The organism is Georgenia sp. G2120 (assembly GCF_055326485.1).
Genome location: NZ_JBUZNL010000019.1, coordinates 1 through 50,166, shown reverse-complemented (window position 1 = coordinate 50,166; position 50,166 = coordinate 1). Strand labels below are relative to the sequence as shown.

Below are 50,166 nucleotides of genomic sequence, written 5' to 3'. Positions count from 1 at the left end.
CAGGCCCAGGCCCGGCAAGTTGACCGGCGATCGCCGCCGCGGGGTGACCTCGGGTCGCGGCCGGCTATGGCCCCTGGTGCGGGACAAGCTCGAACAGCGGTGGTCTCCGCAGCAGATCGCACACTGGCTTCGTCAGGAGTATCCCGACCGGCCGGAGCGATGGGTGTCCCACGAGACGATCTACCAAGCGATCTACTACCAAGCTCGTGGCGGGCTGCGCAGCGAGATCGCACGCCAGGTCGCACTCCGTACCGGGCGGACCAGGCGGCGCCCCCAGTCCCGCCTCGCGCGGGCGGCACACTCGGGCAAGGCCTGGACCCATGGCCTGAACATCAGCACCCGGCCGGCCGAGGTCGAAGACCGGGCCGTGCCCGGGCACTGGGAAGGTGACCTGATCATCGGTGCGCGTAGCGCGTCGGCGATCATCACCCTGGTCGAGCGTTCCACGCGGTACGTCATGCTCGGCGCTCTACCGGAGAGCAGGGTCTCCGAGCAGGTGATCGACGTGCTGATCGAGACGATGGGCCGCCTGCCGGCCGAGCTGGCCGCGACTCTGACCTGGGATCAGGGCGCTGAGATGGCCAAGCACGCCCACTTCACGCTGGCGACAGACTGCCGGGTCTTCTTCTGCGACCCGCACTCGCCCTGGCAGCGAGGCTCGAACGAGAACACCAACGGCCTGCTGCGGCAGTACTTTCCCCGCTCGAGTACCGACTTCCGCACCTACGCCCAGCGCGACCTCGACGCCGTCGCCCGCGAACTCAACACACGACCACGCATGACACTGGGCTGGCAGACTCCAGCGAAACGACTCAACGACCTACTCGTTGCAACAACCACTTGAAACCGCCCTGCGGTTCGTGCACGTCGAGACTGCGGTTGGTGCACATGCCGTGTCGAGACTGCGGTTCAACGCCGGCGAGCAGAATCCCGCTCACTTGTGAGGAGGAAGGCCGCTCACTCGCCAGGAACGACTTCAGCAACGGCATCGGCATCGGCATCGGCATCGGCATCGGGCCGTCGGTACTCGCTCGGCGTGAGGCCGAGGACCGTGCGGAAGTCGGAGCTGAGGTGCGCGTGGTCGGCGTACCCGAGGTCGGCCGCGACGTCCGCGATACCGAGGCCCGGCTCCTCCCGCAGGCGCCGGGCCGCCTCCTGCAGGCGGTAGCGGCGCACGATCGCGAGCGGCGCCAGACCCACGTACCGGCGCGCCAACCGCTGCACCGCGCGCACGGAGAGCCCCAATCTCTGCGCAACCTGTTCGACCCGCACCACCTCGGGATCGGTCGCGACGAGATCCTCCATCGCGTTCGCGGCCGTCCCCGCGGCATCGGGGACCGTCAGACGGACGCGCGCCCAGTCGGCGAACGCCGCCACGGCCCGGTCCCGACCGGCATTCTCGTCCGGGTCGGACATCGCCCCTGCGACCGCGGCGTGCAGCCCACCCAGTCCCCGTCCGTCCAGGTCCAGCACGACCTCGGAGTCGCGCAGGTCGCGCGGCTCGTCCGTGAGAGCCGCGATCCCGGCGGGCCGTAGCAGCGCGCCCACCGCCCAGCCGGTCGCGACGAGGTCGCGGTGCGAAACCCCCGTCGTCGGACCGGAGAGCGTGACGCCGTCCGGTCCAACCACGAGGTTCGACGCGGGGAACGGCAGGATGCGCTGCCGGGAGACGCGTCCGGCATCGAGGCGCCAGCGCGGCACCCAGAACCAGCGCACACGGTCGGCGAGATCCGACGGCACCGCCGCGCGGTGGAACGTCGGGAGCCGCGCCGGGTAGAGAATCCCGCGGCCGTCCGCCAGATCGGCCATCTCGCCCCGCCTCCGACGTCGTCGCGAATCTCCAAGCCGCACTCTCGACGTCGAACCTAGCGTCGAACCATGACCACCGAGCAGACCACGGCCACGACGACCACCACACCCACCACGACCTCCGACGACGACGCACCCCGCACCGGGGTGACCGGCGAGCACACGACGGACGGTGTCCCGCACGGCTCGACGAGCCTCACACCTTTCCTCGCCGTGCCCCGCGCCGTCGAGGCCGTCGAGTTCTACCGGGACGTGCTCGGGGCGCGCGTCGTCGACGTCACCGAGATGGGCGGCGTCGTCGTCCACGCCGAGCTCGACCTCGGCGACGGCCGCCTCCAGATCGGCGAGCCCAACCCCGAGTACGGCCTGGTCCCGCCGCCCGACGGCGACGCCGCCTGCTACTCGCTCGGTCTCTTCTGCGCCGACGCGGACGCGGTCGTCGCGCGCGCCGAGGCCGCAGGCGCCCGGGTCCGCGAGCCGCTGGCCACGTTCGTCTCCGGCGACAGGTACGCCTCGATCATCGACCCGTTCGGGGTGCGCTGGACCATCATGAGCCGGGTCGAGGACCTCTCCGAGGAGGAGAGCGCCCGGCGGGTGGCGGCATGGGCGGCCGAGCAGGAGGCCGCGGCGCACGCCTGACGGTGATCGGCCGCCCCGCCGGCGACGGCGGGGCGGCCACAGCCTGGGCGGGCAGGGCCCGACGACGGCTCAGAGCTGGTTGATCCGGAGCAGGTTGCCGGCCGGGTCGCGCACCGCACCGTCGCGGATGCCGTAGTCCTGGTCGGTCGGTTCCTGGACCACGTCCGCGCCGGCGGCCACGAGGGCCTCGAACACGCCGTCGAGGTCCTGGCTCGCCAGGGTCAGCGCAGTGTAGGCGCCCTTGGCGATGAGCGTGTGGACGGTGGCCCGCTCCTCGTCCGTCAGACCCGGGTCGAGCGCCGGCGGGTGGAGGAGGATCGAGGTCCCGGGCTGGTCGGGCGGGCCGACGGTGATCCAGCGCATGCCCTCGTAGCCGACGTCCTTGCGGACCTCGAACCCGAGGGTGTCGCGGTAGAAGCCGAGCGCCGCGTCGGCGTCGGTGTGCGGGAGGAAGGCCAGGGCGATGGTGAGATCCATGGCGGTCACGCTAGGGGCGCGATCTCGGTGCTCGCTTCTCGATTCCTGATCGGTCGCATGACCTGCCGCGCGAGGCACGGCAGGATCCCGGCGCCGGCCGCGCCGTGGTCCTTCCGGTACACGCTCGGCGGCACCCCGACCAGCTCGGTGAACCGCGTGCTGAAGGTGCCCAGCGAGGTGAAGCCGACCTCGAAGCACACCTCGGTGACGCTGCGGTCGCCGCGCCGGAGCAGCGTCATCGCGCGTTCGATCCGGCGTGTCATGAGGTAGGAGTACGGCGGCTCGCCGAAGATGCGGCGGAACTCGCGGCTGAGATGGCCCGCCGACATGTGAGCGCCACGCGCGAGCGCCTCCAGGTCGAGGGGGCGGGCGTACTCACGGTCGATGCGGTCGCGCACCCGGCGCATGGCGACGATGTCCCGCAGGCGCTGCTCCTCCCGCGTCACCGTGGCCATGCCCGGCATGGTGGCACGTCGCGTCGACCCGCGTCCGACGGCGGGAGCGGCCCGGCACCTGACGCACGGGCTGCACCCGCTGCATCCGCTGCACCCGCTGCACCGACCCTCGCGGTCTCCTCCCGCGAATGCGAGACTGGTGCCATGCAGGGACGGAGCACGCTCGCCACGGTGCTCATCGTCATCGGCGCCGTGGTCGTGGCGTGGTGGCTGGTGGGCTTCGTCTTCCAGGCCATCGCCTTCCTCGCGCGGCTCGTCGTCGTCGCGGTCATCGCACTCGTCATCTATGTCCTGATCCGCCGGGCGCTCGCCCGCCGCGACGAGTGAGCACAGGGTCCCTCCCGCACGCGGTCCCGCTCGGCAACGACCGAGGTTGCACTCGGGCGACCTCCACCTCCCCCGACCGAAGGAGCCAGCATGCGCGCCGTCGTCCTCCACGCCCCCGGTGACGTCCGGGTCGACACGGTCGACGACCCCGAGATCGTCGACCCCACCGACGCGATCATCCGCGTCACCGCCGCCTGCGTGTGCGGCTCGGACCTGTGGCCCTACCGAGGGCTCGAGGAGATCGGCGGGCCGACCCGGATGGGGCACGAGTACGTCGGCGTCGTCGAGGAGATCGGGGCGGACGTACGTGACCTCGCCGTCGGCGACCGGGTCGTCGGCTCGTTCGTCGCGTCGGACAACACGTGCGAGATCTGCGCCGCCGGCTACCAGTCGCGCTGCATCGAGCACGTCTTCATGGCCTCGATCGGCACCCAGTCCGAGCTCGCCCGGATCCCGCACGCCGACGGCACACTCGTCACGATCCCCGGCACCCCCACCGAGGCGCAGACCCGCGGCCTGCTCGCGGCCTCCGACGTGCTGGGCACCGGCTGGTTCGCCGCCGACGCGGCCGCCGTCGGGCCGGGGACGACCGTCGCGGTCGTCGGCGACGGCGCCGTCGGGCTCCTCGGGATCCTCGCCGCGAGGCGGTTCGGCGCCGAGCGGATCATCGCGATGTCCCGCCACGCCGACCGGCAGGCGCTCGCCACGCGGCTCGGCGCCACGGACGTCGTCGAGGAACGGGGCGAGGACGGCGTCGCACGCGTCAAGGAGCTCACCGGCGGCTACGGCGCGCACTCGACGATCGAGGCGGTCGGCACGCAGGAGTCGATGATGCAGGCCATCAGCTCGACCCGGCCGGGCGGTCACGTCGGCTATGTCGGCGTGAGCCACGGCGTCGAGCTCGACGGCGCCGCCCTGTTCCTGTCCGGCGTCCACCTCCACGGCGGCCCGGCGCCCGTGCGCCGCTACCTGCCCGAGCTGGTCGACCTCGTGATGTCTGACGAGATCGACCCGGGCGTGGTCTTCGACCTCACCCTGCCGCTCGACCAGGCGGCCGAGGGCTACCGTGCGATGGACGAGCGCCGCGCGATCAAGGCCATGCTCACGTTCTGAGCCGGCGCCAGCCCGCCGCCCCTCGACGACAGGACCCCGCATGAGCCTCGACGCTCTCCTGGCCGAGCTCGACTCCGGCCGCACGATCCCGTCCGACTCGCCGCTGCACGAGGCGATGCACGCCGCGAGCCAGGCGGCGCTGCGGATCACGGCCGAGCTCAACGGCCGGTACAACGCCCCGGACCGGGTCCGCGAGCTCCTCACCGAGCTCACGGGACGCCCGGTCGACGCGTCGGTCCAGATGTTCCCGCCGTTCAGCACCGACTTCGGTCGGAACATCCGGCTCGGCCGGCGGGTGTTCATCAACGCCGGCTGCCGGTTCCAGGACCAGGGCGGCATCACCATCGGCGACGACTGCCTCATCGGCCACGACACGATCATCGCGACGCTCAACCACGACCTCGACCCGGCCCGCCGGGGCGACATGAAGCCGGCCCCGGTCGTCATCGGGACCAACGTGTGGATCGGGTCGCGCGCGACGATCCTCCCGGGCGTGACGATCGGCGACGACGCCGTGGTCGGCGCGGCCTCCGTGGTCACCCGCGACGTCCCGGCCGGCGCCGTGGTCGTGGGCTCACCCGCCCGGGTCGTGCGGCACGTGACGGGCTGACCCGGCGCACCGGTAGCGTCCCCGGCATGACCGCGCCCTCCCCGCGCCCGCACGGGCACGACCACGCGCACGACGACGCCGCACCCGGCGGCCACGCGAGCGTCGATCCGGACCAGGACCCGACGGCGTACTGGGAGGGCCGCTACGGGGAGTCCGAGCGGATGTGGTCGGGCCGGCCCAACGCGACGACGGCGGACGTCGCCGCCGACCTGCCGCGCGGCAACGCCCTCGACCTCGGCTGCGGGGAGGGCGCCGACGCGATCTGGCTGGCCCGGCAGGGCTGGCGCACGACCGGGGTCGACATCTCGTCCGTCGCCGTGGGTCGCGCGAGAGCCGCGGCGAGCGAGCTCGGGCTGGACGAGGACGCGGTGCGGTTCGACGTCGCGGACCTCGCCACGTGGACCCCGGAAGGGCCGTACGACCTCGTCACCGCGAGCTTCCTCCACTCGAGCGTCGAGCTCCCCCGGACGCAGATCCTGCGGCGGGTGGCCGACGCCGTCGCACCCGGCGGGCACCTGCTCGCCGTCACCCACGCGGCCCCTCCCCCGTGGGCGGGTCCGGAGGGGCACCTCCACGACATGCCGTCGCCCGCGGAGGAGCTCGCGGAGCTCGATCTCGGCGACGAATGGGAGGTCGTGCTCGCCGAGACGAGGACCCGGGCCGCCACCTCTCCGGACGGCGAGCCCGCGGAGCTCGAGGACGGAGTCCTGCTGCTGCGCCGCCGGTAGTCCCCGTCCGGCACCGACCCGCATCACCGATGCCGTACCACCGGTCGGCCGGCCCGACCCGCGCCGCCGGCGTGGCCACCGCCGCCCCGCGCCGCCGCCTCGCGAGCGGCGCACGGTCACGCCGCGGCGGCGTCGTCGTGCTCGATCTCGTGCTCGGTGACGAGCCGGGTGCTGATCCGGGTGGCCACGTAGGCGACCGTGGCGAGGCAGACCACGACGGCTCCGACGAACACCGTCGGCAGCCCCCACAGCTCGCCGACCAGGCCCGCGGTCAGCGCCCCGAGGGGCATGAGTCCGTACCCGATCATGCCGCCGGCGCCGCCGACCCGTCCGAGCTTGTCGCGCGGGACGAGCCGCTGGCGCATCGTCCGCGACACCACGTTGCCGATCATGTTGGTCATCCCGATGAGCGTGAGAGCGCCGGCCATGGCCCAGGGGTTGGGGGCGATCACCGGGACGATGAGCAGCGAGAAGCACACGAGCCAGCTGCCGACGAGAAGCGGCACCTCCCGCAGCCGGGCCACGAGCCGCTCGGCGAGCATCGCGCCGAGGACGGCGCCGACGGCGAGGAGCGCACCGAGCAGCGCGTACTGCTCCGGCTCGAGCCCGACCCGCGACTCCTCACCCACCGCCCACAGCACGACGACCGAGAAGTAGGCGGTGTTGGCGAAGTTGAGGAGAGAGTTGCCGATGAGCAGCGGCCGGAGCACGGGGTGGCGGACCTGGAACCGCATGCCCTCGAGCACCTCCTGGAGCCTCGTCGCGGCAGGCTCGGACCGCTGCGCCCGGTAGCTGCCGCGCATGCCGAGGCCGATGACGAGGAGGAAGGCGACGCCGAGCGCGGCCGGTACGCCGAACACCCATCCGCTGCCGATCGCGACGAGGAGCCCGGCGAGCGGGGCACCGAGAAAGTTGGTGCCGACCTGCTCGAGCCCCATCACGCGCCCGTTGGCGGCGGACAGCCGCGAGCGCGGGACGAGCTGCGGGACGATCGAGGACCCGGCCAGGTCGACGAAGACCTGGGTGACGCCGTAGAGCCCGACCCCGGCGATCAGTACGGGCATCGTCAGCCGGTCGGTGGCGGCCAGCGCGGCCAGCCCTGCCATGACGGCCACGCGGACGACCATGCCGAGGAGCTGGACGTGCCGGCGGTCCATCCGGTCGACGACCACTCCCGCGACGATGCCGAGCAGCAGCCACGGGAGCCAGAACGCCGCCTGGATGAGCGAGATCTGCCCCGGCGAGCGCGTGAGGGTGACGGCGACGAGCGGGACACCGACGAGGACGAACCCGTCGGCCAGGTTGGCGAAGCCGACGCCCGTGAGGTGGACGCCGAATCGCCGGCCGAGGGGTTCCCGGACGGTCGGGGCGTCCTCGACACCGGACGTGGGTGCGGTGGGCGTGGTCATGGCGGTCTCCCCTAGAGTCGGTGCAGAAGGATCAATGCAAAGTTCTCTCTGCAAAGGTATCTCTGCATATGGCGACGCACAACCCCCCGACGGACTCCCGCGACCCCGACGAGCCCGAGTTCTTCGCCCCCGCGATCGACGCGCGCGCGATGAAGGCCTTCGCCCACCCCCTGCGGATGGCGATGTACGACTACCTCGTCGATCACGAGGCGGCGACGGCGACGATGCTCGCCCGGCACACCGGCGAGAGCACCGGGCAGACCAGCTACCACCTCCGCCAGCTCGAGCGGCACGGGTTCGTCACCGAGGACCCGGGCCGGGGCAGCGGCCGCGAGCGCTGGTGGAGGTCGGTCGGGTTCCGGATGGACGGGTTCGAGCTCGCGCAGGACGCCGGCACGAGACCCGCTGTCGAGGCGGTGCTGAGCAACCAGGTCGCGGGACGCGCCCGCCAGCTCGCCGACTGGTACGCGCGCAGCGAGTCGGAGCCCCTGCCGTGGCAGACGGCGACCACGAACTCGACCATCACCTCCTCGCTCACCCTCGACGAGATGCGCGACCTGCGCGACGCGCTCATGACCGTGCTCCACGAGCACGTCACGGCGGCGAAGGACCGACGGGAGAACGCGGAGGCACAGGGCAACGACGCCGAGACCCGCCGGGTCCGCGTCTACCTCGACGTGTTCCCGCTGCCCGAGGACTGAGGGCGTTCCCCGTACAGCACGGCCACCCGGCCACCCGGCCACCCGCCCCGCGCCTGCGACCAAGGGCCTGGGCGACGACGTCGGTCGTCGATAGGTTGAGAGGGCGACAGCACTCTCGACCCGCTCGACGACCGGAGGTCCGCCATGTTCACGCTCACCGACAAGATCGCGATCGTCACCGGGGGTGCCTCCGGGATCGGACGCGGCATCGCCGAGCGGCTCGTCGAGGCCGGGGCCACGGTCGTCGTGGCCGACATCGACGACGCGAAGGCCCGCGCGACGGCCGAGGAGATCGGCGCGAGCGCCGAGCACGTCGACGTCACCGACGCCGAGAAGTGCCGCGCGCTCGTCAACCGGGTGGTCGAGCAGCACGGCCGGCTCGACATCTTCTGCTCGAACACGGGGATCTTCCCGCAGGCGTCGATCGCCGACATGACCGAGGAGCAGTGGGACACCATGCACTCGGTCAACCTCAAGGGCACGTTCCTCGCCACGCAGCCGGCCCTCGCCCAGATGCGCACCCAGGGCCACGGCCGCCTCGTCATCACCTCCTCGATCACCGGGTCGATCACCGGCTACCCGGGCTGGGCGCACTACGGCGCGAGCAAGGCCGGCCAGCAGGGCTTCATGCGGAGCGCGGCGCTCGAGTACGCGAAGGACGGCATCACGGTCAACGCCGTCCTGCCGGGCAACGTCCTGTCCGAGGGGCTCAAGGCCCAGGGCGAGGAGTACCTCGCCGCGATGTCGCGCTCGATCCCCATGCACCGGCTCGGCGACCCGAAGGACATCGGGGCCGCGGCAGTGTTCCTCGCCTCCGACGAGGCCGCGTACATCACGGGTCAGACGATCATCGTCGACGGCGGTCAGATCCTTCCCGAGGAGCCCGACGCGATCCTCTGACCGCGCGCAGGGCCTGCGCGACAGCGGCCCGGGCGATCCCCATGACCCCGGGCCGCACGACGCAGCCCGAGTTGCACGACCGCGTCGTCCGGCGCGATCCTCGTCGAGGCCCGACCGCCCCCGTCGTCCGGAGGATCGTCATGCAGTCGTCGACCCGCAGGTGGAACCGCCTCGACATCGAGGGGCACGAGGACCTCGAGCTCCACCAGGCGGCGAGCCTCGTCGCCATCGGCGTGGTCGCGGCCGGGGAGGAGCGGTACTCCTACCGGGCGACCCTCACCCACGACTGGGACTTCCTCCACCTCACGGTGGGCTCCGGCGACGGCCGCGCCCTGTCGGTCCATCGCTCACCCACGGGCCTCTGGAGCGTCGACGGCCAGGACCGGGACGACCTCTCGGACGCGTTCGACATCGACCTGTCGTTCAGCCCGTTCACGAACACCCTGCCGATCCGCCGGCTCGACCTCGACCTCGGCGCCTCCGCGGAGATCGTCTGCGCCTACGTCGACACCCCGTCCCTCGAGGTGACGACCGACCCCCAGCGCTACACGCGCCTCGACACGCACCTCTACCTCTACGAGTCGATGGACTCCGACTTCTCCCGCGAGATCACGGTCGACGACGACGGACTGGTCGTCGGCTATCCCGGGCTGTTCGCCGTCGAGCGGGACTGAGGCCGACCCGCACGGGCCGGCGCCCCCCTGCCCGGATCAGGCGGTCGGTGCGGGCCGGGCGGCCGCGACCCGGACGGGCCGGACGCGACCTGGCTCCACGTCGGCCGGGCGCGGGATGGTGGTGCCCGGGAGTCCCGCGGCGGCGCTCCCGTAGGCGACCGCGTGGGCGAGCCGTTCCTCGGGCGCCAGGCCTCGTTCGCTCGCGAGCAGGTAGCCGAACAGGCTGGAGTCGCCGGCGCCCACGGTGCTGACGACCTCGGTGACCGGGGCCGGGGCATGCCACGCCCCGTCCGACGTGGCGAGCACCGCTCCCCCGGCGCCGAGCGTGACGAGCACCGCGCCGACCCCTCGGGCGACGAGCTCGAGGGCGGCGTCCGCGGCGGCCCGGTGGTCCCGCTCCAGGCGCTCGGGCTCGGCGCCGGTCAGGCTCGCCAGCTCCTCGCCGTTGGGCTTCATGAGGTCCGGCGCCGCCGCGGGCAGCGCCGCCGCGAGCGCCGCCAGGGGTGCCCCGCTGGTGTCGACGGCGATCCGCGCGCCGGCCCCCCGCAGGTCGACGACGATCTCCGCGTACCAGCCGTCCGGCGCGCCCGGCGGGAGCGAGCCCGCGAGGACCACCCAGTCGGCGCCGGCCGCGAGGGAGACGACGTCGTCGCGCAGCCCGTCGAGCAGACGACTGTCCGCGACCGGGCCGGGGTGGTTGATCTTCGTCGTCGTGCCGTCCGGTTCCGTGATCGTGAGGTTGACCCGGACCGGGCCGGCCGGCTGCCGGGTGCGGCACTCGATCCCCGCGGCGGCGAGCTCGTGGGCGAATCCCTCGTCGGCGGGGAGGACGGCGAGAGTGGGGACGCCGGCGGCGACCGCGGCGCGCGAGATGTTGACGCCCTTGCCCCCGGCCTGGGCGCTCGCCCCGGTCGAGCGGGCGACCCCGCCGCGGACGAGCCGGCCGCCGAGGACCACCGTCCGGTCGGTCGACGGGTTCGCCGTCAGGGTGACGATCATGCGACCACGAGCTCGATCCCGAGGTCCTCGAGGAGGGCGCGCGGGAGGGGCACGTCCGCCGCGTCCGTGACGATCGCGTCGACGTCGGCGAGGTCGGCGAAGCTCACCGTCGCGTCGCGGGCGAACTTCGAGGAGTCCGCGAGCACGACGACGACGCGCGCCGCCCGGACGAGGGCCGCCTTGACCGCCGCCTCCTCCGGGTCGGGGGTGGACAGGCCGTGCTCGGCGCTGATCCCGTTCGTCCCGAGGAACGCGACGTCGACGCGGACCCGGTCGAGGGCCTCGGTCGTGGGCGAGCCGACGGCGGCCTGCGTGGTGTGCCGGACCCGTCCGGGAAGCAGGTGGAGGTCGACCTCGGGCAGGAGCGCGAGGCCGGCGGCGATCGGCAGCGCGTGGGTGAAGGCGACGAACGTCGCGCCAGGGCCGACGAGAGTGACGAAGCGTCCGGTCGTGCTCCCGGCGTCGATCACCACCGTGCCGCCGTCGTCCGGCAGGAAGCGCTGCGCCGCGAGCGCGATCCGCTCCTTCTCCCTCGACCGCGTGACGTCGCGCTCGTCGAGCCCGGACTCGATCGCCGAGAGGGACGCGGCGGGCACGGCGCCGCCGTGCACCCGGCGCACGAGCCGCATCCGCTCGAGCACGCCGAGGTCCCGCCGCACCGTCTCGCTCGTCACGTCGAACTCCTCGGCGAGCTCCGTGACGGAGACGCGGCCGCGCGTGAGGACGAGCCTCGCGGCGGCCTGCTGCCGTTCCTCTGCGTACACCGTGCTCCTCCCTCGCGACCCGACGGGCCGATGCTATGCGCGGCGGGCGCTCACGGCTCGACGGTCACCTTGATCCCGGCCCCGGTGCGCACGAGGTCGAACGCATGGAGCACGTCGCCCAGCGGCACGCGGTGGGTGATGAGGTCGGCGACCGGGACGCGCCCGGAGGCGATGTGCTCGAGGGCCCGCCGGTTGTGCTCGGGGGCGGACCCGTTCGCGCCGTGGATGTGGAGCTGGCGGTAGTGCACGACGTTGGAGTCGAGGGCGATGACCGGGTCGTTCTTCGGCAGGCCGCCGAAGAAGGAGATGCGCCCGTTGCGGGCGGCCATCGCGACGGCCTGCTCCTGGGCGACCTTCGCCGCCGTCGCCGTGATGACGACGTCGGCCCCGCGCCCGTCGGTCAGCTCGAGCACCCGCTCGACGACGTCGACCTGCGAGGCGTCGATCGTCCCGTCCGGGCGGGCGGCGGCCGCGGACATCGCCAGCCGATCGGCGTTGACGTCGACGAGGTGGACCTGGCCGGCGCCGTGCACGCCGCGGGCGACGCGGACGTGGAGGCAGCCGATCGGGCCGGCGCCGAACACGACGACCGTGTCCCCCTCCTCGATCCCGAGGAGCTCCTGGGCGTTGATGACGCAGGCGAGCGGCTCGGCCACGGACGCCTCGTCGAGCCCGATGCCGTCGGGGACCCGATTGAGACCGTGCACGGCGAGGACCTCGCGCGGCACGACCATGTACTCGGCGAACCCGCCCTCGTACTGGTAGCCGACCGAGGTCTGGTTCTGGCACACGGCCATCCAGCCGCGCAGGCACTCGTGGCACCGGCCGCACGGCACGGCGGCGATCACCTGCACGCGGTCGCCGACCTGCCACGGCCGGTCGTCCGGAGTGACCGCGTCGGCGCCGACCTCGACGATCTCGCCGGCGATCTCGTGCCCGGTGGTCCGCGGGGGGCTGAGGTTCTGGTGCCCGTTGTGGAAGATCTTGACGTCGGTGCCGCACGTCGAGCAGTTCCGCACGCGGATCCTCACCTCGTCGGGTCCGCACGTCGGCTCCGGCACGTCCTCGAGCCGGACGTCCTCGGGTGCGTAGAAGCGCAGGGCCTTCATCGGTCCTCCTCGGTCGACCGTCGGCGCCGGTTCCGGCCGCCAGCACCCAGCATAGCCACATGCTCACAGATTCTGCCAGCGTTGTTTACTTGGCTTCAGATGGGTTCGTGTGGTTTCATCGTCACATTGACGCGTGGCAGAGCGTCGGCCGACGGCGGCCGGCGTCGATCTCGAGGAGGAGAGATGTCCGCACCCACTGACGCGAGGCCGGCCCTGGAGGACGCCCGCCCCCGGCGGGGCGCCCGGGTGGCCGTGCAGCGGTTCGGCACGGCGCTGTCGAACATGGTGATGCCCAACATCGGCGCGTTCATCGCGTGGGGGCTCATCACCGCCCTGTTCATCGAGGCCGGGTGGATCACCCTCGTCGGCGACCGCGTCCTCGGGTACGAGGGCGGCTACGGGTTCGTCGAGCACTTCGGCGGCTGGGGTGCCGGCGCCGAGGGCGGCGGGATCGTCGGGCCGACCATCACCTACCTGCTGCCGATCCTCATCGGCTACACGGGCGGCCGGATGATGTACGGCGACACGGCCCGGGGCGGCGTGGTCGGCGCGATCGCCACGATGGGCGCGATCGCCGGCGCCGACGTCCCGATGTTCCTCGGCGCGATGGTCATGGGCCCGCTCGGCGGCTGGTCGATGAAGAAGCTCGACGCGCTGTGGGCCGACCGGATCCGTCCCGGCTTCGAGATGCTCGTCAACAACTTCGCCGCCGGCATCTGGGGCATGGTCCTCGCCGTGGTCGGGTTCCTCGCCGCCGGGCCGTTCGTCTCCGCGTTCTCGAGCGCGGCCGAGCGGGTGGTCGACCTCCTCGTGGACAACAGCGTCCTGCCGCTGACGTCCGTGCTCGTCGAGCCCGCGAAGGTCCTCTTCCTCAACAACGCGATCAACCACGGCGTCTTCACCCCGCTCGGGACGGCCGAGGCCGCGTCGGAGGGACAGTCGATCCTCTTCCTCATCGAGGCGAACCCCGGCCCCGGTCTCGGGCTGCTCCTCGCGTTCACCGTGTTCGGCACGGGCATGGCGAAGGCGTCCGCGCCGGGCGCCGCGCTCATCCAGTTCGTCGGTGGCATCCACGAGATCTACTTCCCGTACGTGCTGATGAAGCCCGTGCTCATCGTCGCGATGATCGCCGGCGGCATGACCGGCGTGGCGACCAACCTGCTGCTCGACTCCGGGCTGCGCGCACCGGCCGCGCCGGGCTCGATCATCGCGGTGCTCCTGCAGTCGCCCGCCGGCAGCCTCGTCGGAGTCACGCTGTCCGTCGTCCTGTCGGCGGCCGTCACCTTCGTGGTCGCCGGCGTCCTGCTGCGGACGGGGCGGTCGGGCTCCGAGGACCTCGCCGGGGCCACGGCCGACATGGAGGCGATGAAGGGGCGCAGCTCGATCGCCTCCACCCTCGTCGCCGGCGGGGACCGGTCGGGTCCGATCCGCACGATCGTCTTCGCGTGCGACGCCGGCATGGGCTCGTCCGCGATGGGCGCCTCGGTCCTGCGCAAGAAGGTGCACGCGGCAGGCTTCACCGACGTCACCGTGGTCAACCGGGCGATCTCGAGCCTCACCGACGACGTCGACCTCGTCGTCACGCACCAGGACCTCACCGAGCGCGCCCGCGGGCGCACGCCGTCCGCCGTCCACGTCTCCGTCGACGACTTCCTCGCCAGCCCGCGGTACGACGACGTCGTCGCCCTGCTCCAGGAGCAGACGGACGGGACGACGGGGGCGGCGCACGGCTCCGCAGCTGCCGGCGGGGGCGCCACCCCGGTCGGAGCCGGCACCCAGGCCGCCACCCCGGTGGGCAGCGAGAACGGCGCCGCTGCGGTCGCGACCGCCGCGCCACCGAGGCACGGCCTGCTCGCGCCGGAGTCGATCGTCCTCGACGGCACCGCACGCACCCGCGACGACGCGATCGACGAGGCCGGGCGGCTGCTGGTCGCCTCTGGCGCCGTCCCCGAGGAGTACGTGGCCGCGATGCACGAGCGCGAGAGCTCGGTCTCCACCCTCGTCGGCAACGGGCTCGCGATCCCGCACGGGACCGACGCCGCCCGGGGCCTCGTCCGCCGCACCTCGTTGTCATTCGTCCGCTACGCCGAGGGTCTCGACTGGGGCGGGCAGCGGGCCGAGTTCGTCGTCGCCATTGCAGGAAGCGGCGACGACCACCTGCAGGTGCTCTCCCGGCTCTCGCAGGTCTTCCTCGACGAGGCCGAGGTCGACCGGCTGCGCGCGGCCGGCTCACCCGAGGAGGTGCTCGACGTCCTCGGCGCGGTGCAGGTCTGACCGACGCGGTGGCAGCTCCGCGAACGGAAGCCGCATAGGCCACTACGGGGGCGGATCCCCCAGCAGGTAGCCGCGGACCCGAAGCAGGTGGGCACGCATCGCCACCTCCGCAGCCGGCCCGTCGCGACCCGCCAACGCTTCCGAGATGGCGCGGTGGTCGGTGCAGTATTCCCGGTGACGATCGAGGGTGAAGCTACGCCTCTTGAGGCTCACCCATGACGGATGCCCCCGCGCGTTCGTTAAGAGGTCGCAGACGTGGACCACCAGCGAGTTGTGCGTCGCCTCGGCGAGTGCTCGATGGAAGGCGCCGTCCCACGACTCGAACTCGTCGTAGTCGGGATGCTCCTCGCCACCCACGACGCAGCGAGCGATCTCCGCCAGGTCGGTGGTCCTCGCAGCACGAGCGGCCAGGATCATCGAACCGGGCTCGACGAGCAGCCGGGTCGCCATGATCTCCTCCGGGCTGCTGTCGACGGCGACCGAGGAACGCTCCGCCTCCGCCGGCCGATCGGCGACGAACGTTCCGCGCCCGACCTGGCGAACGACCAGGCCACGCGCCTCCAGCGCGGCGAGCGCCTGCCGGACCACGCTGCGGCTCTGGCCCGTCCGTTCGACCCACACACGCTCGGTCGGGAGCCGCGCACCGGGTTCGAGCACGTCGATCTCGCCCTCGATGTGCACGGCCACGGCGGCGACGGGACCGAACAGTCCAACCACGGCTGACCTCCGTCCCTGAGCACGATCCGAACCAATTCAACCAATGCTTGAGGGTACGCCGCCGCGCCCACATGTTGTCGACCGCGGCCTCAGTCTGTAGCGTGCATCACGCATGATTGGTCAACCAACCTTGACTAATCCCAACCAACGGGGGTTGCACATGAAGTTCGTCAGATTCACGACCGGCGGCTCGGCCCGGCTGGGCATCCTCTCCGCGGAGAACGGCTCCGTCGGACCGATCGCAGCGAGCGAGCCGGGAGCGGGCGACGCCGACCTCGTCGACCTGATCCGTGCGTCGATCACGGCACCGCGCACGGAGGATCCTCTACCACTCGACTCCGTCCGCCTGACAGCCCCGATCCCGGAGCCTCGGCGCAACATCTTCTGCGTCGGGAAGAACTACCGTGAGCACGCCGACGAGTTCGCCGCGAGCGGGTTCGACGCGACCGGCGGGTCCACGGCCGTGCCCGACGCTCCGATCATCTTCACCAAGCCGTCGACCACTGTCGTCGGCCCGGGTGACACGATCGAGCCGCACGCACGGCTCACGCAGAGCCTGGACTACGAGGCCGAGCTCGCGATCATCATCGGGAGGGGCGGGCGTGGGATCGCGGCAGAGAACGCCCTCGAGCACGTGTGGGGCTACACGCTGATCAACGACGTCACCGCCCGAGACCTCCAGCAGAAGCACAAGCAATGGTTCATCGGCAAGTCGATGGACACGTTCTGCCCGATGGGTCCGTGGGCCGTCACCCGTGACGAGCTCGACGGTCAGGAGATCGTTCTCGAGTGCCACGTCAACGGCGAACGGCGCCAGCACGCCACCACGGCGGACCTCATCTTCGACATCCCGACGCTGATCGCCACGCTGTCGGCCGGTATGACGCTCCGGCCCGGCGACGTCATCGCGACGGGCACTCCGGCAGGGGTGGGGATCGGCTTCGATCCGCCGCGATTCCTCGCCCCTGGTGACGAGGTCACCGTGAGCGCCACCGGGCTGGGCACTCTCACCAACCGGGTCGGAGGGACGAGCGATGGCTGAGCACGAGATCTCCCGGCCCGCGCCGACACCCGGCGGGCCCGACGGTGCACCCGAGGAGCGCGTGAGCTTCTGGCGTCGGTACCGGTACCTCGGTCCCGGTCTGATCGTCATGGCCGCCTTCATGGGGCCCGGGTCGGTCACGACCGCGAGCGTGGCCGGCGCCGACTACGGCTTCGTCGTCCTGTGGTCGGTCGTGTTCGCCACCGTGGCGACGATCATCCTTCAGGAGATGTCCGCGAGGCTCGGGATCGTCAGCCGCCAGGGTCTCGGCGAGGCGCTGCGGACGACGTTCCATCACCCACTCGCCAAGGGCTTCATGGTCGTCCTCGTGCTACTCGCGATCGGGGTGGGCGGCTTCTCGTTCGCCACCGGCAACGTCACCGGCTCCTCGACGGGCATGTCGATCCTCACCGGGGCACCGCGGTGGGTCTTCGTCCTGGTGACGTACGCGATCGTCTTCGCCCTCCTCTTCTACGGGCGCTACAAGGTCGTCGAACGGGTGCTCATCGCCCTCGTCGTCCTCATGAGCATCACCTTCCTCGTCACGGCGATCATGGTGCAGCCGGACCTCGGCGAGCTCTTTCGCGGACTCGTCGTCCCGACGATCCCTGCGGGCTCACTGATCACCCTGGTCGGGCTCATCGGGAGCGCGGTGGTCCCGTACAACCTCTTTCTCCACGCGAGCACCGTCCAGGAGAAGTGGCCGGACTCCGTCCCCACGACCCGTGCGCTGAAGGAGTCGCGGACCGACACCTGGTTCTCCATCACCATCGGCGGCCTCGTCACCGCCGCGATCCTCGCGACCGGCGCGGCGGCGTTCTACGGGACCGGCTACTCGATCGAGACCGCCACCGACATGTCCCGCCAGCTCGAACCGGTACTCGGTCCGGCCGCCGAGTACTTCTTCGGGTTCGGCTTCATGGCTGCGGGGCTCACCAGCGCCATCACCGCCCCGATGGCGGCGGCCTACGCGACCGCCGGGGTGCTCGGCTGGGGCCGTGATCTCAAGAGCTGGCGGTTCCGGGGGATCTGGATCGTCGTCCTCACCGGCGGCGCGATCCTGTCCGCCACCAACACCGACGTCGTCGCACTGATCATCGTCACGCAGTACGCGGCGGGCCTGTCCCTGCCGGTGCTGGCGACATTCCTCATCGTCGTGATGAACCGGAAGGACATGCTCGGCAAGCACGTGAACGGGACGGTGTCCAACGTGCTGGGGATCCTGGTCGTCCTGGGTGTCGCCGTCCTCGGCGGGATGCAGATCCTCGGTCTCGTCTAGCGCGGCCGAGTGTCGACCGCATGACACCCGCTCCCTGAGCCGGATGACGTCCCGCGTCATCCGGCTCCAGGGGCGCGTGGGCGCCCCGCACACTGCCGACCGACCGGCACCGGGCCTTCCACGCATCGATGATCCGCGCTCAGAGCTCGCACCAGTGTCCGCGGGGAGCCCTCGTGCGCCTAACGCACGGCCGGGTACGCCCACAGCGCGAGCGCAGCGGCACCCACCGCGAGCACGAGGGCGAGCACGACGAGCACGATCGTGGTCACGGCTCGCCGGCGCAGCACCAGGGGCATGAGCAGCAGTCCGACCGCGAGCGTGCCGAGCATCGCCGCCAGCGCCAGCACGGCACCCGCGTCGGTGGCCGTCCGCTCGCCCGCCCCGGCGTCGGCGGCGTCGACCTCCCCCCAGGTGAAGCCGAAGTACCCCGCCGAGATGGAGAGGGCCGCGAGGACCGCCACCATCCAGTAGCGGTTGCGCTGCCCGCTGCGCTCGGTCACCTCACGCGTGACCCGGATGTCGCGCTCGTGCTCGCGCCGCGCGCGCTCCCGACGCTCGGCCGTCTCCACCGCACGCCGATCGGCGGCGGTGGCGTCCGAGGCGGTCGCGTCCGAGTCGATCCTGGGTGGTTGGCCGTCCTGGTCCCCGCCCGCGGGCCCGACACCGGGTTCGTCAGTCATGGCCGCCTCCTCGTGCGCTCAGTCGTCGTACCCGACGAAGCCCACGGGGATGCGCCCGCCCGACCCGCGCCAGACCGCGGCGGCGTGGTCGGTCCCCAGCCCGCCGTACAGCTCGATCATCCCGACGCCGGCGGCGGCGAGGTCGCCGGCGAGGTCGCCGGCGAGGCCCTCGGTCTCGCGGAGCGAGCCGACCGGGATGATCGTCACGTCGGCGTGCTCGACGCGGGCGACCTCCCGCCGGGCCGGCACGAGGAAGACCTGCGGTGCGGCCTCGCCACGGTCGAACGCGCGCTTGAAGTCGGCGACGAGCTCGAGGGACTCGAACCCGTAGCGGTTGAGCCCGACCCGGACCGGTTCCTCGCGCTCCTCCGTCGCGAGCGCGTCGAGGACCTCGGACGCGACGTCGACGGGGAGCCCCCCGCACAGCTCGAGCCGGGTCCACCCCTCCCCCGCGAGCCGGAGGGCCTCGGTGACGATGTCGCTGCCCTCCGCCCCCACGACCGTCAGGCTCGGCGTGCTCAGGCGCGCACCGGGCGTTCCTTCGTACAGCACTGCTGTCGGTTCCATGTGTACGACAACACCGCGTGCGCGACGCGTGTTCCTGCCGGTGGTGCACCGTCCGGCGCCCGTGACCGGACCGGCTACAGGTCGACGACCATCGGGTGGACGACGAGGAAGAGCACGGCGGCCACCACGAGGAGCAGCACCGAGAGCCCGATACCGACCGCCACCGCCCGTTCCTTGCCGGGCTCCCGCCCGAGCAGCGTGGCCACGAGGTTGCCGAGTCCGAAGGTGCCGACGGCGGCCGCCCCGGCCACCACCATCGCCGCGGTCTGCACGCCCTCCTCGTCGAGCCCGAGGGCCGTCGCGTCGGCGTGGCCCCAGGCGAACCCGCCGAAGGCTGCGAGCGCCGCGAGACCGATGATCAGCGGCACGAGCCACGAGCGCTTCTCGCCGGCGGTCGGCGACGGCGCGTAGGGGTCGGTCATGTGACGATGGTGCCATGCGTTCCCAGGTCTCCGAGTACCTCGACGAGATCGTCGCCGCGACAGCCACGGGCCCGGCACGCGGCGAACCGGCGACCTACATCCCCGAGCTCGCCCACGTCGACCCGACGCTCCTCGGCGTCGCCCTGACCACGACGGACGGCGTGACGTACGCGGCGGGCGACGCCGACACGATGCTCTCGATCCAGTCGATCTCGAAGCCGTTCGTCTACGCCCTCGCGATGCGCGACCGGGGCATCGCCGCCGTCGAGGAGAAGGTGGGCGTCGAGCCCTCCGGCGAGGCGTTCAACGAGATGACGCTCGAGGGGGTGTCCAAGCGCCCGTACAACCCGATGATCAACGCGGGCGCCCTGGCCACGCACGCGCTCGTCGGCGAGCCCGGCATCACCGACGAGGAACGGGACGAGCTGGTCCTCGCCGGGCTCTCCGCGTTCGCCGGGCGCCGCCTCGAGGTGGACGAGAAGGTGCACGGCTCCGAGATGGACACCGCGCACCGCAACTTCTCGATCGCCCACATGCTCTACGGCTACGACATCCTCACCATCGATGCCCACGCCGCCGTCCGCGGGTACACTCGCCAGTGCGCGATCCGTGCGAGCCCGCGCGACCTGTCCGTCATGGCCGCCACCCTCGCCAACGGCGGCACCAACCCGGTGACCGGTGAGCAGGTCGTCCCCGTCGACGTCGTGCGCCAGACCCTGTCCGTCATGCTCGCCTGCGGGATGTACGACGCCGCGGGCGACTGGATCACCGACGTCGGCATCCCGGCCAAGAGCGGGGTCGGCGGCGGGCTCATCGGCGCCCTGCCCGGGCAGCTCGGCGTCGCCTCCTTCTCCCCGCCGTTGGACGAGCACGGGTCGAGCGCCCGCGGCGTGGAGATCTTCGAGCGGCTCAGTCACGACTTCGGGCTGCACCTCATGAGCGTCCCGCCGCTGACGCGCTCGGTCATCCGGGACCGCGGCAGCGTCGAGCTGATCGACGGGCGCTCCGCGACGACCTACGTCCTCCAGGGCCCCCTGCGCTTCTCGAGCGTCGAGGCCGTGGTCCGCGTCGTGACGGACAACCCGCCGGAGCACCGGTCGGTCGTCGTCGACACCACGTCCGCGACGTCGGTCGACGCGACGGCGGCCCGGATGCTCGGTGACCTCGTCGCGCGGTTGCGGGCGGAGGGCTACGAGGCGTGGCTCGTCGGCCTGCCCGGGATCATCGACCCGGACGACGTCGCCGCGGACGTGAGCGTGGTCCCCTCGGTCGGCGAGATCGACCTGCGGTCCTGACCTACTCCTCGGACTCGCCGCGGTAGAACGCGGAGGATCGTGCGGCGGCTGCGGCGGCCGCCCCAGGGTCGACCCCCGTCGCGAGATGCGCGGACTCCCAGGCGCGCGCCAGCTCCGCGACGAACCGCAGGCCGGCGGCCGACGCGCTGAACTCGCCCATGGCCTCCGGCGTGGAGCGTGGGTCGCCCGCGAGGAACAGGGCGAGGGCGAGGAACGCTCCGTCCCAGCCGATCCCGGTCGCGGCCGGACCGAACTCGTCCCAGTGGTCGTCGGCGGGCACCGTGTGCCGCAGCGTCACCGTGGTGCCTCCGCCGGAGGGCACGATCGACACGCCGAGCCGGCTCGAGTCGCCCGCGTACTCCCAGGTGACCTCGAGCGCGCCGGGCTCCACGCACCGCTCGACCGTGCCCTCGGTCCCGCTGCCGGTCAGCCGGTAGCGGCCGCCCTCGCGCAGGTCGCCCTCGACGGGTTCGAGCCACGTCGCCAGGCGGGCCGGGTCGGTGAAGGCGGACCAGAGCTCGGCGGCCTTCGCGCCGAACGTCTGGGTGAGGACCACGGAGTGCTCGCCGTCCGCGGCCTCGACGACGCGTCCGACGGCCGCGATCTGCTGCGAGAGGTCCACCCCGCCACGGTGCCAACCGGGCAGGGCGTCCGCAAGCCGACGGGCCGCCGCAACGTCACTCGGGAAGCGGGGCCCCGGGGTAGGTGCCGAACGTCCAGCTGTTGCCCTCGGGGTCGTCGACGCCGAACTCGCGGCTCCCGTAGTCCGTGTCGTCGAGCGGACGCATGATCGTGGCGCCCTGGGCGGTGGCGCGCTCGTACAGCGCGTCGACGTCGGGGACGACCACGTAGGCCGTCCCCGAGCCGGGCTCGCGCCCCCACGGCTTGTCGGCGTCGTACGTGCCGAGCATGATGCCGCCGGAGGTGCCGGGTCGGCGGAGCTCGGCGTGGTGGACGACGTCGCCGTCGTCGTAGGTCGCTGTCGACACGAAGCCGAGGGCGTCGACGAAGAAGTCGATGAGGGCCTTCGCGTCACGTGCCTGGAGCGTGATCCAGGCGGCGGGTGAGGTGGGGGTCGTGGTGGTCTGCTCGTTGTCGCTCATGGTCCGATGCTGCCGTTCCGCCGTGCCCGCCGGCTTGAATGTTTCGGCGCTCCTCGTCGATCCAGGCCGTCGGCGGGATCCCCACGTGGCGCGTGAACTCCCGGGTGAGGTGGGCCTGGTCGGCGTACCCGGTCTCGGCTGCCGCTCGGGCGAGGTCGGTGCCACCCCCACGGACCTGCGCGGAGATCGCGGCGACCACGCGCTCGAACCGCATGAGCCCGCCGACCGCCTTCGGGCCGGCACCGATCTCGCGCCGGAAGAGGGTCGAGAGGTGCCGCTCCGAGAGCCCGACCTCGCCCGCGAGCCGGCGCACCGGGATCCGCCCGCCCGTGCGCTGAAGCAGGTGCCACGCGTGGGCGAGCTCCGGCCGGACGGCCGCCCGATCGTCGTACCGGCGGGCCAGGGCGCCGACGAGGTGGGCGAAGACCTCCCGCCAGCCGTTCGCCTCCGCCGCCCGACCGGCGAGCTCGTCGCCCCACGCGCCCACGAGAGAGGTGCCGTCGAAGTCGGTGACGCTCAGCTCGGCGGCCGGCACGCCGAGGACGGAGCGGGCGGCAAGGGGGTGCAGGGCCAGCTGGACGCCCGCCTGGTCGCTGCGCTGATCCACAAGGCTCGCGGTGCGGTGCAGCCCGCCGAGGAGGATCCGCGTCGGCCGCGTCGCGGCCAGCTCCTCGGACGAGGCGGCGGCGCGGACCCCGTCGTCGAGGGCGATGATGAAGGTGAGACCGGCGGACGGAAGTCCACGGTGCACCGTCTCGGGAGCACCGTGGGCGCGGTAGCCGACAGCGGTGACGGCACCGGGCACGGACCGCGGCGGTGCGTGGACGAACTCCCAGACGGGTCGCTGACCGGTCATCGCCCCACGATAGGTCCGGTCCGCTCAGTCGCGCGGCGTCGTCGTCGGAGGTGTGGCCGCCGCGACGATCGCCTCGGCGAGCGGGACGGTCCGCGCCGTGTAGTACGCCCATCGACCGGCCTGCGAGCGGTCGACGAGCCCGGCGGCGACGAGCCGGCCGAGATGGTGGGAGAGCGTCGACTGGCCCACCCCGAGCTGCTCCGGCATGTGGCACGAGCACACCCGCGCGCCCGGTGTCGCCGCGATGTGGGCGAAGAGGCGGGCACGGACGGGATCGGCCAGCGCCTTCGCGACCGCGGCGACCTCCGCAGCGGTCGCCTCCGTCATCGCCGGAGCGTCCGGGGCGCAGCATCCGTCCGTCGTCGGCTCGCGGGAGACCGCCACGAGGCCGAGGTCGGGGTGTGTCGTCATGAGATCAGCATAGAACGGATCGACAGGCATCGATATGGGGGTAGGGTCGACACCGACGGTCGTCGATCCCCGGCGGCCCGACGCGACGAGATGGGAGCGCCCATGAGCACGCACGCGACCGAGGACACCGCCCGCGCCACCGGCTCGGACACCGCCACGACCTTCCGGCTCACCGACGTCTCCGCCACCGGCGGCGGCTGCTGCGGTGGCCAGGGCTGCGGCTGCGCCTGACCGCACCACCCGGGTCACCGATCCGGGACGGCACGAACGAGGGGCCGGGTCCGCCACGCTGCGGACCCGGCCCCTCCGTCATACCGGCGCCGTCACCAGAAGGCGCGCACCGCGATCGCGTCGGCGAACGCCTCGAGGCCGTCGTCCACGGCGCCGAGGTACAGCGAGCCGTCGATGAGCGAGATCTCCATGACGTAGAAGCCGCCCTTGCCGTCGCGCACGAGGTCGACGCGGCAGAACAGCAGCTGCTCGTCGCGGCCGAGCCGGTCCTTGATGTAGCCGTGGATGGACTTGCGGATCTGCTCGCCCCAGCGCCACTCCTCCTCGGAGGCCTCGCGGGAGGAGACGACCTCCTCGTGGACGTCGTCGACCGAGCGGAAGGAGGGGTGGAGCATCGGCTCCTTGACGACCATGTGCTCGGAGAGGCCGTTGAAGTAGATGAGCGAGATCTCGCCCTCGCGGTCGATCTGGTCGAGGTAGCGCTGGACCATGACGGTGCGCCCCTTCTTCAGCTGACGCTCGGCGTGGAGGATCGCCTCCTGGCGCGAGGCCGCGTCCGTCGAGGTGTACCGCCCCGTGCCGCGCCCGCCCGAGGACACCGCGGGCTTGACGACGAAGTCGCCGAAGGCCGGCATGCGCGTGTGGATCTGGTGCTTGTTGTAGCCGTGGTCGGGCTCGAGCCAGACGGTGGGGATGATCGGCATGCCGCGCTTCTCGAGCTCGAGCAGATAGTGCTTGTCGGTGTTCCACTCCATGACGTCGGGGTGGTTGAGCACCCGGCGCAACGAGTTCGTCCACGTACGGAACTGGTCGAGCTTCTGGGCGTAGTCGCGCACGCCACGGACCACCACGAGCCCCGCGTCCTGCCAGTCGACGGTGGGGTCGTCCCACACCTTCACGCGCACGTCGATGCCGCGGGCACGCAGCGCGTCGGGCAGTCCTCGCTCGTCGTCGCTCAGCTCCGGCGCTCCGGACCACGTGGCAAGGGTGACTACAGGCGTCGTCGACATGAACCGCAATCTACCTGCGACACCGCACCGGGGCTGCCCGACGCCACCGGGAGCCACGGCGGGCCCGTCCGTGCCGTGGCTCACGACGCCCTGGCCAGCATGTGAGACAGCCCGATGCGGCCCCGTCCGGCGCGGCGGCGCGATGCAGAGTGCTCCTCGTTCTCCCGGGCACCCCCCGGCCCCTCCGCACGAACAGGGATCACCATGACCACTCGTCGAACCCGCCGCGCAGGCACGCTCCTCGCGCTCGCCGCCGCCCTCCCCCTCGCCCTCGCCGCCTGCTCGTCCGACGAGCCGGCCGACGGTGAGGAGCGCGGCGCCTCGGCCGACTCCCCCATCCGCATCGGCGTGGTCGGCGCGGCCGACCCGCAGTGGGACATCTTCACCGAGCTCGCCGAGGAGGAGGGGATCTACATCCAGATCGAGGACTTCTCCGAGTACACGCAGCCGAACCCCGCGCTCGCGGACGGCGACCTCGAGCTCAACCAGTTCCAGCACCTGCTCTACCTCGCGCAGCACAACGCCGACACCGGTGACGACCTCACCCCGATCGGGGCCACCGCCGTCTACCCGCTGGGCGTGTACTCGACCGAGTTCACCGACGTCGAGTCGATCCCGGACGGCTCCGAGATCGCCATCCCGAACGACGTGACCAACCAGGCGCGCGCCCTGTTCGTCCTCGAGGAGGCCGGACTCGTCACGCTCAACGAGGACGCCGGCGTGGTGCCCGACCCCACGGACGTCGACGAGGGCGCCTCGCGCGTGACTGTCGCCCCGATGGACGCGACCCAGACCGTCGTTGCGCTCGACTCCGTCGCCGCGTCGGTCGTCAACAACGACTTCGTCGCCGACGCCGGACTCACGCCCGCCGACGCGATCTTCGAGGACTCCGCCGAGTCCGAGGGTGCGCGCCCGTACATCAACGTCTTCGCCGCCCCCGCCGACCAGGCGGACAACGAGACCTACGCCCGCCTCGTCGAGATCTTCCACGAGCAGGAGGTCGTCGACGCGCTCCAGGAGGCCTCGGGCGGCACGGCGTCGATCGCGGACCAGGACCCGGCCGAGCTGCAGGAGATCCTCGCCGAGGTCGAGGCCTCTCTCGCCGAGGGCTGACCGGGACCGGACGACCGACGAACCACCACCGGCGGAGCGCGACCCCTCACGGTCGCGCTCCGCCGCCACCGTGAGGGGCACCCCGCATGAGCACAGTCATCTCCTTCGACGGCGTGTCGAAGACCTACACCGGCAGGTCCGGGGAGGTGCGCGCCGTACGCGACGTGAGCCTCCAGGTCGAGGCGGGTGAGATCTTCGGCGTCATCGGCTGGTCCGGCGCCGGGAAGTCGACGCTCGTCCGCCTCGTCAACGGCCTCGAGCCGGTCACGTCCGGCCGCGTCTTCGTGCTCGACCGGGAGATCTCTGGGCTCCGGGAGAGGCAGATCCGGCCGGTACGCCCCGAGATCGGGATGATCTTCCAGCAGTTCAACCTCTTCAACAGCAAGTCCGTGGCCGAGAACATCGCCTACCCGCTGCGCCTCGCCGGCTGGTCGAAGGAGCGCCGCACCGCCCGCGTCAAGGAGCTGCTCGACTTCGTCGGCCTCGCCGACAAGGAGCGCGCCTACCCCGACCAGCTCTCGGGCGGCCAGAAGCAGCGCGTAGGCATCGCCCGGGCCCTGGCGCCGAGCCCGAGGATCCTGCTGGCCGACGAGTGCACGTCCGCGCTCGACCCCGAGACCACGCGCGAGGTCCTCGCCCTGCTGCGGCGGATCAACGACGAGCTCGGCCTCACCATCGTCCTCATCACCCACGAGATGGACATCGTCAAGCACCTCTGCGACCGGGTGGCCGTCATGGAGCACGGCGAGGTCGTCGAGACCGGCACCGTCTACGACGTGTTCGCGGACCCGCAGCACGAGACGACGCGGCGCTTCGTCGCGACCTCGCTGCGCGACCAGCCGCGGCCCGACACGCTGCGCGCCCTGCGGGAGACCCACCCGGGCGCCCTGCTCACCACCGTGGCGGTGCGCGAGGAGCGCGGCTCGTCCGCCCGCATCGCGGAGACGCTCGGTGAGCACCCGCGGGTCAGGGCGGCGCTCGTGTACGGGGGCATCACCGACGTCGGCAACCGCCCGCTCGGCTCGCTCACCTTCGCGCTCACCGGGACCGACCCCGCGATCGAGGCGCTCGTCGGCGCCCTGTCCGACGTCGCGGAGGTCACGGTCCACATCCCCGAGCCCGACGACGAACCCCCCGCGCCCCCGGCGTCCGCACAGGGACCGACGACCGACGAGGAGGCGCAGCGATGAAGTTCGACTGGGCCAACAACTGGGACGTCTTCCTCGAGGCCTTCCTCGTCACGCTGCAGATCGTCGGGACCACACTGCTCATCGGCGGCGTGCTCGGACTGGTCCTCGGCACGCTGCTGTACGCCACGCGGCGCGGCGGCGTCCTCGCCAACAGGTGGGTCTTCGGCTTCCTCAACGTCCTGACGAACTTCGTCCGGCCGATCCCGTTCATCATCTTCCTCACCGTCATGGGGCCGGTGACGATCGAGATCGTCGGCTCCCGGATCGGGACCGAGGCGTTCATCGTCCCCGCCGCGGTCATGGCGTCCTTCGCGACCGGGCGCATCGTCGAGCAGAACCTCGTGGCGCTCGACCCCGGGCTCATCGAGGCGGCCCGTGCCATGGGCGCCTCTCCGTGGCGGATCATCCGCACGGTCGTCATCCCCGAGGCGCTGGGACCGCTCATCCTCGGGTACACGTTCATCTTCGTGGCGATCGTCGACATGTCTGCGCTCGCCGGGATGATCTCCGGCGGTGGGCTCGGCGCGTTCGCGCTCACGTACGGCTACCAGCGCTTCGACTGGATCCTCACGATCATCACCGTCATCGTCATCGTCATCCTCGTCCAGGGCGTGCAGTTCTTCGGGAACTGGCTGGCGCGGAAGGTCATGCGGCGCTGAACCGTCGTGGCGATGGCCTGAACTCCCCGGGTGGAGCCCCTCCCGGAGCAGCTCTCCGGTGGGACCATGTCGCCATGACGACGACCACCGCCCTTCTCGGCCCCGCCACGGCGGGCTTCCCCGGCCCCTTCGCCGGAGGCGTGCCGTGGATGTTCTACGTGGTGCCCGCGCTGATGGTGCTGTCGATCGTCGTCAAGATCGTCCAGCGCGTCATGGCCCACCGCGAGGCGCAGCGGCGGCGGGAGCACGAGATCCGCATGTTCGAGCTGCGGAACCGGCCGTCGACCGAGCCCGCAGTGACCGCGGGCCACGGTCCGGCCGACGACGCCGGATCACCCGTCGGGTTCGGAGCGGGCCTCAGCCTCGAGGAGCAGTACCTCCGCTCGCGTGCGAAGGGAGAGCAGCGATGACCTGGGTCATCATCGCGATCGTCATCCTCGCGATCATCAACATTGCCCGCGGGGTCTCGCGCGTACGCGGGGGCTACGGCGGGTACGACGACGGCTACGAGCGTCGTGACCGCCGGAGCGGCTGGGGATCGGGCCGGTCCCGCAGGTCGGGACGCTCCGGCGGGTCCGGTCGCAGCAGCTTCGGCGGTAGCTTCAGGTCGAGTCGTTCCAGCCGGCGGAGCTCCGGCGGGCGGTTCGGCTCGGGGTCCTCGCGCCGCCGCTCCGGCGGCGGCAAGCGACGCAGCACGATGCGCAAGAAGCGCTGACCCCTCGCACCTGACGTCGCGCCCTGCGGACACGGCACCGGCCGGGGCCGGCCGCCGACCCGAGGGTCAGGCGGCTCGGCTCCCGGCCGGCAAGGAGCAGGTCAGGGACGTGCGTGGCGACCCGCGTCGCCGTCCGCACCCGCGTCGGGACCCGCGGGGTCCCGCTCGATGTGGATGTCCTCGCTCGTGACCGGCGTGCCGTCCTCGGCGAAGGTCTCCGTCACCGTGTAGCGGCGCAGCCGCATCCGACCCGTCTGCTGGCCCGCCTGATCGGAGGCCCCACCCTGCGCGTGCGGCGGGACCGGAGGACCACCGGCCGGACCGCCGTGCTCACGCTCGTGCGGCGGGACCGGAGCCTCACCCAGGACGCCATGCTCACGTTCGTGCGGCGGGACCGGAGCCTCACCCGGGACGCCGTGCTCACGCTCGTGCGGCGGGACCGGAGCCTCGCCCGGGACGCCGTGCTCACGCTCGTGCGGCGGACGGTCGACCTCGCCCGCTCCAGCATGCCCCTGCTCGTGGGGTGCGGCGGGAGCCCCCGCGGGACCGACGTGCTCACCGGCGCGCGGCTGGACCGGCGCGTCGCCGAGGCGCGCGTCGCCGACGGGCGCTCCGGCCTGGACGGGACGCTCGTCGTGGGCGCCGGCAGGGGCGCCGTCCTCGGACACCCGGCCCGGCCCGACGTGCGGCGGGCCGGCGAGCGCGCCGCCCGTGGCGGCGCCACCGGCGGCGGCGGCCGGGACCGCGAGGTCGGAGTCGGCCTGGACGGGCTGACCGTCCGCGGTGGGGGCGTCCGGGCGTGCGGAGTCCGGACGGTCGTCGCGGAAGGTCGGGCCCGCCACGGCCCCCTCGGCCGGTGCGCCGGCGTGACCGGCACCGGCGACGGGCGCTCCCTGCTGGTCCGCCATGGGGGCGGTCCCGTCCTGGCGCGCGTCGCCGGCGATCCCGGGCTGCTGGTCCCAGCCCGCGTAGCGGTCCTGCAGTCCGTAGTGCTCGAAGAGCTCGCTCTCCTGCTGGGGAGTGAGGTTCTCGTCCACGTCCAGGCGCGGCGCGTCCTTGACCGCGTCCTTCGTGAACGGCACGACGATCTCGTCGTTCTCGTAGGTCGCCCCGTCGAGCGGGACGAACGTCTCCTTGGTGCCGAACAGCCCGGTGTTGACGGTCATCCAGGTGGGGTCGTTGCTGGAGTCGTCCAGGAAGACCTGCCCCACCGTGCCAATCTTGCCGTCGCTTCCGTGGACGGGCGTCTTCGCGGCGAGGATGCCACCGACATCGTTGATGCTGATCATGCTTCTCCCTCGTTCGAATGTGTCGTACGGGTGGACTGCTCAGCTACGTGCAGGGGATGTCAGGCGTCGGGCCGGTCCGCGCCGTCCGGGCGCAGGGTCCCGCCCGCGTCGCCCTCGACACCGGCGCCGCCGAGGACGCCGCCGTCGTGGGTGCGGCCGGCGCCGCCCCCGCCGTCCGACCCGTCGTGCATGTAGGCGGAACGGTCCGTGTGCTCGGCCTGCGGGTTGTCCGGCTGGTCCGGGTTGTCCGGACGGTGCTGGTACTCGCTCGGGCTGTGCCCGACCTCGCCCTCGTCGCCGCCCTCGTGCGGATCGGCGACATGCTTGCCGTTGTGACTCATGGCGTGCCTCCTTGGGGTGTGGGCGCTCGCCGCCCGCATCGGGAACCCGCTTCCGCGGGGCTCCCCCGTGCGCCGTTACGCCCTCGTGACACGACGCTACTCGGAGGCCGCCGGACGCGCACGGCGACGGCGGGCGAGCGGCACGACGAAGGCCCCGGCCGCGGATGTCCGCGGCCGGGGCCTTCCTGCTGTACACCGCCTGGGATTCGAACCCAGAACCCGCTGATTAAGAGTCAGCTGCTCTGCCGTTGAGCTAGCGGTGCGCGGTCCGAGGGGCTCGCGCTGCGCGCGACCGACCCGTGTGAACCGAGGAATCACTCTACCGCTCGGAGGCGCGTCCTCCCAGTCCGTGGTCCGTCCGCACGCCGTGAGGTCACGCACAGCGGCGCCGACCGGCAACCCGTCGGGGCCGGGAGAGCGGCTACCGGTGACTGAACAGCAGGTCGCGCACATGCAGCATCTCCACGACCGTCCTGGGGCGCCCCTCGGCCGCGGGTCGCACGGTGGCCGTCACGAGCGAGTCCCCGACCGTGACGTCGTCCAGGACAAGGAAGTCGCTCAGCGGGCGGCCCACCGACGTCCCGGACGCCGACGTCACGTCCTCGTCGAACATGTCCTGCAGCGCGGTGGCGAGCTGCTCCGCTTCCTGGCCGGCACCCGTCCCGTAGGCGACGGTGATCGCGGTGTCGTCACCGCCGCTCCAGCCGACGGCGACGGTCTCGAAGGGAGGCAGGTGCGCGCCTCCGGGACCCACCGCGTCGTCCGGCACCGTGAAGTCGTCGCGGGCGAGCACCGCGGAGACCACCCCCGCGTCGTCCATCGCGCCGGCGACGGCGAGGAGCGACTCGTCGTCGGCGATCGCGTTCTCGGGCCCGGTACGCCACGCGGCCACCGAGGCCGTGGAGAGCGAGAGCGCGGTCCGGTCCTCGTCCTGCGTGAGACGCACGGGGCGACCCAGGCTGTCGATCGCCGACGCCGACGACGGGTCCACCCACCCGTCCTCGGCGTCGCTGGTCGAGAGCACGCCGTCGTCGACCTCGACGAGCTCGTCGCTCAGCGCGTCGGGACCGGTGACGACGGTGAAGGAGGACGGAGGCACCGCGAACGACACGTACGAGTCGACGTCGACGAGCGACCAGCCCACCTGATCGCGGAAGTCGGCCATCGTTCCCGTGCGGCCGCCCAAGGAGTCGGGCAGATCGACGTGCACGGGGCCGTCGGGCGCGGCCGGCCCCCCGGTCAGCGCACTCATCCAGTCCCGGACGGCCTCCTCGTCGTCCGCGTCCTCCGGACGCGTGCACCCGTTCGCCTCGCAGGCGGAGTCGAGATCCGCCGTGCTGACGTAGACGGCGCCCTCCGCCACCTCGGCCGGGATCTCACCGATCGCGGCGACGACGGAGAAGTCGTCACCCGCCCTCAACCCGCCGTCGCCGCCGCCCTGGCACGCGGCGGTCAGCAGCGTGGCGCCGGCGACCAGGACGAGGGCTCGACGTCGAGCCGTGCGGGTCGAGGGACCGCGGCCCACCGGATCAGACACCATGTCCCACCTCTGTGCCTCCCCGAGCGCCGCGGAGAGCTCGGTCTCGATGTCGGTCGTACCGCGGCGCGGCCGACCCGCAGTTCGGGGCCCGTCGCAGCATTGCGCGCCCCCATCCCTGACGATAGCGGGGACGTCCGCATCGAGATGCCCAGACGGAGGCCGCTTCTCACGACCGACGGCCGGCAGGTGTCCGCGTTTCGCGCGGCCTACCCTGGCGCGGTGACGACGCCGCCCCCGACCGCTCCCCGGCGTCTGTGGGTGCTCTACGTGGGCGGGTTCATGGGTCCGTTCGGCGGCGGGATGGTCTCGACGATGCTGCCCGAGCTCGCCGAGGGGCTCGGCACCACCGTCCACGGGGCCTCGCAGTCGATCACCTGGTACCTCGGCCCTTTCGCGCTCCTGCTCCTGGTGTCCGGCACCCTGGCCGACCGGTGGGACCGGGCCACGGTCGTCCGCGTGGGCTACGCCTCCTACGCGGCGTCCTCGGTGGCGTGCGCCCTGGTCCCCACGCTCCCGCTGTTCCTCGGCGCCCGCGCGGTCCAGGGCGCGGCCAACGCCTTCCTCACACCCGTGCTCATCACGCTCATCGTGGCCGCGACCGACCGGGGCCGGGTCGGGCGTGCGCTGGGCGGGTTCGCCGCCGCACAGGCAGCCGGTCAGGCGCTGTCACCGCTCGCCGGGGGCCTCGCGGCCGGCCACGACTGGCGGATCGCCTTCGTCGCCACCGCACTTGCCGCCGTGGTCCTCGCGCTGCTCACCCCGTCGGGCCGGCCCACACGTGTGCCCACCGCACCCGCCGCCTGGGGCGCCCTGCTCAACCCTCGGCTCGGCTCCGTGACGGTGATGGCGGCCACCGCCCAGCTCGCCGCCAACTTCGTCGTGCTCTCGGCCGCCCTCATCGCCACCGACAGGTTCGGCCTGCCACCGGCGCAGCGCGGGCTCGTCGTCGTCGCCTTCGGGGTGGCGGGGTTCGCGACGGCGCGGCTCGCCGGCGCCTGGGCGGACCGGTTCGGGATGCTCGCCATGGGCGCCGTGGCGGCGGCCGTCCTCGCCTCGGCCACGTTCGCCGTCCAGGTCTCCCCCGCACTGTGGCTGCTCGTGCTCGCCGTCGCGCTGTGCGGGGCGACCGCCTCGTGCGTGCGGATCCTGTGCACGAGCCTCGCGATCGCCTCGACACCCACCAACGAGGCCGGCGCGACCTCGGTCACGCAGTCGGCCCAGTTCGCGGCCGGCGCCGCCGCACCCGCCGTCCTCCCTCTGTTCGCCGCCTCGCCCGCGGGCGCCGGCGCGCTGCTGGCGGCGGTCGTGATCGCGGGTCTCGTCGTCGTGTCTCTTCCTCGGTCGCACCGGCGCGGACGGGGCGGGTGATGCCACGATGGGCGCATGACTTCTCTCTCCGCCGGTGACCAGGCGCCCGACTTCGACCTCCCCGCGCACGACGGTTCGCGGGTCGTCCTGTCCGAGCTCGTCGGCTCGGGCAAGGGCGCGATCGTCTACTTCTACCCGAAGGCCGCAACGCCCGGCTGCACGACCGAGGCGTGCGACTTCCGGGACAACGAGGCGGCCCTCGCCGCCGCCGGCTACTCCCTGGTCGGCATCTCCGCGGACCCCGTCGCCGACCTCGAGTCGTTCGCGGCGGACAACCACGTGTCCTTCCCCTTCGCGTCGGACGAGGACCACGCGGTCGGCGACGCGTACGGCACGTGGGGCACGCACGAGACCCCGTTCGGCGTCCAGACGGGCAACAAGCGCTCGACCTTCGTCGTCGACCCCGAGATGCGCCTGACCCACGTCGAGTACGGCGTGGACCCCAACGGCCACGTCGCGCGCCTGCGCGAGGTCCTCGGCGCGTGACTGCCCCCGCAGGGGCGCGGCTCGCGATCGGGAGCGCCGCGCCCGGTTTCTCGCTGCCCGCGCACACCGGCGCCGTCCGCACGATCGACGAGCTCCTCGCCGAGGGCCGCACCGGACTCATCGTCTACTTCTACCCGCAGGCCCTGACCCCGGCGTGCCGGCAGCAGACGTGCGACGCCCGCGACCGGTACGACGTCTTCACCGACGCCGGGTACGCGCTCGTCGGCATCTCGCCCGACCCCGTCGAGCGGCTCGCCCGCGCCGTCGAGCAGGACGCGATCCCGTTCGACCTGCTCTCCGACGAGGACCACGCCGTCTCCGAGGCATGGGGCACGTGGGGCGAGAAGAAGAACTACGGGCGCACCTACGAGGGGCTCATCCGCTCGACCGCGGTCCTTGACCCGGACGGCGTCGTGAGCTGGGTGCGGTACAACGTGCGGGCCAAGGGGCACATGGCACTCCTCGCGCGCGAGCTGGGGCTCGCCGCGGCAGCGTAGGCGCGTTCAGCACCGGGGTGTTCGTCGTCGGTCGACGTGGTGATCGTCGGCCGACGACGACGTAGGCTCGTCCTTCGCGGGCCGTGCCCGCGAGCGCGAGTGGCGTAACTGGCAGCCGCGCCAGGTTTAGGTCCTGGTGCCTTCGGGCGTGCGGGTTCGAGTCCCGCCTCGCGCACCTTGCGGTTCCCGCTGGTCCAGGGTCATGCAGTAAGCGAGGCACGTAGACGCGCATGGTGCTCGTCAGCATGCAACGCCTCCACCGCCTCCACCGTACCGGCCCTGACCTCAGCCAGCCGCCGAACAGCCTCGTCACGCCACTCTTCTTCGCTCTCACCCACGCCGGACGCGTCTTCGAGGCACTCGATGAGGGCGCGCGCGACGACTGCGCGCTGATCCACGTCGAGCGCGAGCGCGTCGCGGATCAACCCTGCAGTGTCGCGTGCCATGCCTGTCGGCCTAGCGACCGCGCCCGAACGAGTCCCGACTCGTGCACAGGTCCCGGCGAGGTCGTGCGTTCCCCGGCCGCGGCGGAGTCGCGCCGACGCCCGGCGCCGGGGTAGAAACGACGGGTGAGCGACATCGCGTCCGACGACATGGGTCCCTGGCTGTCCGAGGAGGAGCTCGAGCTCGTCCGCCGCAAGGTGCCGATGCTCTACGTCGACGTCGTCCCTGTGCGGGTCGGCGAGAACGGCACCCTCGAGGCGGTCGGCCTCCTGCTGCGCGCGCGGCCCGAGGGGACCATCACCCGCGAGCTCGTCTCCGGCCGCGTCCTGTTCCAGGAGACGGTGCGCCAGGCGCTCGTGCGCCACCTCGACAAGGACCTCGGCCCGCTCTCGCTCCCCCAGCTCCCGGTCTCCCCGGTGCCGTACGCGATCGGCCAGTACTTCCCCACGCCCGGCGAGCACTACCTCGACCCGCGCCAGCACGCGGTGTCGCTGGCCCACATCGTGCCCGTCGCCGGCGACTGCAGCCCGTCCAACGACACCCTCGAGCTCAGCTGGTTCACCCCGCGCGAGGTCGTGACCCCGGAGATCACCGGCGACATGTCCGAGGGGCACGCCGACCTCGTGCGCCGCGCGCTCGCGCACCTCGGCCGCCTGCCGTGACGAGAGGCGGGGAGCGGGTCGGGGACCGTCCCGCTCGTCACGACGACGTCGGTCGTACGGGGACCGGAGCCTCGCCCACCCGACCCGACGGCGTGACACCGGTCGCGCGGCGTCGTGGCGTCGTGTGGTGGGCGCTCCTCCTCGACGTGGCAGTGGTCGCGGCCTTCACACTCGGCGGTGCGGACGCCCACGAGCGGGGCGCCGGGGACCTGGCTCGCATTGCGTGGCCGTTCCTCGCCGCGCTCGCGATCACGTGGGTGGCGGGTCGGCTGTGGCGTGCCCCGACCTCGCTGTGGCCCACCGGGGTGCTCGTCTGGCTCGGCACCCTCGGGATCGGCATGGCACTGCGCGCACTCACCGGCGGCGGGACCGCATGGACGTTCGTGCTGGTGGCTGCCGGCCTGTTCGCCGCCGGCTCCTTCGGGTGGCGGCTCGTGGTGCTGGTCGTCCGACTTGCGACCCGGAGAGGTTCCGACCGCTCCCGACCGTGAGGAAGCAGCTGCCGCTCGTCAGTCCTGCGCCTTCAGCGCGTAGGGCCACTCACCCGAACGGAGGGACGGGGTCGAGGAGATGCTGGCAAGCAGCTCGTCGAACGGCGTCGTGTCCTTCAGCTGGTTGGCGAGCTCGATGAGGTTGGCGATCGTGAAGCCCATCATCACGAGGGAGCCGACGAGCCCGATGATGCCGAGGACCCCCGAGACCCCGAATGTGACGGGGGTGGCGAGGATCGCGACGATCGACGCGAGCAGCAGGACGATCTCCCCGACCCACAGCAGGCCCGAGTTACGGAATTCGTCGATGGCTTCGCCGTAGATCTCCAGCTCACGTGCGATGTCGCGGGCGTGCTGCTCGATGAACGTCATCGCGTCGCTCTGCGGCGTGCGGGCGTTGGCGTAGGCGGTGGCACCGTCCGCCGACCAGTGCTGCGGTCCGACCTCGGTGGTCTGGAAGTCCGTGATGGTCTCGAGCACGGACTCCGCCCACGCGATCCAGTCATCCTTCGCCTGCTGCACCGCGGCGTCGTCCCGGACGTTCAGCTCGACGCGATCGGCGTCGCCGGACGCGTTCGCGCAGCCGTCCGCAAGATCGTTCGCGGGGCCACTGACCGCACTGCTGACCACCGGCGGGACCTGGTTCGGAAAGTTGCGCAGGCCGCCCTCGGCATCACGCAGCTCGCCCGAGACTCGGCGTAGCTCGGACCTCAGGAACTCGGCGCTCGACATATCGTCCTCTTCTCGGTTCGTCGTCAGTGTGTCGTCCTGGTGATCCACACCCACCGCGGAGGTCAGGTGCGAGTATCGAACTCGTACTCGGACTCCTCGTCCGTCTCCTCGTAGTGGTCACACGCGGCCTTCAGCGCGCCCGCCATCAGATCCATCTCGTCGCTCCCGCCACCGGCGACCGCGGCCATCGTCGTCCGGATGGAGTCATAGACGCCGCCGACCCCGCCGCTCCAGGAGCCGCTGTCGACCGTGAACGACTCCGCCCGGCCCTTGAGCCTCGTGTACTCGTCGGCGAGCGTCGTGTCCCAGGTTCTCGCCACCGAGCGCACGACGCTGTAGGTGATCTCGATGTCAGCCATCGGTCTGTCTCCGTCCTTCGTCGTTCTCCGTCAGCGGGATGCTCCGCACCAGGTCGAGCCCACGGTCGATCGATGCCTGCTGACGTTCGGCCAGGCCCGGGAACTCGAGGTCGAGCTGGGCGAGACGATCGTCGTGTCGTCGAGCCAGCTCCTCGAGCAACGCGAAGAGCTGCGCAGCCTGGGACTGCACGTCGTAGCGCGTCGACCAGCCGCGCGCGACCGTGAGTCCGGTCGGCCGCCCGGACACGCCCTGCAGGGTGAGTAGTCCGTCCGGAGACGTCACCTCGTCGGGCTCGCCGTGGATCTCTCGGAGCCGTTCGGCATGGGCGGCGCGTACCCCGGGATCGAGCAGGTCATCGTTGCCTGACGCGCTCGACGGACGCCACGCGGCATCGGCCGCATCAGCTCCGACGTGCTCTCGAAGCTGTTCCGGCGTCATGGTGGTCAGTGTCCGCAACCTGGCGAGCAACCCCCCGAGGTCCACCTGCTCCATCTGGCTGGTGTCACGTGCAGCGACGGCGGCGCGGTGCGCCTCCACCAGGTGGAGACCGAGGTCCTTCTCGGCGACGACCTCCGGCCAGTCGGCGGCGAGCTCGATGCCGACCGTGCGAGCGTCGTCATCGACGACGAGCAGCACTGCGTCCTGCGAATCTCCGCCCTCGAAGTGCCCGCTGTTCGTGGTGTTCATGCTGTGGTGCCGGTCCTCGCCGTCGGGTGTCTCGTCATGGACGTCGATCTTTACCGAGATCGAGCACGAGTCGTGACCCCGTTGGCGGGGAGTCCTCCCCCCCTCGCGATCCTGGACGCAACCGCAGAGCCCCCGCCAGCGCGGCCGGGGAGCAGGTAGCGTCGACGGAACCGATCGGGCCGGTGCTCGGCACACATCTCGTGCGGGGCGCACGCCCCGATCCAGCTGCCCGCAGAGCCGTGAAGGAGACTGGATGGATGAGGACTTCGTGACCGCCGAGCGGTTCGTCGCCGTCGCCGGTTCCCGACACGCGGCCGAGACCGTCACACGCACGCCCCTTCGGATAGCAGGCCTGCTCGTCGCGACCGCCCTGGTCTACTGGCCCCTCTTCGCGCTCGCGGGGATCCCGTGGTCGGTGCTCATCGCACTGGGTGCCGCCGCCGTGTCGACCGCGCTCATCGCCTGGCTGGGCCGGCGGGCAGCCCGCGACTCCGCGGCCGGCCTGTCGCTCACCCTGTCCCCCGACGGCGTCGAGTACGTCGGTGACTCGTCCGTCCGGCGGATGGCGTGGGACGACGTCCGCGCGGCCGAGGTGATTCCGACGATCACCCCGCTCGGAGGCGGCGCTCCGACGGAGGGGTTCAGCGCCTTCCGCCGCGAGGGCCTAGGACTGGTCGGTCGCGGCACCACGGAGGTGACGGGCGGTCCGCTGGCGGAGCGCACCTACGCCCAGGACCCTGCGCGCTACGGCACCGACCCGGACAGCGGTGAGTCGAGAACGGCGATCCCGCTGTCCCAGTTCGACGAGCAGTGGGCGCGCCACCGGATCGGCGAATGGGTGGCGCACCACCGGCCCGACGTCGCGCGACAGGCGGCCGCACGCGCGGGTCGCACCGGGAGCTGACCGGACCGGGAGTCAGCGCGCGTCGAGCACGCGCACAACATCGGGGGCGAGGGCACGGAACGCCGCACCCCGGTGGCTGATCGCGTGCTTCTCGGCGGGCGCGAGCTCGGCCGCGGACCGCGTCTCGCCGTCGGGCAGGAACAGCGGGTCGTAGCCGAAGCCGCCGCTCCCCCGCGCCTCGCGCAGCAGGCGCCCCGGCATCTCGCCGCACCGCGTGACCTCGACCGGTGTCGCGCCGGGAGCACCGGGCACCACGAGCGCGGCCGCGCACACGAACCGCGCCGCGCGATGCTCGTCGGACACGTCGGCGAGCTGGGCGAGCAGCAGCGCGTTGTTCGCCTCGTCGTCCCCGTGCCGGCCGGACCAGCGTGCAGAGAACACACCGGGCGATCCGCCGAGCACGTCGACGGCGAGGCCGGAGTCGTCGGCCACCGCGGGCAGGCCCGAGGCAACGGCGATCGCGCGCGCCTTGAGCAGCGCGTTGGCCTCGAACGTCACGCCGTCCTCGACCGGCGGGTCGATACGGAGCTCCCCGGCCGTGACGACCTCCTCCGGCGCGAGGCCCGGGACGAGCGGGGCGAGGATCTCGCGCAGCTCGGCGAGCTTGCCGGGGTTGTGGGTGGCGAGCACGAGCCGCGGACGGATCGATGCGCCCGCGCCGGGCTCCGGCGTCGGGACCTGCCCGGCTGTGCCGTCACGCCCGGTGACGTGACCGCCCGGGGCGGGCTCCGGCGTCGGGCTCGGGTGGTTCGTCACGCGCCGGCCCCGCCGGCGAGAGCCTCGCGCTGGAGCTCGGTGAGGCGGGCGGTGCCGGTGAGGGCGAGGTCGAGGAGGGCGTCGAGCTCGGCGCGGTCGAACGCCTCGCCCTCGGCGGTGCCCTGGATCTCGATGAACTTCCCGCCCCCGGTGACGACGACGTTCATGTCGGTGTCGGCGGCGACGTCCTCGACGTAGGGCAGGTCGAGGACGGGGCGCCCGTCGACGACGCCCACGGAGATCGCCGCGACGGAGTCCTTGAGCACGCCGGCGCCCTTGCGGACGTGGCCCTCACGCTGGCCCCAGGTGATCGCGTCGGCGAGCGCCACGTAGGCACCGGTGATGGCGGCGGTGCGGGTACCGCCGTCGGCCTGGAGGACGTCGCAGTCGAGCACGATCGAGTTCTCGCCGAGCGCGGACATGTCGACGACGGCGCGCAGCGACCGGCCGATGAGGCGGCTGATCTCGTGCGTGCGGCCGCCGATCTTCCCGCGCACGGACTCGCGCTGGGAGCGGTCGTTCGTGGCGCGCGGGAGCATCGCGTACTCGGCGGTCACCCAGCCCTCGCCGGAGTCCTTGCGCCAGCGCGGGACGCCGGCCGTGAACGACGCGACGCACAGCACCCGGGTGTCGCCGAACTCGACGAGGACCGACCCCTCGCCCGCCTTCTGCCAGCCGCGGGTGATCCGCACGTCGCGAAGCTGGTCGGGCGCGCGGCCGTCGGCGCGGGGCACGGGTGTGCTCGTCGAGTCAGAGGTCATGGGTCGAGGCTACCGGCGCGCGCCGAGGTGGGCCGTCCGGTCCGGCACCCCGGGCGGCCCCCCCTCCACCGCCGTTGGTCGAGAGTGCGGCTCAGGCCGCTGAACCGCACTGTCGACACGTGTGAGCGCGCGCGGGATCCGTTCTCCGAGACTGCGGTTGGTGCACCAACCGATCGGAGCCGCCCGACGTCGAGGTGCACCAACCGCAATCTCGGCGAGCACCAACCGCAGTCTCGACGAGGAGTCGGGGGGTGGGTCACCCCGTGTTCTGGAGGCCGGCGGCCGCTCCCTTGAGGGTGATGAGGAGGAGCTGGTGGACCTCGTCCGGCACCTCGTCCACGTCGCCGCGCAGCACGCGCAGCGCCCGCAGCTGGAGGAGCGAGAGGGCGTCGATGTACGGGTTGCGCAGCGCCACGGCGCGGCCGAGCACCCGGTGGGACTGGAGCAGCTCGTCCTGGCCCGTGACCTCGAGGACCCAGCGGCGCGTGAGCTCGAGCTCCTCGAGGACCATGGCGGACAGGTCCTCGCGGTCGCCGAGGGCGAGGTAGCGGGCGGCGATGAGGTCGTCGGCCTTGGCCAGCGACATCTCGATGTTGTCGACCATCGTGGCGAACAGCGGCCACTGCGCGTAGGCGGAGCGCAGGAGCTCGACGTCGCCGACCTCCGCGAGCGCCGTACCGAGGCCGAACCAGCCGGTGAGGTTGGTCCGGGCCTGCGACCAGGCGAAGTTCCACGGGATGGCGCGCAGGTCGTCGAGCGACTCGACCGACAGGCCGCGCTTGGCCGGCCGCGAGCCGATCGCGAGGTGGCCGACCTCCTCCTGCGGGGTGACCTGGGCGAACCAGGCGGGGAAGCCGTCGGCGCCGACGAGCGCGTCGAACCGCTCGCGGGACGTCGTGGTGAGCCGCTCGGCGAGCTCGGCGAACCGCTCGGCCGCCTCGGCGTTGCGCCGCTCCACGCTCGGCGCGGAGGCCATGAGCGTGGCGGCGGCGACCGACTCGATGTGCCGGATACCGATGGCCTGGTTGAAGTACCGGGCCGAGATGACCTCGCCCTGCTCGGTCACCTTGAACCGCAGGTCGACGCTGTGCGGCGGCTGCGCGAGCACGGCCCGGTGGGCGGGGCCGCCGCCACGGCCGAGCGCGCCGCCGCGCCCGTGGAACTGGGTGAGCGCGATGTCGTGCTCCTTCGCCCAGTCGGCGATCTGCCGCTGCGCGTCGTAGAGCGCGATCGTGGCGGCCACCGGGCCCACGTCCTTCGCGGAGTCCGAGTAGCCGAGCGTGACCTCGATCTGGCGCCCGTTCGCGGCGAGCCGCTCCTGGACGTCCGGGATGTCGAGCATCTCGGTGAGGATCCGGGGCGCGTTGCGCAGGTCCTCGAACGTCTCGAACAGGGGCACGACGTCGATGACCGGGGCGTGGCGTCCGTCCCCCGCGGCGATCCGCGCGAGCCGGTAGACGTTGGCGATGTCCTCGCTCGACTGGGTGAACGAGACGAGGTAGCGGCCCGCCGCCCCCTCGCCGAGCCGGCGCTGGACGAGGGCGACGGCCCGCATCGTGTCGAGCACCTCCTCGACCGGCACGGCCGGCGGGTGCTCCTCGGGGTCCACCTCCCCGTCGAGGATCGCGAGCGCCTGGCGGTGCACCTTGCTGTGCTGACGCATCTCGAGCTCGGCGCCGTGGAAGCCGAAGGTGACGAGCTGGCGCTCGAGGTCGGCGATGTCGCCGTTCGCGGCCCGGTGCGCGCCGGCGGTCGCGAGCGAGGCGCGCACCGTGCGGATGTCGTCGAGCGCCTCCTCCGGGTCGGCGTAGGCGAGGTCGGCGTCGCGCTCCCGCGTGGCGTCGAGGCGGCCGGCGACGAACAGCAGGACGCGCCGGTGGGTCTCCCCCGGGGAGGTCGAGGCGACCTGCTCCGCGAGCGCCGGGCTCAGCTGGCGCTGCATCTGCCACAGGCGCGAGACCGCGTCGGCCGGGGCGACCAAGGAGTCCGCGACGGTCAGGTGCATGGCGACGTGCCGGGTGCGCTCCCCGATGGTGGCGAGCGCGTGCTCGGACATGATGCGCGAGGCCTCGATCGTCAGTGGCGAGACCACGTTGGGGTTGCCGTCCCGGTCGCCACCGATCCAGCTGCCGAGGCGGACGAACGCCGGCGCGACGGGCTCGGCGATGCCGGCGCCCTCGGGGTCCAGCGCGTCGTCGAGCCGCCGGTAGACGGCGGGGACGACGTCGACGAGCGAACTGTCGAAGGTCTGCATGAGGGTGCGGACCTCGTCGAGCGGGCCGGGGCTGTAGGGGCGCAGCTCGGCGGTGCGCCACAGCGTGTCGACGGCGGCGAGGAGCTCGCGGTCGATCTCGGCGAGGGCGAACGGACCGAGCCGGTCGTCGTCGCGGGCGTCGATGAGCTCACCGAGCGTGCGGATCGACCGGGTGACCGCGCGGCGACGCGCCTCGGTCGGGTGCGCCGTGAAGACGGGGTGGAAGCGGAGCTCGCCGAGGCGGCGGCGGGCCTCCTCCTCGCCCACCTCGTCGGCGAGCGCGCGCACGGCGCCCGGCAGCGAGCTGGGGGACGTGAAGCCGCGGCTGCCGCCGCCCTCGGTCTCGCGCAGCACGCGGACGCGCTGCTGCTCCTCGGCGAGGTTGGCGAGGTGGAAGTAGCAGGAGAAGGCCCGGGCCACCTCGATGGCGCGCTCGGGCGTGAAGCCGGCGACGACCTCCTCGGCGCGGGCGATGTCCGTGGCGCTGCTCGCCCGGCGCGCGTCGATGACGAGCTCGCGCAGCGTCTCGACGTCGTCGTAGAGGCCCTCGGACCCGGACTCCTTGAGCACCTGGCCGAGCATGTTGCCGAGCAGGCGGACGTCGGCCCGCATGGCGTCGGGGACGCCGGAGGCGGTGCCGTTCGGCGTCGTCGTGGTCGTGCCGGTGGACGGCATGCCCGCCGTGGGGATGCCGGCGGGTGCGGCGCCCGTGGGCGCCCCGCCGGCGGGGTCGGTGGTGGGGTCGAGCGGGTCGGACGCGCGGTCACCTGGTGCAATCACGCGTGCAGGCTAACGGCGCGCCCGGCATGGGCGCAGACGCGACCACCCGGTGGCCGTTCCGCCGAGGGCAGACCTGCCGTGAGCAGCACGGCGCGACCTCACCCGTGCCGGGGTGCGAGCGTCGTCCCATGAGCGAGAACCCACCCCCACCCCGGTTCGACGCCGAGGCACGCCGGTCCCTCTACGACCAGCGCGTGCTCGTCCTCGACCGCCAGCTCGACGACGACAACGGCACTCTCCTGGCCACCCAGCTGATGACGCTCGCCGTCGACGACCCGACCGCCGGAATCGCGCTGTGGATCCACTCCCCCGGCGGGTCCGTGCCGGCGATGCTCGCGATCCGCGACGTCATGCGGACGATCCCGTGCGACGTGGCCACGCTCGCCCTCGGGATCGCCTACAGCGCCGGCCAGTTCCTCCTGTCCGCGGGCACGCCGGGGCTGCGCCGGGCGATGCCGCACGCACGGGTCCTCATGCACCAGGGCTCGGCGGGGATCGCCGGCAGCGCGGTCGACGTCGAGCTGCAGGCGGACGACCTGCGGCACACGCGGGACACGGTGCTCGGCCTCGTCGCGGAGGACACGGGCCGGCCGTTCGCCCAGGTCCTCGAGGACTCCCTGCACGACCGGTGGTACACGGCCGGCGAGGCCAGGGAGTACGGGTTCGTCGACGAGATCGTCACCGACTTCGACGACGTCGCACCCCGCCGTGCGCGACGCATCCCCGCGCTCGGCGGGGCCGTGGGGGCCGCGCGATGAGCTCCTACACGATCCCGAACGTCGTCCAGCGTCATCCGCGCGGCGAGCGCGCGATGGACGTCTACTCCCACCTGCTGAGCGAGCGCATCGTCTACCTCGGCACCGGCATCGACTCCGGGGTGGCCGGCGCGCTCATCGCCCAGCTCATCTACCTCGAGCAGGACGACCCGGCCGCGGACATCCACCTCTACATCACGTGCGAGGGCGGGGACCCCAGCGCGATGCTCGGCATCTACGACACGATGCGGTACATCCGGCCCGACGTCGCCACCACGTGCGTCGGCCAGGCCGTCTCCGTCGGTGCCGTGCTGCTCGCCGCGGGCGCCCCGGGCAAGCGTGCCGTCCTGCCGCACTCGCGGGTGGTGCTGCACCAGCCGGCGGCCCAGGGGCGCGGCTCGATCCCCGACCTCATCCTCCAGGCCGACGAGCTCGTGCGAACCCGGTCCGAGATGGAGTCGATCATGGCCGAGCACACCGGGCAGGGGGTCGAGCGGCTGCGGGCGGACACCGACCGGGACCTCGTCCTCACCGCCCAGGGGGCGGTCGGCTACGGGATCGTCGACCGCGTGCTCACGGGCAGGTGAGCGGCGCGGCCGGGCCGCGCACGCCGGTCGGCCGACGTCGGCGAGCGGTGCTCGGGAGACGAGCGTCGCCCGCGTGCTGCGCGTCGCCCGGGTCCTGGGCGTCGCCCGGGTCCTGGGCGTCGCTCAGGCGGCGACGGCGAGGGTCGCCCGCACCTCGGCCCCGCGCGAGCGATGAGCGCCGTGCGCCTCGTGGGCCACGAGCTCCCGGCTGACGGCGACGGTGAGGTCGACGAGCGAGACACCGAGCGCGCCCGCGACGGCGGCGATCATCTCGCTCGAGGGGTCCTTGACGCCCCGCTCCATCTCCGAGAGGTACTGGGGCGAGACGCCCGCACGACCGGCCGTGTCCCCGAGCCGCTCGCCCCGCGCGTGCCGCAGCGCCCGCAGCCGCTCCCCGAGCATGTGACGCCACAGGGGTTCCTGCGGCGTGCGACGCAGGGATCGCAGCGGTGCGGGTCCGGTCTCTGCCATGGTCGATGGTAGGCCGGGCGCCGGCGGGCCCGGCGGCCGATCCGCTCTCGGCGGAGCGGGATCGGCGGAGCGGGACGCAGCGACCGGGAGGCTGTCAGAGCAACCGGGAGGCTGTCAGAGCACCCAGGTGGCGCCGGGTGCCGCGAGGTCGACCGGACCGTCGTACACGGAGTGCGCCTCGTCGAGCACGGTCGGCTTGTCCGTCCAGGGCTGGACGTGGGTGAGGACGAGGCGCCCGACCCCGCCGGTGACCGCGAGCTCGCCGGCGCGCCGGCCGGTGAGGTGGATGCCGCGGGCCTCGTCCCGGTCCTCCTGGAACGCGGCCTCGGACAGGAGGAGGTCGAGCCCCTGCGCCATCACGTCCTGGCCGGGGCAGGAGTCGGTGTCTCCCGTGTAGCCCAGGGAGACGGTGCCGGCGCCGTCCTCCGACGGCCCGGTCACGCGGATCCCGAACGCCGGTACCGGGTGCCACGCGTCGAAGACCTCGACCGTCATCGGACCGACCGCCACCGGGGTGCCGGTGGACAGGGTGCGGAAGGTGAGGACGTCGGAGTAGTCCTCGTCCTCGTCGTCCCCGCCGACCGCCCGCGTGCGCTCGAGCGTGCCGGCGGGCCCGTGGACGTCGAGCGGCGGGAGCGGGCCGTCCGGGTGCCACCGCCGGTAGACCTGCATCCCGATGAGGTCGACCATGTGGTCCGCATGCAGGTGGGAGAGCACGACGGCGTCGAGCTCACGGGGATCCACGTGGTTGAGCAGCGCGCCCATCGCACCCGGGCCGAGGTCGAGCACGATCGACCAGGTGCGCTCCGCGCCGTCCTCCCCCGGACCGCGCGCCTCGACGAGGTAGGCGGACGCCGCGGAGTCGGGGCCGGACATCGAGCCGGAGCAGCCGACGACGGTGAGCCTCACAGCGCCACCGCCCCGCGCCGCGTGGCCTCGACGCTGCGCACCTCGGGGCCGAGGAAGCGGCGGGCGAGGCGCCCGAACTCCTCCGGGTCGCCCGTGGACAGGAACCGGTGCTGCGGCGGCGCGGCGTCGGGGCTCCGCTCGATGTCGTGCGCCACCAGGGTGCGGTAGACGTCCTTCGCCGTCTCCTCGGCGGACGAGACGAGCGTGACGTCGGGACCCATGACGTAGGAGATGGCGCCGGTCAGCAGCGGGTAGTGCGTGCAGCCGAGGACGAGCGTGTCGACGCCCGCCTCCTTCGCGGGCGCGAGGTACTCCTCGGCGACGGCGAGGACCTCGGGGCCCGAGGTGATGCCGGCCTCGACGAGCTCGACGAACCGCGGCGCGGGGGCGATCGTCAGGTCGAGCCGGGGGGCCGCGGCGAACGCGTCGCGGTACGCGCCCGAGTCGACGGTCGCCCGCGTGGCGATGACCCCCACGCGTCCGTTGCCGGTGGCGGCGACCGCGCGGCGGACGGCGGGGCGGATGACCTCGACGACGGGCACCCCGGCGTCGAGCGCGTACCGCTCCCGGGCGTCCGCGAGGACGGCCGCCGAGGCCGAGTTGCAGGCGATGACGAGGAGCTTGACGCCGGCGGTGACGAGCTCGTCCATCACCTCGAGCGCGAGGTGGCGGACCTCGCTGATCGGGCGCGGACCGTAGGGGGTGTTCGCCGTGTCGCCGATGTAGACCACCTCCTCCTGCGGGAGCTGGTCGATGACGGCGCGAGCCACCGTCAGACCTCCGACGCCTGAGTCGAAGATGCCGATGGGCGCATCGTTCATGGCGACGACGCTAGTTCGACCGCGGCCTGGTGTGCAGCGCGTTGATCAGTGACTCCTGCCACCAGGTCAAGGACGTGTAAAGGATCGCCATGGCCTCGAGCACGGCGTCCGGGCCGTCGCTCGCGCCCTTGCCGGCCGCCTCGGCGCGCGCGTACAGCTCGTCGTCCGCGAGCGTGTCCCCCACCCCGAGGCGGGTGCCGAGGACGAGCCGGACGTCGTTGACGGCCCGCAGGACGTCGGCCTCCTGGCCGTCCCGGACGAAGAACGAGCCCCGCGGGCCGGTCGGCGTGTCGAGCTCGTCGACGACCGCCATGATCCGCCGGATCTTGTCCGCCCGCAGCGGCGCCTCGGTGAGCTCGCGCAGCTCGCCCGCGATCGCCTCGTCCTCGGACATCGAGGGCAGCAGCCGGGCCAGGGCCGGGTCGGTCGGGGGCCGGTCGCCCGCGGGTCCGGCGTCGGAGGGGACGAAGTCGAGGGCGGCGAGGACGGCGTCGTCGACCGTCGGTGCGCCCTCGCCCGCCCGGGCGGCGCCCGCCGACGGCGCGGAACCGTCCGGTCTCGCGGAACCGTCCGCCGGGGCTGCGTCTTCGTCGCCGGGGGCGGCCCCGCCCCCGGAGGTGCCGGCGCGCGCCGAGGAGGCTGCGGCGTCGGGCAGGGTGGTGTGCGGCTCGCGATGGCCGAGGAGCTCGGCGACGTCGGAGAAGGGCCGGGCGAGGAAGAGTCGCTCGTGGACGTCGAGGTGGGAGGCGATCCCGCCGCGCACGCGTCGGAAGGGGTCCATGTCAGTCCTCGCCCTCCTCGATGGTGGCCCACAGGCCGTAGCCGTGCATGGCGGCCGCGTCGGCCTCGACCGACTCCCGCGACCCCGTCGACACGATCGCCCGGCCCTCGTGGTGGACCTGGAGCATGAGGCGGTGCGCCCGGGACTCCGCGTAGCCGAAGTAGCTCTGGAACACCCAGGTCACGTACGTCATGAGGTTGACCGGGTCGTCGTGGACGACGCAGCGCCACGACGGGGCCCGGCGTGCCGCCGCCTCGGCGCTCTCCTCGGCCTGCCGGTCGGTCTCCGGGGCGGTGGGTGCCGCCGGGGCGGCCGGAACCGCGGGTTGAACCATGACGTCCACGATAACCGTCGCGGTCCGACGCGCGACTACTCTCCCCACATGAGCCACCGCGCATCGACCGCGCTCAAGACGGACATGTACGAGCTGACGATGGTCGAGGCCGCCGTCCGCTCGGGCACCGCCGACCGGCGCAGCGTCTTCGAGGTCTTCAACCGTCGACTGCCGGCCAGGCGCAGGTACGCCGTGGTCGCCGGCATCGGGCGGCTGCTCGACTCGATCGGCGACTTCACGTTCGGCCCCGACGAGCTCGACTACCTCCACCGGGCGAAGATCGTGTCCGACGAGACGATCGACCGGCTGCGCGAGTACCGCTTCACCGGGAACGTCGTGGGCTACCCCGAGGGCGAGGTGTTCTTCCCCGGCTCCCCGATCGTGGTGGTCGAGGGCACCTTCGCCGAGGCCGTCATCCTCGAGACCCTCGTCCTGTCGATCCTCAACCACGACTCTGCCGTGGCCGCCGCCGCGTCCCGGATGGCGACCGCTGCCCACGGCCGGCCGCTGCTCGAGATGGGCGCGCGCCGCACCCACGAGGACTCCGCCGTGGCCGCCGCGCGGGCCGCCGTCGTCGGCGGTTTCTCCGCGACCTCGGTCCTCGAGGCCGGGCGCCGGTACGGCATCCCCGCGATCGGCACGGCCGCCCACTCGTTCACGCTGCTGCACGACTCCGAGGAGGACGCGTTCGCCGCGCAGGTCGACGCCCTCGGGCCGGGCACCACGCTGCTCGTGGACACCTACGACGTCGAGCGCGGGGTCGAGCGGGCCGTCGCCGCCGCGCGCGCCGCGGGTGGCGAGCTCGGGGCCGTGCGCCTCGACTCGGGCGACCTCGTGGCGCAGGCGTTCACCGTGCGCGCGCAGCTCGACACCCTCGGTGCCGCGACGACGCGGATCACCGTGACCTCCGACCTCGACGAGTACGCGATCGCCGCCCTCAACGCCGCCCCCGTGGACAGCTACGGGGTGGGCACCAAGCTCGTCACCGGGTCCGGCCACCCCACCGCCGAGCTCGTCTACAAGCTCGTCTCGCGCGAGGGCGCCGACGGCCGGCCCCGGGAGGTCGCCAAGCGGTCGACGTCGAAGAAGTCGGTCGGCGGGCTCAAGCGCGCGGGCCGGATCGTCGACGGCGCCGGGCGCGCGGTCGAGGAGCTCGTCGTCTCCGGGACCTCGGCGGACCAGGTGTGGGCCGAGGTCGACCGGCAGGGGGCGCGACGCCTCATGGTCGACCTCGTGGTCGGCGGCGAACCCGTGGCCGAGCACCACGGCCCCGACGCGCTCGAGGCCGCGAAGGCCCGGCACGCCGAGTCCCGTGCCGCGCTCCCCTACCCGGCGTGGCGGCTCTCGGAGGGCGAGCCGGCGATCCCGACCCGGCACGTCGACGTTGACCCGAGCGACGACGCCCTCGAGGACCCGAGCGGCCTCGCCTGACGCCCACCCTCTGTTCGTCGAGATTGCGGTTGGTGCTCGTCGAGATTGATCCTTCTATGTTTCGTCAAGCGGCCATGGTGGGTTCGGGGGTGCTGTTGAGGGTGCGGAAGATGCGGCGGGCGAGGTAGCGCTTGAGGCAGCGGCGGATCTCGGCCTTGGTGCGGTGCTCGCCGGCGCGGCGTTCGACGTAGGCGCGGGTCTCGGGGTCGTGACTCATCCGGGTCACGACCGCGGTATGCAGGACCCTGTTCAGTTGCCGGTCGCCCCCGCGGTTGAGGCGGTGTCGCACGGTGTTGCCCGAGGAGGCCGGGATCGGACTGACCCCGGCCAGGGCCGCGAACGCGGCCTCGGAACGCAACCGGCCCGGGTGGGAGAACACGGTCAGTGACACGGCCGCGGTGATCGGCCCGACACCATGCATCTCGAGCAGCGGCGCGGCCAGGCTGGACTTGACCAGAACGGTGATGCGCTTCTTGTTCGTGGCGAGCTCGACGTCCAGGGCCAGGATCTGGGCGGCCAGGCGGACGGCCTCGCTGCGGGCGGTCGCGGTCGCGATGTCCTCATCGCGCTCGCGCCACCGGCTGATCATGGCGATCACCTTCTTGCCCGGGGCCCGGCGCGCATCGATACCCAGGTCGCTGACGCGCAGCAGCGCGGTCAGCGCGTTCGTGGCCGCGGTACGTTCGCTGTTCATCTGCTCGCGGGCGGTGAGCAGGACCCGCAGCGCGGCCCGTACCCCACTAGCGGCGCGGAGGTGACGCAGCCGGCTGACCTGAAGCGGGAGGACGGCGGCCGCGATGCGGTAGGCATCCAGGGCATCGGACTTACCCACGCCCCGGTTCCCGCGCGGGTTCATCCGCGCGGCCTCCACGACCTGATAGCCGGCGTCCTGGACAACGCCGGCCAGGGTCGCGCCGTAGGACGCGGCGCCCTCGATGACCCACAACGCGGCCATATCGGCCCCGGTGCGGCGAGCGGCCCAGGCGATCGCGCGGGCCATGCCCGCAGGCGTGGTCGGGAACTGGGCAGAATCGATCAGCTCGCCGCGGGCGGCCAGCACCGCCAACGAATGGGTCTGGGCGTGGGTGTCGACCCCGATGACGAACGGATGGGAGTGCGCGACGATAGCCATAGCGGCCTGGTGTCCTTCCTACCAATGAGTGGATGGTCTGGTCGCTGGTGGCCGGTGCCGTTCTGGGTAGGAGTCACCTCGGGACAACACTGTGACGAGTCACGCCACACCAGTGGCGGACAACCTTCTGATCAGGTCTCCGAGATGGGCCAGGACGGTGCCGGCCACCCCACCCATGGGCGGACAGATCAATCTCCAGACACCCCCAACAAGGGGTCTGCGGTTCGCCGAGTCACACCCACGAGCGGAACGACCAGCCACCACCCTGCCAGCCAGTCCCAGACCAGCCACCCCCACACTCACAGCGGTTGGTGC

At 72.6% G+C, this 50,166-nt stretch carries 60 protein-coding genes and 2 tRNA genes; 29 read left to right on the top strand and 33 right to left on the bottom strand.

Annotated features, from left to right (window positions below; all coding sequences use genetic code 11):
- A partial coding sequence (locus tag ACZLMO_RS15780; protein WP_463654279.1) for an IS30 family transposase occupies positions 1-844 on the top strand: 844 nt, incomplete at its 5' end.
- Positions 845-957: 113 nt separating this feature from the next.
- On the opposite strand, the gene ACZLMO_RS15775 is transcribed toward ACZLMO_RS15780, so the two are convergent.
- Positions 958-1,809, bottom strand: a complete 852-nt coding sequence (locus ACZLMO_RS15775; protein ID WP_463654278.1) for an AraC family transcriptional regulator — start codon at positions 1,807-1,809, stop codon at positions 958-960.
- A 69-nt stretch (positions 1,810-1,878) separates the two neighbouring features.
- Here ACZLMO_RS15775 and ACZLMO_RS15770 point away from each other — a divergent pair, with 69 nt between their 5' ends.
- Positions 1,879-2,448, top strand: coding sequence for a VOC family protein (locus tag ACZLMO_RS15770; RefSeq protein WP_425714992.1), 570 nt, complete (start codon positions 1,879-1,881; stop codon positions 2,446-2,448).
- Positions 2,449-2,517: 69 nt separating this feature from the next.
- On the opposite strand, the gene ACZLMO_RS15765 is transcribed toward ACZLMO_RS15770, so the two are convergent.
- Positions 2,518-2,925 carry a VOC family protein gene (locus tag ACZLMO_RS15765; RefSeq protein WP_425714993.1) on the bottom strand — a complete coding sequence of 136 codons (408 nt, stop codon included), beginning with the start codon at positions 2,923-2,925 and terminating at the stop codon, positions 2,518-2,520.
- Positions 2,926-2,930: 5 nt separating this feature from the next.
- On the bottom strand, positions 2,931-3,380 hold the full coding sequence (locus ACZLMO_RS15760) for a helix-turn-helix transcriptional regulator (protein WP_425714994.1): 450 nt from the start codon (positions 3,378-3,380) through the stop codon (positions 2,931-2,933).
- 144 nt (positions 3,381-3,524) lie between these two features.
- Here ACZLMO_RS15760 and ACZLMO_RS15755 point away from each other — a divergent pair, with 144 nt between their 5' ends.
- The 4 genes from ACZLMO_RS15755 to ACZLMO_RS15740 all read left to right on the top strand — a co-directional run bounded on the left by ACZLMO_RS15755 (position 3,525) and on the right by ACZLMO_RS15740 (position 6,158).
- Positions 3,525-3,707, top strand: a complete 183-nt coding sequence (locus tag ACZLMO_RS15755) for a hypothetical protein (RefSeq protein ID WP_425714995.1) — start codon at positions 3,525-3,527, stop codon at positions 3,705-3,707.
- 90 nt (positions 3,708-3,797) lie between these two features.
- The gene (locus ACZLMO_RS15750; RefSeq protein WP_425714996.1) at positions 3,798-4,820 is read left to right on the top strand and encodes a zinc-dependent alcohol dehydrogenase family protein; all 1,023 of its coding nucleotides are present in this window, start codon (positions 3,798-3,800) and stop codon (positions 4,818-4,820) included.
- 40 nt (positions 4,821-4,860) lie between these two features.
- The gene (locus ACZLMO_RS15745; RefSeq protein ID WP_425714997.1) at positions 4,861-5,430 is read left to right on the top strand and encodes a DapH/DapD/GlmU-related protein; all 570 of its coding nucleotides are present in this window, start codon (positions 4,861-4,863) and stop codon (positions 5,428-5,430) included.
- 26 nt (positions 5,431-5,456) lie between these two features.
- Positions 5,457-6,158 (top strand): class I SAM-dependent methyltransferase, encoded by a 702-nt coding sequence (locus tag ACZLMO_RS15740; protein ID WP_425714998.1) that lies wholly within the window; start codon positions 5,457-5,459, stop codon positions 6,156-6,158.
- 116 nt (positions 6,159-6,274) lie between these two features.
- On the opposite strand, the gene ACZLMO_RS15735 is transcribed toward ACZLMO_RS15740, so the two are convergent.
- Positions 6,275-7,567: an MFS transporter gene (locus ACZLMO_RS15735; RefSeq protein ID WP_425715000.1), complete on the bottom strand. Its 1,293-nt coding sequence runs from the start codon at positions 7,565-7,567 to the stop codon at positions 6,275-6,277.
- A 68-nt stretch (positions 7,568-7,635) separates the two neighbouring features.
- On the opposite strand from ACZLMO_RS15735, the gene ACZLMO_RS15730 reads away from it, so the two are divergent.
- The 3 genes from ACZLMO_RS15730 (at position 7,636) to ACZLMO_RS15720 (ending at position 9,842) form a co-directional block, all read left to right on the top strand.
- Positions 7,636-8,268: an ArsR/SmtB family transcription factor gene (locus ACZLMO_RS15730; RefSeq protein ID WP_425715001.1), complete on the top strand. Its 633-nt coding sequence runs from the start codon at positions 7,636-7,638 to the stop codon at positions 8,266-8,268.
- Between the two features lie 144 nt (positions 8,269-8,412).
- Complete coding sequence (gene fabG / locus ACZLMO_RS15725; protein WP_425715002.1) at positions 8,413-9,168, top strand: 3-oxoacyl-ACP reductase FabG; 756 nt, start codon at positions 8,413-8,415, stop codon at positions 9,166-9,168.
- Positions 9,169-9,308: 140 nt separating this feature from the next.
- On the top strand, positions 9,309-9,842 hold the full coding sequence (locus ACZLMO_RS15720) for a putative glycolipid-binding domain-containing protein (protein ID WP_425715003.1): 534 nt from the start codon (positions 9,309-9,311) through the stop codon (positions 9,840-9,842).
- A gap of 36 nt (positions 9,843-9,878) precedes the next feature.
- On the opposite strand, the gene ACZLMO_RS15715 is transcribed toward ACZLMO_RS15720, so the two are convergent.
- The 3 genes from ACZLMO_RS15715 to ACZLMO_RS15705 are packed head-to-tail and all read right to left on the bottom strand — an operon-like array spanning position 9,879 to position 12,714.
- On the bottom strand, positions 9,879-10,841 hold the full coding sequence (locus tag ACZLMO_RS15715; protein WP_425715004.1) for a 1-phosphofructokinase family hexose kinase: 963 nt from the start codon (positions 10,839-10,841) through the stop codon (positions 9,879-9,881).
- Positions 10,838-11,605 (bottom strand): DeoR/GlpR family DNA-binding transcription regulator, encoded by a 768-nt coding sequence (locus ACZLMO_RS15710; protein WP_463654277.1) that lies wholly within the window; start codon positions 11,603-11,605, stop codon positions 10,838-10,840. The genes ACZLMO_RS15715 and ACZLMO_RS15710 overlap by 4 nt, the downstream gene beginning before the upstream one ends.
- 50 nt (positions 11,606-11,655) lie before the next feature.
- On the bottom strand, positions 11,656-12,714 hold the full coding sequence (locus ACZLMO_RS15705; protein ID WP_463654276.1) for a zinc-dependent dehydrogenase: 1,059 nt from the start codon (positions 12,712-12,714) through the stop codon (positions 11,656-11,658).
- A gap of 183 nt (positions 12,715-12,897) precedes the next feature.
- Between ACZLMO_RS15705 and ACZLMO_RS15700 the strand changes: the two genes are divergently transcribed.
- Positions 12,898-14,988, top strand: a complete 2,091-nt coding sequence (locus ACZLMO_RS15700) for a PTS mannitol transporter subunit IICBA (RefSeq protein WP_463654275.1) — start codon at positions 12,898-12,900, stop codon at positions 14,986-14,988.
- Positions 14,989-15,030: 42 nt separating this feature from the next.
- Here ACZLMO_RS15700 and ACZLMO_RS15695 read toward each other — a convergent pair whose 3' ends face one another.
- Entirely contained in the window at positions 15,031-15,675 is a 645-nt protein-coding gene (locus ACZLMO_RS15695) for a FadR/GntR family transcriptional regulator (protein ID WP_463654274.1), read from the bottom strand.
- Between the two features lie 190 nt (positions 15,676-15,865).
- Between ACZLMO_RS15695 and ACZLMO_RS15690 the strand changes: the two genes are divergently transcribed.
- Positions 15,866-16,747, top strand: coding sequence for a fumarylacetoacetate hydrolase family protein (locus ACZLMO_RS15690; RefSeq protein WP_463654273.1), 882 nt, complete (start codon positions 15,866-15,868; stop codon positions 16,745-16,747).
- Positions 16,740-18,026: an Nramp family divalent metal transporter gene (locus ACZLMO_RS15685; RefSeq protein WP_463654272.1), complete on the top strand. Its 1,287-nt coding sequence runs from the start codon at positions 16,740-16,742 to the stop codon at positions 18,024-18,026. The genes ACZLMO_RS15690 and ACZLMO_RS15685 overlap by 8 nt, the downstream gene beginning before the upstream one ends.
- A 179-nt stretch (positions 18,027-18,205) precedes the next feature.
- On the opposite strand, the gene ACZLMO_RS15680 is transcribed toward ACZLMO_RS15685, so the two are convergent.
- The 3 genes from ACZLMO_RS15680 to ACZLMO_RS15670 form a co-directional block, all read right to left on the bottom strand.
- Complete coding sequence (locus ACZLMO_RS15680) at positions 18,206-18,706, bottom strand: hypothetical protein (RefSeq protein WP_463654271.1); 501 nt, start codon at positions 18,704-18,706, stop codon at positions 18,206-18,208.
- An 18-nt stretch (positions 18,707-18,724) separates the two neighbouring features.
- Entirely contained in the window at positions 18,725-19,273 is a 549-nt protein-coding gene (locus ACZLMO_RS15675) for a DUF6506 family protein (RefSeq protein ID WP_463654270.1), read from the bottom strand.
- Between the two features lie 74 nt (positions 19,274-19,347).
- The gene (locus tag ACZLMO_RS15670) at positions 19,348-19,695 is read right to left on the bottom strand and encodes a hypothetical protein (RefSeq protein WP_425715010.1); all 348 of its coding nucleotides are present in this window, start codon (positions 19,693-19,695) and stop codon (positions 19,348-19,350) included.
- 14 nt (positions 19,696-19,709) lie between these two features.
- Between ACZLMO_RS15670 and glsA the strand changes: the two genes are divergently transcribed.
- Complete coding sequence (gene glsA / locus ACZLMO_RS15665; RefSeq protein ID WP_463654269.1) at positions 19,710-20,990, top strand: glutaminase A; 1,281 nt, start codon at positions 19,710-19,712, stop codon at positions 20,988-20,990.
- Position 20,991: 1 nt separating this feature from the next.
- On the opposite strand, the gene ACZLMO_RS15660 is transcribed toward glsA, so the two are convergent.
- The 4 genes from ACZLMO_RS15660 to ACZLMO_RS15645 are packed head-to-tail and all read right to left on the bottom strand — an operon-like array spanning position 20,992 to position 23,360.
- Positions 20,992-21,612, bottom strand: coding sequence for an SRPBCC domain-containing protein (locus ACZLMO_RS15660; RefSeq protein WP_463654268.1), 621 nt, complete (start codon positions 21,610-21,612; stop codon positions 20,992-20,994).
- A gap of 55 nt (positions 21,613-21,667) precedes the next feature.
- Complete coding sequence (locus ACZLMO_RS15655; RefSeq protein ID WP_463654267.1) at positions 21,668-22,093, bottom strand: VOC family protein; 426 nt, start codon at positions 22,091-22,093, stop codon at positions 21,668-21,670.
- Complete coding sequence (locus ACZLMO_RS15650; protein WP_463654266.1) at positions 22,023-22,949, bottom strand: helix-turn-helix domain-containing protein; 927 nt, start codon at positions 22,947-22,949, stop codon at positions 22,023-22,025. The genes ACZLMO_RS15655 and ACZLMO_RS15650 overlap by 71 nt, the downstream gene beginning before the upstream one ends.
- Positions 22,950-22,973: 24 nt before the next feature.
- Positions 22,974-23,360, bottom strand: coding sequence for an ArsR/SmtB family transcription factor (locus ACZLMO_RS15645; RefSeq protein ID WP_463654265.1), 387 nt, complete (start codon positions 23,358-23,360; stop codon positions 22,974-22,976).
- Between the two features lie 102 nt (positions 23,361-23,462).
- Here ACZLMO_RS15645 and ACZLMO_RS15640 point away from each other — a divergent pair, with 102 nt between their 5' ends.
- A complete protein-coding gene (locus ACZLMO_RS15640) occupies positions 23,463-23,591 on the top strand; it encodes a hypothetical protein (RefSeq protein ID WP_463654264.1) in 129 nt (42 codons plus the stop codon).
- 92 nt (positions 23,592-23,683) lie between these two features.
- Here the strand turns inward: ACZLMO_RS15640 and ACZLMO_RS15635 are convergent, their stop codons facing one another.
- Positions 23,684-24,601, bottom strand: a complete 918-nt coding sequence (locus tag ACZLMO_RS15635) for an ATP-grasp domain-containing protein (protein WP_425715018.1) — start codon at positions 24,599-24,601, stop codon at positions 23,684-23,686.
- A 204-nt stretch (positions 24,602-24,805) separates the two neighbouring features.
- Here ACZLMO_RS15635 and ACZLMO_RS15630 point away from each other — a divergent pair, with 204 nt between their 5' ends.
- The 5 genes from ACZLMO_RS15630 (at position 24,806) to ACZLMO_RS15610 (ending at position 28,278) form a co-directional block, all read left to right on the top strand.
- A complete protein-coding gene (locus tag ACZLMO_RS15630; protein ID WP_463654263.1) occupies positions 24,806-25,714 on the top strand; it encodes a MetQ/NlpA family ABC transporter substrate-binding protein in 909 nt (302 codons plus the stop codon).
- Positions 25,715-25,800: 86 nt separating this feature from the next.
- Positions 25,801-26,904, top strand: coding sequence for a methionine ABC transporter ATP-binding protein (locus tag ACZLMO_RS15625; protein ID WP_463654262.1), 1,104 nt, complete (start codon positions 25,801-25,803; stop codon positions 26,902-26,904).
- Entirely contained in the window at positions 26,901-27,563 is a 663-nt protein-coding gene (locus tag ACZLMO_RS15620; protein ID WP_463654261.1) for a methionine ABC transporter permease, read from the top strand. The genes ACZLMO_RS15625 and ACZLMO_RS15620 overlap by 4 nt, the downstream gene beginning before the upstream one ends.
- A gap of 74 nt (positions 27,564-27,637) precedes the next feature.
- Positions 27,638-27,973: a hypothetical protein gene (locus ACZLMO_RS15615; protein ID WP_463654260.1), complete on the top strand. Its 336-nt coding sequence runs from the start codon at positions 27,638-27,640 to the stop codon at positions 27,971-27,973.
- Entirely contained in the window at positions 27,970-28,278 is a 309-nt protein-coding gene (locus tag ACZLMO_RS15610; protein ID WP_463654259.1) for a hypothetical protein, read from the top strand. The genes ACZLMO_RS15615 and ACZLMO_RS15610 overlap by 4 nt, the downstream gene beginning before the upstream one ends.
- 101 nt (positions 28,279-28,379) lie before the next feature.
- Here the strand turns inward: ACZLMO_RS15610 and ACZLMO_RS15605 are convergent, their stop codons facing one another.
- The 4 genes from ACZLMO_RS15605 to ACZLMO_RS15590 form a co-directional block, all read right to left on the bottom strand.
- Positions 28,380-29,567, bottom strand: a complete 1,188-nt coding sequence (locus ACZLMO_RS15605; protein WP_463654258.1) for a PRC-barrel domain-containing protein — start codon at positions 29,565-29,567, stop codon at positions 28,380-28,382.
- A gap of 59 nt (positions 29,568-29,626) precedes the next feature.
- Positions 29,627-29,908 carry a hypothetical protein gene (locus ACZLMO_RS15600; RefSeq protein ID WP_463654257.1) on the bottom strand — a complete coding sequence of 94 codons (282 nt, stop codon included), beginning with the start codon at positions 29,906-29,908 and terminating at the stop codon, positions 29,627-29,629.
- A gap of 191 nt (positions 29,909-30,099) precedes the next feature.
- Positions 30,100-30,171 (bottom strand) — tRNA-Lys (locus ACZLMO_RS15595).
- 158 nt (positions 30,172-30,329) lie between these two features.
- Positions 30,330-31,448, bottom strand: coding sequence for a hypothetical protein (locus ACZLMO_RS15590; protein WP_463654256.1), 1,119 nt, complete (start codon positions 31,446-31,448; stop codon positions 30,330-30,332).
- Between the two features lie 219 nt (positions 31,449-31,667).
- On the opposite strand from ACZLMO_RS15590, the gene ACZLMO_RS15585 reads away from it, so the two are divergent.
- From ACZLMO_RS15585 to ACZLMO_RS15570, 4 genes are all read left to right on the top strand, one after another.
- Positions 31,668-32,816, top strand: coding sequence for an MFS transporter (locus tag ACZLMO_RS15585; RefSeq protein WP_425715028.1), 1,149 nt, complete (start codon positions 31,668-31,670; stop codon positions 32,814-32,816).
- A gap of 15 nt (positions 32,817-32,831) precedes the next feature.
- Positions 32,832-33,302, top strand: coding sequence for a peroxiredoxin (locus ACZLMO_RS15580; protein WP_463654255.1), 471 nt, complete (start codon positions 32,832-32,834; stop codon positions 33,300-33,302).
- Positions 33,299-33,799: a peroxiredoxin gene (locus ACZLMO_RS15575; RefSeq protein WP_463654254.1), complete on the top strand. Its 501-nt coding sequence runs from the start codon at positions 33,299-33,301 to the stop codon at positions 33,797-33,799. Before ACZLMO_RS15580 ends, ACZLMO_RS15575 begins: the two co-directional genes overlap by 4 nt.
- Before the next feature lie 93 nt (positions 33,800-33,892).
- A tRNA-Leu gene (locus ACZLMO_RS15570) sits at positions 33,893-33,974 on the top strand.
- Between the two features lie 25 nt (positions 33,975-33,999).
- Here the strand turns inward: ACZLMO_RS15570 and ACZLMO_RS15565 are convergent.
- Positions 34,000-34,245: an addiction module protein gene (locus tag ACZLMO_RS15565; protein ID WP_463654253.1), complete on the bottom strand. Its 246-nt coding sequence runs from the start codon at positions 34,243-34,245 to the stop codon at positions 34,000-34,002.
- Between the two features lie 123 nt (positions 34,246-34,368).
- Here ACZLMO_RS15565 and ACZLMO_RS15560 point away from each other — a divergent pair, with 123 nt between their 5' ends.
- Positions 34,369-34,905, top strand: coding sequence for a DUF4916 domain-containing protein (locus ACZLMO_RS15560; RefSeq protein WP_463654252.1), 537 nt, complete (start codon positions 34,369-34,371; stop codon positions 34,903-34,905).
- A gap of 92 nt (positions 34,906-34,997) precedes the next feature.
- Positions 34,998-35,396, top strand: coding sequence for a DUF3054 domain-containing protein (locus ACZLMO_RS15555; protein ID WP_463654251.1), 399 nt, complete (start codon positions 34,998-35,000; stop codon positions 35,394-35,396).
- Positions 35,397-35,414: 18 nt separating this feature from the next.
- Here ACZLMO_RS15555 and ACZLMO_RS15550 read toward each other — a convergent pair whose 3' ends face one another.
- The 3 genes from ACZLMO_RS15550 to ACZLMO_RS15540 form a co-directional block, all read right to left on the bottom strand.
- Positions 35,415-36,128, bottom strand: coding sequence for a hypothetical protein (locus tag ACZLMO_RS15550; protein WP_463654250.1), 714 nt, complete (start codon positions 36,126-36,128; stop codon positions 35,415-35,417).
- A gap of 62 nt (positions 36,129-36,190) precedes the next feature.
- Positions 36,191-36,487: a hypothetical protein gene (locus tag ACZLMO_RS15545; protein WP_425708601.1), complete on the bottom strand. Its 297-nt coding sequence runs from the start codon at positions 36,485-36,487 to the stop codon at positions 36,191-36,193.
- Complete coding sequence (locus ACZLMO_RS15540; RefSeq protein ID WP_463654249.1) at positions 36,480-37,124, bottom strand: hypothetical protein; 645 nt, start codon at positions 37,122-37,124, stop codon at positions 36,480-36,482. Before ACZLMO_RS15540 ends, ACZLMO_RS15545 begins: the two co-directional genes overlap by 8 nt.
- Before the next feature lie 304 nt (positions 37,125-37,428).
- Here ACZLMO_RS15540 and ACZLMO_RS15535 point away from each other — a divergent pair, with 304 nt between their 5' ends.
- Positions 37,429-38,079, top strand: coding sequence for a hypothetical protein (locus ACZLMO_RS15535; protein ID WP_463654248.1), 651 nt, complete (start codon positions 37,429-37,431; stop codon positions 38,077-38,079).
- A 12-nt stretch (positions 38,080-38,091) separates the two neighbouring features.
- Here the strand turns inward: ACZLMO_RS15535 and rdgB are convergent, their stop codons facing one another.
- The 3 genes from rdgB to ACZLMO_RS15520 form a co-directional block, all read right to left on the bottom strand.
- Positions 38,092-38,724, bottom strand: coding sequence for an RdgB/HAM1 family non-canonical purine NTP pyrophosphatase (gene rdgB, locus ACZLMO_RS15530; RefSeq protein WP_463654281.1), 633 nt, complete (start codon positions 38,722-38,724; stop codon positions 38,092-38,094).
- 107 nt (positions 38,725-38,831) lie between these two features.
- Positions 38,832-39,596 (bottom strand): ribonuclease PH, encoded by a 765-nt coding sequence (gene rph / locus ACZLMO_RS15525; RefSeq protein ID WP_425715038.1) that lies wholly within the window; start codon positions 39,594-39,596, stop codon positions 38,832-38,834.
- Positions 39,597-39,852: 256 nt separating this feature from the next.
- Positions 39,853-42,525, bottom strand: a complete 2,673-nt coding sequence (locus ACZLMO_RS15520; protein ID WP_463654280.1) for a phosphoenolpyruvate carboxylase — start codon at positions 42,523-42,525, stop codon at positions 39,853-39,855.
- Positions 42,526-42,758: 233 nt separating this feature from the next.
- On the opposite strand from ACZLMO_RS15520, the gene ACZLMO_RS15515 reads away from it, so the two are divergent.
- Positions 42,759-43,388 (top strand): ClpP family protease, encoded by a 630-nt coding sequence (locus ACZLMO_RS15515; RefSeq protein WP_463654247.1) that lies wholly within the window; start codon positions 42,759-42,761, stop codon positions 43,386-43,388.
- Positions 43,385-43,972 carry a ClpP family protease gene (locus tag ACZLMO_RS15510; RefSeq protein WP_463654246.1) on the top strand — a complete coding sequence of 196 codons (588 nt, stop codon included), beginning with the start codon at positions 43,385-43,387 and terminating at the stop codon, positions 43,970-43,972. Before ACZLMO_RS15515 ends, ACZLMO_RS15510 begins: the two co-directional genes overlap by 4 nt.
- 123 nt (positions 43,973-44,095) lie before the next feature.
- Here ACZLMO_RS15510 and ACZLMO_RS15505 read toward each other — a convergent pair whose 3' ends face one another.
- From ACZLMO_RS15505 to clpS, 5 genes are all read right to left on the bottom strand, one after another.
- Positions 44,096-44,443, bottom strand: coding sequence for a helix-turn-helix domain-containing protein (locus ACZLMO_RS15505; RefSeq protein WP_463654245.1), 348 nt, complete (start codon positions 44,441-44,443; stop codon positions 44,096-44,098).
- 114 nt (positions 44,444-44,557) lie between these two features.
- Positions 44,558-45,352 carry an MBL fold metallo-hydrolase gene (locus tag ACZLMO_RS15500; RefSeq protein WP_463654244.1) on the bottom strand — a complete coding sequence of 265 codons (795 nt, stop codon included), beginning with the start codon at positions 45,350-45,352 and terminating at the stop codon, positions 44,558-44,560.
- A complete protein-coding gene (gene murI / locus ACZLMO_RS15495) occupies positions 45,349-46,173 on the bottom strand; it encodes a glutamate racemase (protein WP_463654243.1) in 825 nt (274 codons plus the stop codon). The genes ACZLMO_RS15500 and murI overlap by 4 nt, the downstream gene beginning before the upstream one ends.
- Before the next feature lie 10 nt (positions 46,174-46,183).
- Complete coding sequence (locus tag ACZLMO_RS15490; RefSeq protein WP_463654242.1) at positions 46,184-46,954, bottom strand: DUF2017 family protein; 771 nt, start codon at positions 46,952-46,954, stop codon at positions 46,184-46,186.
- Between the two features lies 1 nt (position 46,955).
- Entirely contained in the window at positions 46,956-47,288 is a 333-nt protein-coding gene (gene clpS, locus ACZLMO_RS15485) for an ATP-dependent Clp protease adapter ClpS (RefSeq protein ID WP_463654241.1), read from the bottom strand.
- A gap of 48 nt (positions 47,289-47,336) precedes the next feature.
- On the opposite strand from clpS, the gene ACZLMO_RS15480 reads away from it, so the two are divergent.
- Complete coding sequence (locus ACZLMO_RS15480; RefSeq protein ID WP_463654240.1) at positions 47,337-48,719, top strand: nicotinate phosphoribosyltransferase; 1,383 nt, start codon at positions 47,337-47,339, stop codon at positions 48,717-48,719.
- A 64-nt stretch (positions 48,720-48,783) separates the two neighbouring features.
- On the opposite strand, the gene ACZLMO_RS15475 is transcribed toward ACZLMO_RS15480, so the two are convergent.
- Entirely contained in the window at positions 48,784-49,851 is a 1,068-nt protein-coding gene (locus ACZLMO_RS15475) for an IS110 family RNA-guided transposase (RefSeq protein ID WP_463653755.1), read from the bottom strand.
- Between the last annotated feature and the right edge of the window lie 315 nt (positions 49,852-50,166).

Bases quoted from the DNA above. Each gene is read 5' to 3' on its own strand.
- ACZLMO_RS15775 (WP_463654278.1), bottom strand. From the start codon at position 1,809: ATGGCCGATCTGGCGGACGGCCGCGGGATTCTCTACCCGGCGCGGCTC.
- ACZLMO_RS15770 (WP_425714992.1), top strand. From the start codon at position 1,879: ATGACCACCGAGCAGACCACGGCCACGACGACCACCACACCCACCACG.
- ACZLMO_RS15765 (WP_425714993.1), bottom strand. From the start codon at position 2,925: ATGGATCTCACCATCGCCCTGGCCTTCCTCCCGCACACCGACGCCGAC.
- ACZLMO_RS15760 (WP_425714994.1), bottom strand. From the start codon at position 3,380: ATGGCCACGGTGACGCGGGAGGAGCAGCGCCTGCGGGACATCGTCGCC.
- ACZLMO_RS15755 (WP_425714995.1), top strand. From the start codon at position 3,525: ATGCAGGGACGGAGCACGCTCGCCACGGTGCTCATCGTCATCGGCGCC.
- ACZLMO_RS15750 (WP_425714996.1), top strand. From the start codon at position 3,798: ATGCGCGCCGTCGTCCTCCACGCCCCCGGTGACGTCCGGGTCGACACG.
- ACZLMO_RS15745 (WP_425714997.1), top strand. From the start codon at position 4,861: ATGAGCCTCGACGCTCTCCTGGCCGAGCTCGACTCCGGCCGCACGATC.
- ACZLMO_RS15740 (WP_425714998.1), top strand. From the start codon at position 5,457: ATGACCGCGCCCTCCCCGCGCCCGCACGGGCACGACCACGCGCACGAC.
- ACZLMO_RS15735 (WP_425715000.1), bottom strand. From the start codon at position 7,567: ATGACCACGCCCACCGCACCCACGTCCGGTGTCGAGGACGCCCCGACC.
- ACZLMO_RS15730 (WP_425715001.1), top strand. From the start codon at position 7,636: ATGGCGACGCACAACCCCCCGACGGACTCCCGCGACCCCGACGAGCCC.
- fabG (WP_425715002.1), top strand. From the start codon at position 8,413: ATGTTCACGCTCACCGACAAGATCGCGATCGTCACCGGGGGTGCCTCC.
- ACZLMO_RS15720 (WP_425715003.1), top strand. From the start codon at position 9,309: ATGCAGTCGTCGACCCGCAGGTGGAACCGCCTCGACATCGAGGGGCAC.
- ACZLMO_RS15715 (WP_425715004.1), bottom strand. From the start codon at position 10,841: ATGATCGTCACCCTGACGGCGAACCCGTCGACCGACCGGACGGTGGTC.
- ACZLMO_RS15705 (WP_463654276.1), bottom strand. From the start codon at position 12,714: ATGAAGGCCCTGCGCTTCTACGCACCCGAGGACGTCCGGCTCGAGGAC.
- ACZLMO_RS15700 (WP_463654275.1), top strand. From the start codon at position 12,898: ATGTCCGCACCCACTGACGCGAGGCCGGCCCTGGAGGACGCCCGCCCC.
- ACZLMO_RS15690 (WP_463654273.1), top strand. From the start codon at position 15,866: ATGAAGTTCGTCAGATTCACGACCGGCGGCTCGGCCCGGCTGGGCATC.
- ACZLMO_RS15685 (WP_463654272.1), top strand. From the start codon at position 16,740: ATGGCTGAGCACGAGATCTCCCGGCCCGCGCCGACACCCGGCGGGCCC.
- ACZLMO_RS15680 (WP_463654271.1), bottom strand. From the start codon at position 18,706: ATGACTGACGAACCCGGTGTCGGGCCCGCGGGCGGGGACCAGGACGGC.
- ACZLMO_RS15675 (WP_463654270.1), bottom strand. From the start codon at position 19,273: ATGGAACCGACAGCAGTGCTGTACGAAGGAACGCCCGGTGCGCGCCTG.
- ACZLMO_RS15670 (WP_425715010.1), bottom strand. From the start codon at position 19,695: ATGACCGACCCCTACGCGCCGTCGCCGACCGCCGGCGAGAAGCGCTCG.
- glsA (WP_463654269.1), top strand. From the start codon at position 19,710: ATGCGTTCCCAGGTCTCCGAGTACCTCGACGAGATCGTCGCCGCGACA.
- ACZLMO_RS15655 (WP_463654267.1), bottom strand. From the start codon at position 22,093: ATGAGCGACAACGAGCAGACCACCACGACCCCCACCTCACCCGCCGCC.
- ACZLMO_RS15650 (WP_463654266.1), bottom strand. From the start codon at position 22,949: ATGACCGGTCAGCGACCCGTCTGGGAGTTCGTCCACGCACCGCCGCGG.
- ACZLMO_RS15645 (WP_463654265.1), bottom strand. From the start codon at position 23,360: ATGACGACACACCCCGACCTCGGCCTCGTGGCGGTCTCCCGCGAGCCG.
- ACZLMO_RS15640 (WP_463654264.1), top strand. From the start codon at position 23,463: ATGAGCACGCACGCGACCGAGGACACCGCCCGCGCCACCGGCTCGGAC.
- ACZLMO_RS15635 (WP_425715018.1), bottom strand. From the start codon at position 24,601: ATGTCGACGACGCCTGTAGTCACCCTTGCCACGTGGTCCGGAGCGCCG.
- ACZLMO_RS15630 (WP_463654263.1), top strand. From the start codon at position 24,806: ATGACCACTCGTCGAACCCGCCGCGCAGGCACGCTCCTCGCGCTCGCC.
- ACZLMO_RS15625 (WP_463654262.1), top strand. From the start codon at position 25,801: ATGAGCACAGTCATCTCCTTCGACGGCGTGTCGAAGACCTACACCGGC.
- ACZLMO_RS15620 (WP_463654261.1), top strand. From the start codon at position 26,901: ATGAAGTTCGACTGGGCCAACAACTGGGACGTCTTCCTCGAGGCCTTC.
- ACZLMO_RS15615 (WP_463654260.1), top strand. From the start codon at position 27,638: ATGACGACGACCACCGCCCTTCTCGGCCCCGCCACGGCGGGCTTCCCC.
- ACZLMO_RS15610 (WP_463654259.1), top strand. From the start codon at position 27,970: ATGACCTGGGTCATCATCGCGATCGTCATCCTCGCGATCATCAACATT.
- ACZLMO_RS15605 (WP_463654258.1), bottom strand. From the start codon at position 29,567: ATGATCAGCATCAACGATGTCGGTGGCATCCTCGCCGCGAAGACGCCC.
- ACZLMO_RS15600 (WP_463654257.1), bottom strand. From the start codon at position 29,908: ATGAGTCACAACGGCAAGCATGTCGCCGATCCGCACGAGGGCGGCGAC.
- ACZLMO_RS15590 (WP_463654256.1), bottom strand. From the start codon at position 31,448: ATGGTGTCTGATCCGGTGGGCCGCGGTCCCTCGACCCGCACGGCTCGA.
- ACZLMO_RS15580 (WP_463654255.1), top strand. From the start codon at position 32,832: ATGACTTCTCTCTCCGCCGGTGACCAGGCGCCCGACTTCGACCTCCCC.
- ACZLMO_RS15565 (WP_463654253.1), bottom strand. From the start codon at position 34,245: ATGGCACGCGACACTGCAGGGTTGATCCGCGACGCGCTCGCGCTCGAC.
- ACZLMO_RS15550 (WP_463654250.1), bottom strand. From the start codon at position 36,128: ATGTCGAGCGCCGAGTTCCTGAGGTCCGAGCTACGCCGAGTCTCGGGC.
- ACZLMO_RS15545 (WP_425708601.1), bottom strand. From the start codon at position 36,487: ATGGCTGACATCGAGATCACCTACAGCGTCGTGCGCTCGGTGGCGAGA.
- ACZLMO_RS15535 (WP_463654248.1), top strand. From the start codon at position 37,429: ATGGATGAGGACTTCGTGACCGCCGAGCGGTTCGTCGCCGTCGCCGGT.
- rph (WP_425715038.1), bottom strand. From the start codon at position 39,596: ATGACCTCTGACTCGACGAGCACACCCGTGCCCCGCGCCGACGGCCGC.
- ACZLMO_RS15520 (WP_463654280.1), bottom strand. From the start codon at position 42,525: ATGCCGTCCACCGGCACGACCACGACGACGCCGAACGGCACCGCCTCC.
- ACZLMO_RS15515 (WP_463654247.1), top strand. From the start codon at position 42,759: ATGAGCGAGAACCCACCCCCACCCCGGTTCGACGCCGAGGCACGCCGG.
- ACZLMO_RS15510 (WP_463654246.1), top strand. From the start codon at position 43,385: ATGAGCTCCTACACGATCCCGAACGTCGTCCAGCGTCATCCGCGCGGC.
- ACZLMO_RS15505 (WP_463654245.1), bottom strand. From the start codon at position 44,443: ATGGCAGAGACCGGACCCGCACCGCTGCGATCCCTGCGTCGCACGCCG.
- murI (WP_463654243.1), bottom strand. From the start codon at position 46,173: ATGAACGATGCGCCCATCGGCATCTTCGACTCAGGCGTCGGAGGTCTG.
- ACZLMO_RS15490 (WP_463654242.1), bottom strand. From the start codon at position 46,954: ATGGACCCCTTCCGACGCGTGCGCGGCGGGATCGCCTCCCACCTCGAC.
- clpS (WP_463654241.1), bottom strand. From the start codon at position 47,288: ATGGTTCAACCCGCGGTTCCGGCCGCCCCGGCGGCACCCACCGCCCCG.
- ACZLMO_RS15480 (WP_463654240.1), top strand. From the start codon at position 47,337: ATGAGCCACCGCGCATCGACCGCGCTCAAGACGGACATGTACGAGCTG.
- ACZLMO_RS15475 (WP_463653755.1), bottom strand. From the start codon at position 49,851: ATGGCTATCGTCGCGCACTCCCATCCGTTCGTCATCGGGGTCGACACC.